This window comes from Burkholderia sp. IT-111MI5 (genome assembly GCF_949752865.1).
In the GTDB taxonomy this organism is placed as follows: Bacteria; Pseudomonadota; Gammaproteobacteria; order Burkholderiales; family Burkholderiaceae; genus Burkholderia; species Burkholderia pyrrocinia_C.
This window is the reverse complement of record NZ_CATKIF010000033.1, coordinates 170,153-227,823: the sequence shown is the minus strand read 5'-3', so window position 1 is coordinate 227,823 and position 57,671 is coordinate 170,153. Positions and strand designations below refer to the sequence as shown.

42 protein-coding genes and 1 pseudogene (1 of these 43 cut by a window edge) are annotated in these 57,671 nt (G+C 61.0%); 20 read left to right on the top strand and 23 right to left on the bottom strand.

The window, feature by feature from the left end; genetic code table 11:
• Positions 1 to 26: the 5' end (the start) of a hypothetical protein gene (locus ACM6JT_RS22835; RefSeq protein ID WP_414857355.1), read on the bottom strand. Its footprint begins 238 nt before the window's first position; 26 of the gene's 264 nt are visible here — the first part of the coding sequence; it begins with the start codon at positions 24 to 26; its stop codon lies beyond the left edge, outside the window.
• Positions 27 to 447: 421 nt separating this feature from the next.
• Between ACM6JT_RS22835 and ACM6JT_RS22830 the strand changes: the two genes are divergently transcribed.
• Complete coding sequence (locus ACM6JT_RS22830) at positions 448 to 2,847, top strand: ATP-binding protein (protein WP_175769451.1); 2,400 nt, start codon at positions 448 to 450, stop codon at positions 2,845 to 2,847.
• A 21-nt stretch (positions 2,848 to 2,868) separates the two neighbouring features.
• Here ACM6JT_RS22830 and ACM6JT_RS22825 read toward each other — a convergent pair whose 3' ends face one another.
• Both ACM6JT_RS22825 and ACM6JT_RS22820 read right to left on the bottom strand, forming a co-directional pair.
• Complete coding sequence (locus ACM6JT_RS22825; protein WP_414857354.1) at positions 2,869 to 6,153, bottom strand: ATP-binding protein; 3,285 nt, start codon at positions 6,151 to 6,153, stop codon at positions 2,869 to 2,871.
• Positions 6,154 to 6,304: 151 nt separating this feature from the next.
• The gene (locus tag ACM6JT_RS22820) at positions 6,305 to 7,033 is read right to left on the bottom strand and encodes a response regulator (protein WP_414857353.1); all 729 of its coding nucleotides are present in this window, start codon (positions 7,031 to 7,033) and stop codon (positions 6,305 to 6,307) included.
• A 555-nt stretch (positions 7,034 to 7,588) separates the two neighbouring features.
• Between ACM6JT_RS22820 and ACM6JT_RS22815 the strand changes: the two genes are divergently transcribed.
• Positions 7,589 to 7,897, top strand: coding sequence for an H-NS histone family protein (locus ACM6JT_RS22815; protein WP_175769445.1), 309 nt, complete (start codon positions 7,589 to 7,591; stop codon positions 7,895 to 7,897).
• Positions 7,898 to 8,043: 146 nt separating this feature from the next.
• Complete coding sequence (locus tag ACM6JT_RS22810) at positions 8,044 to 9,678, top strand: PAAR-like protein (RefSeq protein ID WP_414857352.1); 1,635 nt, start codon at positions 8,044 to 8,046, stop codon at positions 9,676 to 9,678.
• Between the two features lie 97 nt (positions 9,679 to 9,775).
• On the opposite strand, the gene ACM6JT_RS22805 is transcribed toward ACM6JT_RS22810, so the two are convergent.
• The 11 genes from ACM6JT_RS22805 to ACM6JT_RS22755 form a co-directional block, all read right to left on the bottom strand.
• Positions 9,776 to 10,615 carry a hypothetical protein gene (locus ACM6JT_RS22805; protein WP_175769441.1) on the bottom strand — a complete coding sequence of 280 codons (840 nt, stop codon included), beginning with the start codon at positions 10,613 to 10,615 and terminating at the stop codon, positions 9,776 to 9,778.
• Complete coding sequence (locus tag ACM6JT_RS22800; protein WP_175769439.1) at positions 10,615 to 11,580, bottom strand: leucyl aminopeptidase; 966 nt, start codon at positions 11,578 to 11,580, stop codon at positions 10,615 to 10,617. Before ACM6JT_RS22800 ends, ACM6JT_RS22805 begins: the two co-directional genes overlap by 1 nt.
• A 58-nt stretch (positions 11,581 to 11,638) precedes the next feature.
• Positions 11,639 to 11,761, bottom strand: coding sequence for a hypothetical protein (locus ACM6JT_RS22795; protein WP_279607850.1), 123 nt, complete (start codon positions 11,759 to 11,761; stop codon positions 11,639 to 11,641).
• Positions 11,762 to 12,786: 1,025 nt separating this feature from the next.
• Positions 12,787 to 14,097: an 8-oxoguanine deaminase gene (locus tag ACM6JT_RS22790; RefSeq protein ID WP_208450814.1), complete on the bottom strand. Its 1,311-nt coding sequence runs from the start codon at positions 14,095 to 14,097 to the stop codon at positions 12,787 to 12,789.
• A gap of 401 nt (positions 14,098 to 14,498) precedes the next feature.
• A complete protein-coding gene (locus tag ACM6JT_RS22785) occupies positions 14,499 to 15,548 on the bottom strand; it encodes a fimbrial protein (RefSeq protein WP_175769435.1) in 1,050 nt (349 codons plus the stop codon).
• Positions 15,545 to 18,013, bottom strand: a complete 2,469-nt coding sequence (locus tag ACM6JT_RS22780) for a fimbria/pilus outer membrane usher protein (RefSeq protein WP_175769433.1) — start codon at positions 18,011 to 18,013, stop codon at positions 15,545 to 15,547. Before ACM6JT_RS22780 ends, ACM6JT_RS22785 begins: the two co-directional genes overlap by 4 nt.
• A 68-nt stretch (positions 18,014 to 18,081) precedes the next feature.
• Positions 18,082 to 18,831 carry a molecular chaperone gene (locus tag ACM6JT_RS22775; protein ID WP_175769430.1) on the bottom strand — a complete coding sequence of 250 codons (750 nt, stop codon included), beginning with the start codon at positions 18,829 to 18,831 and terminating at the stop codon, positions 18,082 to 18,084.
• Between the two features lie 68 nt (positions 18,832 to 18,899).
• Positions 18,900 to 19,451 carry a fimbrial protein gene (locus ACM6JT_RS22770; protein ID WP_175769428.1) on the bottom strand — a complete coding sequence of 184 codons (552 nt, stop codon included), beginning with the start codon at positions 19,449 to 19,451 and terminating at the stop codon, positions 18,900 to 18,902.
• Positions 19,452 to 19,675: 224 nt separating this feature from the next.
• Positions 19,676 to 20,164, bottom strand: a complete 489-nt coding sequence (locus ACM6JT_RS22765) for a hypothetical protein (protein ID WP_414857351.1) — start codon at positions 20,162 to 20,164, stop codon at positions 19,676 to 19,678.
• A gap of 43 nt (positions 20,165 to 20,207) precedes the next feature.
• Positions 20,208 to 21,425, bottom strand: coding sequence for a beta-ketoacyl-[acyl-carrier-protein] synthase family protein (locus ACM6JT_RS22760; RefSeq protein ID WP_175769424.1), 1,218 nt, complete (start codon positions 21,423 to 21,425; stop codon positions 20,208 to 20,210).
• Positions 21,422 to 21,841, bottom strand: coding sequence for a hypothetical protein (locus ACM6JT_RS22755; protein WP_414857350.1), 420 nt, complete (start codon positions 21,839 to 21,841; stop codon positions 21,422 to 21,424). The genes ACM6JT_RS22760 and ACM6JT_RS22755 overlap by 4 nt, the downstream gene beginning before the upstream one ends.
• 703 nt (positions 21,842 to 22,544) lie before the next feature.
• On the opposite strand from ACM6JT_RS22755, the gene ACM6JT_RS22750 reads away from it, so the two are divergent.
• From ACM6JT_RS22750 to ACM6JT_RS22690, 13 genes and pseudogenes are all read left to right on the top strand, one after another.
• The gene (locus ACM6JT_RS22750) at positions 22,545 to 23,072 is read left to right on the top strand and encodes a fimbrial protein (protein WP_414857349.1); all 528 of its coding nucleotides are present in this window, start codon (positions 22,545 to 22,547) and stop codon (positions 23,070 to 23,072) included.
• A gap of 99 nt (positions 23,073 to 23,171) precedes the next feature.
• On the top strand, positions 23,172 to 23,933 hold the full coding sequence (locus ACM6JT_RS22745; protein ID WP_175769860.1) for a molecular chaperone: 762 nt from the start codon (positions 23,172 to 23,174) through the stop codon (positions 23,931 to 23,933).
• A gap of 187 nt (positions 23,934 to 24,120) precedes the next feature.
• Complete coding sequence (locus tag ACM6JT_RS22740) at positions 24,121 to 26,775, top strand: fimbria/pilus outer membrane usher protein (RefSeq protein WP_414857492.1); 2,655 nt, start codon at positions 24,121 to 24,123, stop codon at positions 26,773 to 26,775.
• A 72-nt stretch (positions 26,776 to 26,847) separates the two neighbouring features.
• Positions 26,848 to 27,408, top strand: coding sequence for a fimbrial protein (locus tag ACM6JT_RS22735; RefSeq protein WP_244110371.1), 561 nt, complete (start codon positions 26,848 to 26,850; stop codon positions 27,406 to 27,408).
• A gap of 334 nt (positions 27,409 to 27,742) precedes the next feature.
• Positions 27,743 to 28,276, top strand: coding sequence for a type VI secretion system contractile sheath small subunit (gene tssB, locus ACM6JT_RS22730; RefSeq protein WP_175769858.1), 534 nt, complete (start codon positions 27,743 to 27,745; stop codon positions 28,274 to 28,276).
• A gap of 46 nt (positions 28,277 to 28,322) precedes the next feature.
• Entirely contained in the window at positions 28,323 to 29,825 is a 1,503-nt protein-coding gene (gene tssC, locus ACM6JT_RS22725; RefSeq protein WP_175769857.1) for a type VI secretion system contractile sheath large subunit, read from the top strand.
• Positions 29,826 to 29,929: 104 nt separating this feature from the next.
• Complete coding sequence (locus tag ACM6JT_RS22720; RefSeq protein WP_175769856.1) at positions 29,930 to 30,409, top strand: Hcp family type VI secretion system effector; 480 nt, start codon at positions 29,930 to 29,932, stop codon at positions 30,407 to 30,409.
• Positions 30,410 to 30,528: 119 nt separating this feature from the next.
• Complete coding sequence (tssJ, locus tag ACM6JT_RS22715) at positions 30,529 to 31,074, top strand: type VI secretion system lipoprotein TssJ (protein WP_175769855.1); 546 nt, start codon at positions 30,529 to 30,531, stop codon at positions 31,072 to 31,074.
• Between the two features lie 5 nt (positions 31,075 to 31,079).
• Entirely contained in the window at positions 31,080 to 32,429 is a 1,350-nt protein-coding gene (tssK, locus tag ACM6JT_RS22710; RefSeq protein WP_414857348.1) for a type VI secretion system baseplate subunit TssK, read from the top strand.
• Positions 32,426 to 33,736, top strand: coding sequence for a type VI secretion system protein TssL, long form (tssL, locus tag ACM6JT_RS22705; RefSeq protein WP_175769853.1), 1,311 nt, complete (start codon positions 32,426 to 32,428; stop codon positions 33,734 to 33,736). Before tssK ends, tssL begins: the two co-directional genes overlap by 4 nt.
• A gap of 13 nt (positions 33,737 to 33,749) precedes the next feature.
• Complete coding sequence (tssM, locus tag ACM6JT_RS22700) at positions 33,750 to 37,739, top strand: type VI secretion system membrane subunit TssM (RefSeq protein WP_175769852.1); 3,990 nt, start codon at positions 33,750 to 33,752, stop codon at positions 37,737 to 37,739.
• Positions 37,740 to 37,807: 68 nt separating this feature from the next.
• Positions 37,808 to 40,477, top strand: coding sequence for a type VI secretion system Vgr family protein (locus ACM6JT_RS22695; protein WP_414857347.1), 2,670 nt, complete (start codon positions 37,808 to 37,810; stop codon positions 40,475 to 40,477).
• Between the two features lie 78 nt (positions 40,478 to 40,555).
• A pseudogene (locus ACM6JT_RS22690) lies at positions 40,556 to 40,765 on the top strand (PAAR domain-containing protein); the annotation flags it as partial.
• 274 nt (positions 40,766 to 41,039) lie between these two features.
• On the opposite strand, the gene ACM6JT_RS22685 reads toward ACM6JT_RS22690, so the two are convergent.
• A complete protein-coding gene (locus ACM6JT_RS22685; RefSeq protein WP_414857497.1) occupies positions 41,040 to 41,174 on the bottom strand; it encodes a hypothetical protein in 135 nt (44 codons plus the stop codon).
• A 130-nt stretch (positions 41,175 to 41,304) separates the two neighbouring features.
• Here ACM6JT_RS22685 and ACM6JT_RS22680 point away from each other — a divergent pair, with 130 nt between their 5' ends.
• Positions 41,305 to 44,739: an RHS repeat-associated core domain-containing protein gene (locus tag ACM6JT_RS22680; RefSeq protein WP_414857346.1), complete on the top strand. Its 3,435-nt coding sequence runs from the start codon at positions 41,305 to 41,307 to the stop codon at positions 44,737 to 44,739.
• Here the strand turns inward: ACM6JT_RS22680 and ACM6JT_RS22675 are convergent.
• From ACM6JT_RS22675 to ACM6JT_RS22640, 8 genes are all read right to left on the bottom strand, one after another.
• On the bottom strand, positions 44,644 to 46,047 hold the full coding sequence (locus ACM6JT_RS22675) for a GlcNAc-transferase family protein (RefSeq protein WP_175769652.1): 1,404 nt from the start codon (positions 46,045 to 46,047) through the stop codon (positions 44,644 to 44,646). The genes ACM6JT_RS22680 and ACM6JT_RS22675 overlap by 96 nt on opposite strands.
• 40 nt (positions 46,048 to 46,087) lie before the next feature.
• Entirely contained in the window at positions 46,088 to 47,119 is a 1,032-nt protein-coding gene (locus ACM6JT_RS22670) for a fimbrial protein (RefSeq protein WP_414857345.1), read from the bottom strand.
• Between the two features lie 70 nt (positions 47,120 to 47,189).
• A complete protein-coding gene (locus ACM6JT_RS22665) occupies positions 47,190 to 48,188 on the bottom strand; it encodes an ImpA family type VI secretion system protein (protein ID WP_175769657.1) in 999 nt (332 codons plus the stop codon).
• Positions 48,185 to 49,249, bottom strand: a complete 1,065-nt coding sequence (gene tssG, locus ACM6JT_RS22660) for a type VI secretion system baseplate subunit TssG (RefSeq protein ID WP_175769648.1) — start codon at positions 49,247 to 49,249, stop codon at positions 48,185 to 48,187. Before tssG ends, ACM6JT_RS22665 begins: the two co-directional genes overlap by 4 nt.
• 2 nt (positions 49,250 to 49,251) lie before the next feature.
• Entirely contained in the window at positions 49,252 to 51,132 is a 1,881-nt protein-coding gene (gene tssF, locus ACM6JT_RS22655; protein ID WP_175769640.1) for a type VI secretion system baseplate subunit TssF, read from the bottom strand.
• A 1-nt stretch (position 51,133) separates the two neighbouring features.
• Positions 51,134 to 51,649, bottom strand: coding sequence for a type VI secretion system baseplate subunit TssE (gene tssE / locus ACM6JT_RS22650; RefSeq protein ID WP_175769639.1), 516 nt, complete (start codon positions 51,647 to 51,649; stop codon positions 51,134 to 51,136).
• Entirely contained in the window at positions 51,646 to 52,482 is an 837-nt protein-coding gene (locus ACM6JT_RS22645; protein ID WP_175769637.1) for a type VI secretion system accessory protein TagJ, read from the bottom strand. The genes tssE and ACM6JT_RS22645 overlap by 4 nt, the downstream gene beginning before the upstream one ends.
• The gene (locus tag ACM6JT_RS22640) at positions 52,466 to 53,077 is read right to left on the bottom strand and encodes a TagK domain-containing protein (protein WP_175769635.1); all 612 of its coding nucleotides are present in this window, start codon (positions 53,075 to 53,077) and stop codon (positions 52,466 to 52,468) included. Before ACM6JT_RS22640 ends, ACM6JT_RS22645 begins: the two co-directional genes overlap by 17 nt.
• A gap of 508 nt (positions 53,078 to 53,585) precedes the next feature.
• Between ACM6JT_RS22640 and tssH the strand changes: the two genes are divergently transcribed.
• The 3 genes from tssH (at position 53,586) to ACM6JT_RS22625 (ending at position 57,578) form a co-directional block, all read left to right on the top strand.
• Positions 53,586 to 56,294, top strand: a complete 2,709-nt coding sequence (gene tssH, locus ACM6JT_RS22635; protein ID WP_175769633.1) for a type VI secretion system ATPase TssH — start codon at positions 53,586 to 53,588, stop codon at positions 56,292 to 56,294.
• A 22-nt stretch (positions 56,295 to 56,316) separates the two neighbouring features.
• Positions 56,317 to 56,961 (top strand): response regulator transcription factor, encoded by a 645-nt coding sequence (locus ACM6JT_RS22630; protein ID WP_175769631.1) that lies wholly within the window; start codon positions 56,317 to 56,319, stop codon positions 56,959 to 56,961.
• Between the two features lie 128 nt (positions 56,962 to 57,089).
• Positions 57,090 to 57,578: a helix-turn-helix domain-containing protein gene (locus ACM6JT_RS22625; protein WP_175769629.1), complete on the top strand. Its 489-nt coding sequence runs from the start codon at positions 57,090 to 57,092 to the stop codon at positions 57,576 to 57,578.
• Positions 57,579 to 57,671: the final 93 nt, after the last annotated feature.

The following is a 57,671-nucleotide window of genomic DNA, read 5'->3' as shown; positions in this document are numbered from 1 at the left end:
ATCGAAACGAGGCGCGCGTCATCCATCGACGATGATGTTCGTGCGCTACGTCGGTTGCCGCGGCGTGTTGGCGTGATGAAAATTGCGAGGCCCGACGCAGACCGCGCGTTTCCCGTTGTCGCTCGTCCGACATAACGAGGATCGCGCGCCGGAAAATTGAAAAAGCATTTAGCGCTTTGAGGATTTTTATGATTTTGAGGATTTTCTTGAAATAGAGTGGGTTAAATAATTGATTGAAATATTAAATTTACAATGCAATTGACATCTCCGCCCATATTGGGGTTGTATGATTAAAAACAACGTATCGAGATGAGGGCGTGGCAGCCGGATCCGGCGATCCGGCTGCAGGGTGGCGTCGAACCGTGGTGGCCGGAGTCCCGAGCCCGCTAGGGCTTGCGCATGTCGTTCGAGCGGCACGTCGGCTAGGTATGAAAAGGAGACTAGGTCATGCGTCATTGGATGAACATTCCAGCGGGTAAAGCGGTCAGGTTACGCAATCCGTTCGTCGTTGTTCTGGTCGCGGCGGCGGCGGCGGTGGCGAGCACGCCGAAATTCGAATCGTTGTGCAGCCCTTTCGATCAATTGCATTTCGATGCGACCGCGTTCGCATTCGCGAATCGTGGTTCGAATCGGGTCGTGCTGATCAGTAAAGGGGAAGGAAGCTTGCGGGAGCTGGGTCGGGAGCGCGTATTTTCACCGACCACGAACGCCGAGTTGATCGATCGCCTCGCCGGCGCGATCAGCATCGTGTTCGATATTCCGCTGCCGGCGCGCGAGCAGTTCGACGATGCGTTTTTCGATGCCATCGCGCGTAACAAACGGGTCGTCGTCGGCCTGCCGTCGACCGACACCGACACGAGCGGCAAGCTGCTGCTGCCGTTGCCGGATCCTGCGCCGAAGGTAGTCGCCGCGGTCGGCCAGCGCGACGTCACCGTCGGGCATTCCGGCGTCGTGACCGGTTTCGTACCGTATCGCACGATCGGCGGCTCGGTCTATGCGCATGTGTCGCTAGAGGCGATCGAGGTGGCGGGCCTCGGCGAGCAGCTTCCCGATCTGCACCTCTACGAATTCCCGCGGACCACGTCCATCGGAAAGCGTCCGAGGGAGTCGGTGCTCCTGATGCTGCCCCGCGTCAAATCGGTCGCGACCTATTCGTTTGCCGATGTCGTCACGGGACGAGTGGCGCCGTCGACGTTCGACGGCAAGATCGTGTTCATAGGCCATGCCATCTATCGGCCGCTGGGAGAATACAGCGTCTCGTCGCTGAATGACGATGTCGTCGACGGGGCGAAGCTCGACGCGATGATCACATCGGCCCTGCTCAATGACGACGTCGTGAGCGAGATACCGCCGCTGCTGCAGTTGCTGGTCGGTCCGATGCTGGCGCTCGGCATGCTGCTGATCTGCTGGCTGACGAAGACCCGCAATCTTCATTTCTATGCGCTCGCCTGGGGCGCCGGCATTTTTGCGGCGTCGACCCTGCTGTTGGGGATGTTCCATATCTGGGTGCCGGTCGGGGCGGCGCTGACCGTGTGCTTGATCGTCTACAGCTTTTTCGCGTGGAGCCAGTTGCTCGGCATGCACCGGCTGCTGCGCCGCGAAATCAGCCGGTTGCGGGAACTGTCGTCGAGCGTCGGCGCCGTGCGTCTGTCGGACGACGGCTCGCACGGTGCGGTCGATTCCAACCTGCTGGACGAGGTCAAGCTGGCGATGCAGCAAATCCGGGAGTGGCAGGAGGCGTATGTCGGCGTCATCAACCTGCTGCCTTACCCGGTCGTTCTCGAGCGCGGCAGGAAACTCGTGCTGTGGAACAGCCGCGCGGCCGAGCTTCTCGGCGCAACGGTGACCGATTCGGGCGGCATCCAGGCCGGCGAACAGCCGAAGCTGGAAACGGTGCTCGAGCAGTTCGCCGCGCAAGGGCTCGGCGAGGCGCCGGCGCAGGAGCGCGAGGTGGTGCTGAACGGCCGGGAATACATGCTCGTCAACGTACCGTTTGCCCAGTTCTCGCCGTTGGCCTTGCAGGACGATGCAGCGCATCTGATCTGCCTCGTCGACATCGACGATCTGAAAAAATCGGTGACGAACGATCGGCAGGCGCTGCGCCATATCGCGCACGATCTGCGCAATCCGCTCACCACGATTCTGGCACTGATCGAGCAGCAGAGCGTCGGCATGCAAGATTCGCTGGCGGGCGCGCACGACGAGAAATTCATGCACGACTTGCGGCGTCTGGTCGGCTACAGCCTGAGGATGGCGCAGGATTTCATGCAGTTGTCGCGGGCGGAAGTGCTGGATCCGGCGACGTTTTCGATCGTGGATGTCGCCGACCTCGTCGAGGAGGCGGTCGACCAGGTCGGCGCCTTCGCGGAAACCCGATCGATCCGGCTCGCGTTGCATCGAGACAAGAGCGAGACGCTCTGGATCGACGGCAATCGAGACATGCTGCAGCGCGCGGTGATCAACGTGCTGGACAACGCGATCAAATACTCGCCGGAACACACCGTCGTCGACGTCACGGTGGCGCGCGATGGTCGACCGGGGAGCCGCGATGTGCTCATTCGCGTGGCGGATCAAGGCATCGGCATCCCGAACGACGCGATTTCGCTGCTGTGCGAGCCGTTTTTCCAGGTGGACGGCAAGCGCAGGGACGCGGCCGCAGGTGTCGGGTTGGGCCTGTCCTTCGTCAGGGCCGTGGTCGGTCGGCACGGCGGCACGATTTCCATTGCGAGTGAAGTCGGGCGTGGAACCGAGGTCGCGCTTTCGTTGCCGATCACCACGGATTCCATCATCGTCGACGATGACGAACCGGTCGAGGCGGCGACGCCGACGTTGCCGAAGGCGTCTTGAGTGTATCCGCGGTGTTCGGCGTTACAGCGCATCGACCCGTGACGTCAATGCCGCTTCGGCGCGCGCCCAGAGCGGCATCGCGGCGTCCAGCCCTTCGATGCGCGCGACCTGTTCGATTTTGCCGAGGAGATCCGCGAGCGCATCGTCCTGCAACACGCGCAGCGCCCCCTTGATCTTGTGGATGCGCCGCAGGAAGGCGTCGACATCTTTCGCCGCGGCTTTTGCCTGCACGACGGCGCGGTCGGCCGGCCAGCATGCGGCGAAGGTTTCCCACAGATCCTTCGCGAGCGTCGCGGTCCGGGCGGTGGCGGCCTTGTCGACGACCTGCGCGGCTCGGCGAGCGCGATCGCGCTGGTCGGCGGGGAGAAGCCTGTCAAGCAGCGCGGCGAGCTGCTCGATCGACAGCGGTTTCTCGACGATCGCAGTGAAACCGTCCCGTATCGAATGATCGTCGGCGGCTATCGGAACGCTTGCGCTGACGAGCACGACCGGCGTTGCTATATCGATTTGCCGAAGGCGCTTGAGCATTTCGGTGCCGGATATGTCGGGCATGTTCAGGTCGGTGAGAATCAGGTCGTAATGGTGATGCCGGCAGCAATCGATGGCTGCGACGCCATCTGGAACGTCGTCGACATCATGGAAGCCGAGTATGCCGAGTTGCGTCATCAGCAACGTGCGGGCGACGTCGTCGTCCTCGACGACCAGCAGGCGAGCGTGCCGCGCGCGCGCCATGCTCGGGGTGGCCGGACGATGGACCGACGGCGCGGCGAGGCCGGCGGCCGTCGCAAGCGCATCGCGCAGCGCGGCGCGGGAAAGGGACGATACCGCGATGCCGCCGTCGCGCGGCTCGGGTGCGAGCGGATAGGTGTCGGATAGCCGGACGATACCCGCGAGGCCGCGATCCAGTGCGATTTGCGCGGACTGCCGATCGGTATCGGCGAGGCCGCCGCCGGATTGTGCGTCGAGCAGAATACGCTCGTGCAGGTTTGCGTCGGGCAGCGCAGCGGTCGTTACGATTTCCGCGGCGATTCCCCAGCTCGCGAGCCGGGAAAGCAGCGCTTCGCGCCATGCGTCGTCGTCGCAGCGCAGCAGCACGGAAAGTCCATCGATCGGCGACGTGTTGCGTTGCACGACGGTCGGTGCGGTCGGTGTAGCGACAGGAATCTCCACAGTGAAGGTGCTGCCGGCACCCGGCGCGCTCGCGACTCGAATGTCGCCGTCCATCAACCGGGTCAACCGCTTGCATAGCGAGAGTCCCAGGCCCGTGCCGCCGAATCGCCGCGCGGTCGACTCGCCGACCTGCGCGAACGGCTGGAAAAGACGTGTCTGATCGTGGGCGGACATGCCGATGCCGGAATCGATCACGTGCACGCGAAGCAGGCTGCGACGACCGGCCTGAGCCAACGTCATCGCCAGGACGACGCGCCCGGTCGCGGTGAATTTGGTCGCGTTGTCGAGCAGATTCATGATGATCTGTTGCAGTCGCGACGAATCGGCGATCACGCGCGCGGGCAGGGACGCATCCGTTAGCAATCGCAACCTCACGCCTTTTGCCGCCAGCGACGGCGCGATCGCCTGCGCGCAGGTTTCGGCCAGTTCGGCCGGATCGAATGCGACGCTCTCCAGCCGCAATTCGCCGGCTTCGATCTTCGAGAAATCGAGGACGTCGTTCAGCAGCCGGCGCAGCGCGCCGAACGATTTGCCGATCGTATCGACCAGCATGTGCTGAGGCGCAGTAAGCGCATGCATCGAGAGCAACTCGAGATTGCCGAGCGCCGCATGCAGCGGGGTGCGGATCTCGTGGCTCATGGTGGCGAGGAACATCGACTTGGCATGATTGGCAGCCTCGGCGTCGCACTTCGCCGCAAGCAGCAGTTGCTGCATTTCGCGATCCCGGCTGACGTCGACCAGCCCGCACAGAATCACGTCCCGTTCATCGTACCGTGTGGCGACGAAGGTCGCGCCGATGGTGACCGGTTTGCCGTTGCTCGCATCGACGACGATTTCATTGCGCATGATGGCGCCTTTCGCGAGCTGGTGCGCGAGGCGGGGCTCGTCGCACGCCTTCGTCAGCGTGCGATAGAACGTTCGGGCCGCATCGGGAGAACCGGCGAGGAGCTTGCTCGCGATCGTGTTCTGGAGCACGATTTCATGGGTCCGCGCATCCAGTACGGACAGGCCGATCGGCGCCATCCTGACGATGGTCCGGTTGAATGCTTCGCTTTCGTATACGCGGCGCATCTTGCGCTGCATCGGTATCAGCACGGATTTGTCGAACGTAAGCACGAATCCCCAGAACAGCATCAACACGGCGAGCGTACTCAATACGATAACGGTCAGCTCGCTGCGCAATCCGTTCAGGATGGTCGACTGGTCGAATGCATAGACGGCGATCCATTCGGGGCCGCGAATGCGTTGGGCGATCAGGAACGTGCCTTGTGTCCGGTGGATTTTCGGCGGCGTGAACGTCGCGAACGAGATGTCGGCCGCCACGAGCCGCGCCGTGTCGAGGACCGAGAGATCGTTGTCGGGATGTCCGGCCATCATGGTGGTGCCGTCGCGCGAAATCAGGAAGAATCCTGGCGGAACGGGATGATCGTCGAGAAAGAACGACGGGAAGTCGGCGAGTTTGATGTCGTATCCGAGCACGGCGACGGGTTGGTGATTGCGCTCGATGAATGCGCCGTATTGAATCGTCGGTTCCCCGCTGAGCGGCGAGCGGCGCGGTTTCGTCCACGCGATGAGGTCGGGCCGCTTGGCGAGCGCCTCGCGAAGGTCGGCGGTTTCTGCTCTTGCGAGCGCCAGAACGTCGTCGCGCGGACGGTCGGCGAGCGCAGTGCTTGCGTCGAACGCGGGATGGAACGCAAATACGCGCGCGTCGGCGTCTAGCACGAAATTACCCTTCTCGATCCCTTTGGCGACCGCCTGAACGCCGGGCGTCGGGGATACGGCGTGCAGCAGGCTGACGATGCGCGATCCGTGCGTGCGGAAGTAGTCGGGATCGGTCGAGACGAGCGTATAGGGCGACGCGGAGAGATCCTTGCCCGTAACGGTCACGCCATGCAGGCGCGCCAGTTCTCCGGCGTACTTGTCGAGCAGCGCGTGCGTGGCATTCGCGTTGATGCCCCACGATTCCCGGCCGCCGTGCTGCAGGACGAGTCCCTGGAGGTGCGATTCCGCCAGCTGAACGGCCGCTTGGACGTTGTTGCGCTGGTGGACGAAGATACTGCGCTGGTCGTCGATGAAACGATCGATGCGTGCGCTGACGGAAACGCCGACCGCAACGAGGATCGCCACGGTCAGCATGACCGCGCCACTATACAGGATGGCGCGTTGATAGGCGCCGCTGATTTTGTGCGCATGTCGACCGCTTCGCCCGGCGCGAGCAAACGGGGGAGGGAGCATTCGGGAAAGCAGGGCAAGCATCGTCGTCGGCCGCTGTCGAGCACGCACCGCGTCAGAGGATCTTTCTGACGGCGTCGACTAATGCCTGATTGCTCGTGACGCCGAGCTTCTTCATTGCACTCGCCTTTTGCGTGGTGATCGTCTTGCGGCTGCGGTTCAGCCGCGTGGCGATATCGGCAACCGTCATGCCTTCCTCGTAAAGTCTCACGACCTCCAGTTCCCGAGCGGACAGTTCCGCTTGAGTTGACGTTCGCAAGGGCCGCTCGAGCATGTTGAAAAGAAGCGAACTGGCGATCTGGGTATCGATATAGGTTTTGCCCTGCATCACGCTGAGGACGATGCGCGGCAGTTCGTTCAGATCGTTGCTCGTCTTGCTGAGAAATGCCGATACGCCGCGCTGGACGATGTGGCGCAGCAGGCATTGGTCGTCCAGCATCGTGAGCAGAACGATCTTGACGTTCGGATACGTGCGTTTGACCCGCTCGATCATCCTGAGACCGTCGGGTTCGGGATCGTCGTCGAACGAGTAATCGCAGACCAGGACGTCGCATGCGTGTTGGTCGAGTTGCTGCATGATGTCCGTGACCGTATGCACCTCGGCGACGATGTGCATCGCAGGCGATTGCTCGAGTACATGGCGAACACCGTGCGTCACCACAGGATGGTCGTCGGCGATGACGATCCGGATGTCGGAATTCTCGTCGCCAGCGTATGGGGTGACGCCGCGGTAGCGTGCTTGGTTGTCAGTCATGCGAATGTCTTCAGAATCCTGGAAGTTCATGGAAGATTCCTGGCGATGGGTTGAGGTTGCCCGTGGAGATGCGAACATCCGGCAGGTTTGGCTCGCATTGTTCGAGATGCGTCGATGCGCATCAACGATCATTGAAGAAATCTGAAAAAGCGAGCGGTGGTTGTCGCCCCGCGCTGGAATTGGCACCGGTGTCGGACGAACATTATTGGGAAGTTCGGCCTGCCTGCAAATGGGCTTCAGGCCCGATTAAGTATGGGCCGAGGCTTATTTTTCGGGCAGGATTTGCGTGGCCGGTCTCGGCGCGTTGAGGATTGGTTGTCGTTGTTTGAACGTTTGCGACGCGGGTGCAACGGTCGAGCGTGCCGACGATCGATTGTTTCATTCAGCGAGATTGTCGGGGCGGCTCGACGGTGACGCATCGCGATACGGGATCCGCCCAACGTGGATCGGCCGGAGGGCAGCTATATATGGGGTTTGGCTGAGTGAGGCGGGGCGAAGGCAAATCTTAAGATGAGCATTCCGTTTCATGCGAACGGAGATAGATGCAGCGCATTTATAGATACCGTCTATTATCAAGGAACAGACATGACCAAATTGCAACCCCTCCTTCGCGAGCTCGAGGCACTCGACCAGAAGATCGCAGCGGTGCGCCGTGCCGAGCGTGCGGTGCTTCTGGAAAATGTGCGTGAAATGATTACGGACTGCGGATTCACGCCGCGCGAGGTGTTCGGTTTCGGCAGCAGCTCACGGACGAAACTGTTCTCGGTACGCCAGAAGTATTTCAATCCGAAAACCGGCCAGACCTGGAGCGGGCGTGGTCGCGAGCCTCGGTGGATTCTCGGCAAGCCGCGCGAGACCTATTTGCTCGAGCGGGATCGAGCTGGCTCGGCGTGAGTTTGATTCCGGCGGATCCGTTGTTGGGCGGGCCGGCCTGCAGCAACCGGGAGTTGGGTTCAATCATGCCATTGCGACGATCACTCTTCTTCGCAGAATCATGCTTCGTGATTGATTGTTCAAGCGCGTTTACAGGAGATTGACTGGTGTCGGTATCGGATCCGGACGAATATGTAGTCCACAAGGCGTTGATGTACTGTACCGATGGCAGTACGCCAAACCATTTTTCTGTTTCGCCGCGAAATGTACGCATTGGCAACGACCGCTACGGCAACACTAGTGACAAGACGGGCGGGGTAAACCTTCCCTCGTTTATGCGATGCAAGATCCACGGCGCTAAGTGTTTTCCCAAGCCGACCCAGTGGCGAAATCACGATCCTTCGACGAAGATTTCCGACGGTTACGCGTTGATGGTACAGTCCGAGATGCCTTGCGCGGTCGGTGGCATCATGAGGTTTGAGACCTCCGGGCAAATTCCGCTGTCCATAGACGAGGAACAAGCGCTACGGCAGGAACACGAGACTCAGCGTGAACTCTGGGCAAACGAACATTCGGTTGTGCCGCTCAATAAGCTGGTTCTGCCGCCCAATCCGATCAGGGATGCCATAGAAGAATCCGGTTTCCCAGTCATGTCAATGCTTGCTGCGGCTGGGCGAGAGAATACCGAGGGGAATCCTGGCATTGCGCTTCTGTATGTTCTTTTATCACCGTTGGATATACCGACAAAAGGACAAGTAGGCAAGATGGTCAAGGGCACCGTAGGGCGAGTCATGGGGCTAATGGGAGCTAGACCGCCCAAGGCTGCAAAGAAGGTTGCAGCGCCCAAGTCTACAAAGAAAGTTGCAGCGCCTGTTATCCCCAAAGCTCCGTCGGAACGTGATTCGCCGCTCGATCTTGTGAAGCTGGAGGCGCGGTTTCAGAAAGTCAGGCCGGACGGAAAGGGATTGGTCAGGGCGTGCTTCGCGGGTGAGACGCTGGTGCATTGCGAGTCAGGATTGAGGCGTATCGACTCCGTCAAGATAGGTGAGCGGGTATGGTCCTTCGATAGACAGCAACGCCGTGATGTATTGTGCCAGGTGCTGAATGTATTCATCTCGGAAGTCGGTCAGACGGTAGAGCTGGCGGCGGGTAATACGCGCGTCTTGACTACAATCGGGCACCTGTTCATGTGCAATGAACGCTGGACCCAAGTGTCCCGCATCCGGCAACGCGACTTGCTACAGGCGAGAAAGGCAGATATTTCAGTAACTATGAGTCGAGTGATTGAGTATCAAGGCAGGTCTGTCAGAGTATTCAATTTTCTTGTTAAAGATACACATAACTATTATGTTGGCGTTGATGGGTTGCTAGTACATAATGGCCCTCCTTGCAAGGGAGGGGGCGATTCGAAGCCCGATTCCCTTAAAGGCCCGATCAAAGGCCAGGCTCAGGCAGAGAATCGCCATAATCTGACTCGCCCCGAAGTGAATGGTCCATTATGGGGGCGTGGAGTGACGACGCAACGGGTTGCTGATCTGTTCAGAACCCGCGAGGGTTTGGCGGGACATTGGACTCAACTGCAGAACGAGGTCAACGCAGGGGTTAAACAATTTTATCGCCGAGAGTTTGGCACGAGCGAGGAAGGGAAGATAATGTTTCGCTGGATATCCGATGCGGTGGTTAGTGCCGCCAAGAAGACTAGGTTCGACTTTCCCCGACTGGAGCTTCGATTTTCTCCCGATATGGGTTGGCTCAAGATCGAGCGCCTCAACGGATTCCTCAATGTGTCTTCGCGCCCCTGAGTCGCAGCACCACGCGCGGCTACTGCCCGTCAACCGCAAATCGGCAAGGCCGGGAACAGCCCGGCCGCGATGACGTTCGCTTTCTCGATGGAAAGCGTTACCTCGAAGGCAGATGGGCATGCGGCGTGTCCAATCCCTTGCGTGGTACCACGAAGAGAAGCAGCGAGTAACGATAGCGGGCCTGGGCCGGATCCATGCGCAACACGCTGTGCGGTCGCGGGGCGAGGCCGAGCGGCTCGTGCGCATGTATGCCTGCCAGAACGACGGGATATTCGTTTCGGCATGGCATATGGCAGTCCTCGATATTCCACGACGCTGCAATCGTGTCGATATCGACGGTCGGATCGGGGGCGCCGATGCACAGATGCCGACTTTCGCCGGAAAAATCGAGGCGGCTATCGAGCATCATGGAAAACACACTGCGATCGAAATGAGGGGGAACGAAGATCGATTTCTTGTCGCCGGCGAATTCGGTGCGATAACGCCAGACTTTGCCGAGCACGGTCCATTGCGTCGCGAGCGGCGTGAGCGCGAGCAGCGGCGGGATGACGGCGGAATGCGCTTTGTGCGCAAACGCATCCATGCTCGCGTAAAACCCGGTAATGCGAGCGTCCAGCTTCACGGACCTCAGGCTGGCGAGATCGTTCGGCAAGCCCGGCACCGCATGAAATCCCTGCATCTGCCATCCGTCGCCGGCGCGACGCATCGCCGAAGGTTTGATCTGCGTGTCGTAAAGCGGTTTCGACGTATCGTTGGCCAACACCGCGCACTCGCATTCGAGCAGAGCCTCGTCGGCCGGATTTTCATCGAGAGCGGACAGAAAGGCGTCGAATGCCTCATAGATCGTGGGCACCACACCGTGCTTGAGCTCACGCACTGCTTCGGCGATGGTCGCTTCGACGGTGGAATGGGTCGATGTTTCGGATATCGAAGGCATCAAATGCTCCCGAAATGAAAGCGGCCATCGGCGAACGCGACACTATCGTCCAGCATGATCGAGCCGGTCGAAAAGATCAGGTCGAGATGATGGCTGCCATGCTCGCCGCCGCCGAGGCCGAGATGCAGCCCCGGATGCCGCTCCTCGAAACCCGCGTTGCGGCCGTACAGGCCGCGAATTCCGAGGTTCGTGCCGATGCCGAATTCCTCGATCCGCCGGTGATTCGCGTGTCGGTCGAGATAGGTCGCGAAGTCGCGTCGGAAGCCCACGTCGTCGCTGTCGAAATCGACGATCGTGCTGTTCTCGACCCGCAGCGTCGCGAGCCGCTCGGCCACCTTGTACTTGATCGCGAACGGCACGGTGCCGAGAAACGTGCCGCTGAACACGATCGAGCCGTGCAGGTCGGTCACGTGCGTTGCGATTTCGCCGGGCACGACGTCGAGATTGCCCATGCCATCCACGCTCGTCCATTTTTGATCGGGCTTCAGCGAGCCCGATAGCGCGTTGCCGGCTTCGTCGATAAAGCGGATTCGCGACGCGCACGCGGCCGCTCCGATCAGCCGGCCGTTGCGCGTGGCGATGTCATCGAGCGGTTCGGCGAATGCCTCGTCGAGATGTGGGCCGTAATCCTTGAACAGCACCGACTTGTTCCAGTGTGCGACGATCGCGGGGCGGATCGCGGCGAGAAAAGGCGGCCCGTTCGGCGACGGCGTCGGCAGGCACGACGAGTCGTACAGCAGCACGAACAGGTCGATGCGATCGAGCGCAGCGGTGATGTCGACGGGCGGGGTGGTTTCGAGGCAGAGGGTGGTCGCGTCAAGCGAATCGGGCAGCGCGGAAAACGCGCGCAGGGCGGTGTCGCGATTGCGGGTGTCGTAGCCGATCAGCAGTTTGCCCGTGTCGCCGCGCGCGAGTTTGTCGCGCAGCGCGGGATGAAAGCCGAGTGCGCGGTGCAGGTTAAGCATGCTAGTCTCCGGAAGCGGCGGAAGGGCCGAGGCCCTTCCGCGAGAACGGGCGGCCCGCTTAAACCGGCCAGAGAGCGGTGCCGAACGGCACCACGGCATCCTCGACCATCATGTCGACGGCTTCGGGGTGCGTGTCTTGCTGCATCCAGTCGAGCAATTCGATCTGCTGGGTTTCCTTCATGTCAAATCTCCTGTTGTGAGCGCGATTCCGCGCGAATGTGCGAAATACCGTTTAGCGCCTTGCCCGTAATTTGGCGATATCGGGCAGGCGATATCGATATTAATGGAGAGTATTGGCGGGGTGCAATCCGTTGTAATTATTTTAGTTGTATATCGATAAACACGGGGAGTCCGTGTAGGCAAAGGTGTGAGAAGGGGAGGTTTGGGTGGTGGCGGGGAAGCTCATATAAGAAATGGGCTTTTGCCTATACGGCATTGCTTGCCTGGCTGAGGGTTTGGATAGGTATAGGAGCGGTCTGATACGAGGGCAATTCATTTTCGAGGGGAATCTATTTACCGAAAAATAGGTATCGGATTTAATTTTCAGAAGAATTGAATTCCAGGTATCACGGAAGCGGGTTAGACATCGTCGAGAATATCGTCGTTTATTTGAACGTGTGATTGACGTGTTGGTCCAATCGGCACGCCGATGCAGGTCGCCAGCACTGCCGAGGAACTCGCTGCGCTACTTGCGATACACGACGCGTACGGTTCGCCTCAGCGCGAGCATGAAGAGGGTCGTAGCGCTCCGTGACCTCGGATATCGTCGGTAACCTGATCATATAACGAACCGCCCAACACCCACTAAAGGCAAACATGACGGAGCCGAAGCAGATCAAAGCGTACCTTCGAGATGCATCAGGTAAACCGATGCCGCTTGCCGTGGACTCCGTTGTTCTGGAATTCCCGTCAGGCGACTCATTGGAGTCTCCTGGGAAGCGCTGCATTCCGACGATCCTCGCCCGGTGTGCGTGCAAATATGGGGCGGGCGTCGCGTACCGACGGATCCGTCCGTGGACGAAATCAATGAGATCGATGCTCGAACCCGAGCGACGTCGGTCGCGCTCTTGCCGTCGGCCTCGAACCTCGTGCTCGTTCATCCATACTCGTACCGTGTTCGAAAGCGCACTTAACGCTCGCCGGTTCGAGAACGACGCCTCTCACACGAACGTCCGATGAGAGGCGTTAACAATGGATCGCTTACAATCAAGCGGCGACTAACCGACGTGCAAGCGCATTGTGTTTTTCCACGACCTTGGGCAGATCGATCGTGACGACGTCGCCGCCTTCCACCACGATGCGTCCATTGACGATGGTATAAGCGGCTTTGCCCGGGTCGCAAAACACCAGCGACGCGACAGGATCGTGCCCGGCGCCCGCGACGCCGATCGTATCGAGCTTGAAGATCGCCACGTCGGCCATCATTCCGGGGGCGATCGCGCCGATATCGTCGCGGTTGAGATTCTTCGCACCGCCAAGCGTTGCAATTTCCAGGGCCTCACGCGCCGTGAGCGCTTCCGGGCCGAACCCGACGCGTTGCAGCAGCAGCGCCTGACGAACCTCGCCAATCATGTCAGACGTGTCGTTGGAGGCGGAGCCGTCGACGCCGAGACCGACATGCATGCCGGCGTCCAGCATGCGGCGAACGGGAGCAATCCCGGAGCCGAGGCGCATGTTGGAACACGGGCAATGCGCGACCCCGGTTCCGGTGCGGGCAAAGAGTTCGATGCCGTGCCGATCGAGCTTGACGCAGTGTGCGTGCCATACATCTCGGCCGATCCATTCGAGTTCTTCGACATATTCGGCCGGCGTTTTGTTGAACATCTTCCGGCTATATTCGATGTCGCTGACATTCTCCGCCAGGTGCGTGTGCATGGATACCTTGTACGCACGCGCCAGCTTGGCCGAATCGCGCATGAGTTGTTGGCTCACGGTAAACGGAGAGCACGGCGCGACGACGATACGCAGCATGGCGCCCCTGCTGTCGTCATGATAGGTTTCGATCACGCGTTGGGTATCGCTGAGGATGGCCTTTTCGTTTTCGACCAGCGCGTCCGGCGGCAGCCCCCCTTGCTTGCGTCCGACGCTCATGCTGCCTCGGCAAGCGTGAAAGCGCATGCCCACTTCCCGCGCCGCCTCGATGCTGTCGTCCAGCTTGATCCCGTTGGGGTACAAATACTGATGATCGCTGGTCGTCGTGCATCCGGACAGCATCAGTTCGGCCATGGCCGTCTGGGTGGCAGCCCTCATCATGTCGGGTGTCAGTCTTTGCCAGATAGGGTAGAGCGTCGTCAGCCATTTGAATAGTTCGCCATCCTGCGCATCAGGGACGACTCTCGTCAGGCTTTGAAACATGTGATGATGCGTATTGATCAGACCGGGAATGACGATGTGCCCCCGCAGGTCGATGACACGATCTGCAGTCGCGGGCATGTTTTTGTCGTCTCCGACCGCTACGATCGTGTTTCCTTTTATATAAATGCTTCCCCGGCGGATTTCGCGTCGCTGCTGGTCCATCGTAACGACGACATCCGCGCGCTTCAGGAGCAGGGTTTCGTGTCGATCGGGCGTGGAGAGCGGGGTTCCGGCGACCGGAGAGGATACCGTTTCCGCGGTAGCAGGCAACGCAGCAAGCAAGGGCGTGGACAAAAGCAGGCGACGCAGACGATCCGGTTCATTCGTGGTGTCATTCGGCACGATGTGGGTTTCCTTTGTTAGTAAGGGGCGAGCAGCTGACGAACAGGGATAATTGCCGGCTCCGTAAAGGAGCGGTGCACGAAAGTGCGCGGAACGAATGATCGCGTAAACGCGTCGATACACCTGATCGGCCCAGGCTGAAATTGGGGAAGCGGCTTGAAGAAGGTCATCGGTGCTTCGGCTTAGCGCGGACACCGATGACAGATTACGGCACGTTATGCCTATCGATATTCGATATCGAAGGTCGCGACACTGTTCGCAATTCCCGCTTTGACGGCATCGCTCGTTTGAACATATTCGGCGCTCATCGGTAGCGAGCCGGATGCCAGATTCGACGTTATATCGAGATATTCACCGAACGCCACGGGTTGATCGTTCGAGCCGTACCGAATGCGTATGCCGACGCCAGCGGCGGTATTTGCGCCTTCATCTTGGATGTCTATGGTGCCGGGCATGCCACTGTGTAGGTACGGGCTCGTGAAATTGATGCTCAATTGCGATACGGACGAGTTGCAAGTCATCCTGATATTGAATTGCTTTCTCTTCCCCGAAGGAGACGATCCGATTCCGGAAAATTCGGAGACGTCGGTCGTCGTCATCGGAACGGATATGTTGCTGTTGCTGATATTGCAGGTCGGTTCTTGTACATTGACGCCGAATTTAAGCGAAAGCGTTTTTCGCCTGATGGGCGAAGTCACAGCGCCTAAGCCAAATTCCTGTATCGAAGTCGCCCCCCCCTTTATGTCTCCCGTTTTTACGAAACGCAAGACGAGTTCCTTCCCAGGGGGATACACCATGTAACCCGGTGTGTGTGTGTTAGTTATACTCAGAGGGGCAAGTCGATCCGTTGGCACCTGAGAACTTGGATCGGCGGGATAGAGAAGCTGATATCCAACGCCTTCAATGTTCGGAAGTTTGTAGGTTTGGGTGTTACCGTCGTATTCCGTGGTGCCGTAAAATTCCTCGACCGAGCCGGCATCGCACTTTATGGCATGATACTGACTTAGACCGTTTTGATCTCCGGAGTAAGAAGGCGTAGCGAATGTACGCGTATCACCAATCTGATCACCGACTTGCAGATTGGGGGCGATTTGAAGATTGATGACGCCTGCCGAGAAAGTGTAGTCTGAAAGAGGATAGCGAGTATTAATCAAGCAGTCGGCGTATGCAATTTCACTTGATAAAATGAGTGCCGTCGCGGCTCCGGTAATTCTGATGAAAGTGGAATGAAAAATATCGTGTCTCTTGAATTCATGGATTTTTATTGTCATTTTGAATCTCCATTGTTGCAAGCTACATCCACCATTCGCTCCTCATTTTCCTTATTCAGAAGCGCGACGTCGATCGTGAACGTGCAGCGTTTTTCCGCAGCATTGCCCCACGTAGCCGAATATTCGACCGAGCCGTCCTTCATGCCCGACAAAAATACGCGTCCCATCGGCCCCACGGCGCCTTTTTCCCGGCCGTCCCGGTCCTGAACCAGCGCGCCGAAAGGTACGTCGCTGCCGTCGGGCAAGCGCAGGCGCGCGAACATGCGCATGCCGACATCGGCACGCAGGACCGAGTAAGCGACGGCCCCTCTCGTCGGCGCAACGGATACGGCCGACTCGACCAGATCGACGTTGTCCTTCGCCGTGCGCGTGGCATCCACCGAGATACGATTGCGCCGGTACGGCACGAGACTCGGCACGACCGCGCGGCCGTTCGAATCGGTCACCACCCCGGGATATCCGTCGACCGCGACGCCGGCGGCTTCGGGGATTTCGACAATGCCTACCGTCTCCCCCAGCGGTTGCGACAACAACAAACCCTGACGATCCACGACCGCGCCGCCGCCGATGGAGATCTGCGACTGACGGGATCCCGAGCCTTGGTTGTGGCTGACGCCGATGTTGCCCTTCGATCCTTGGTAATAGAGCGAGCCATAGGCGTTGTGCGAGCCGTGGGTCGACTTGGCCAGCTGTGCGCTATACGACAGATTGTTTCCGGCGAGCAGCGAACCGAAGAGGCTCGCCTGGTGATTCATGTTGCCGTTGTTGTCCGCTCGAACCTGATACGACGCGGAGCTTGCGCTCCGTCCGAGCGGCATCGACACGTTCAGCAGCACCTGGCGTTCCTTTCGCGTGCTTCGGCTATTCGATATCTCGTTGTAGTTGAGGCTGGTGGCCGCTTTCCGGATCGACGTCGCGTAACTAACCTGCAAGAGCGTGTTGGTCCTCCGCGTGTCGCGGTACGACTGGCGTGTGGCCGTGGCGTAAAGCGCGCCGTAACGCCCGAATTGCTGGGCAATGCTGGCCGTCAACTGCGTTCGCAAATTGCCTTGATACTGCTGCCAACCTCGGCTGTCTTCGTGCACGGCCTGTGCGAACGACCGATATCCTTCCGTCATGTAGCGTGTGCCGACCATGCGGAAATGCGTGCCGTAACCCGGCAACGATTTTGCGTAGGTCAGCCGGAATGCGCTTCCCGACACGCGCGGCGCATTCGACGAATAAACGTGCGTCTGCGTGATATCGAACGCGAATGCGCCGAGGTTCTTCAGATTCAGGCCGGTTCCCGCTGCGACGGCGCCGTAGATGCCGGACATGATGGCGCCACCGTAGACCGTGACGTCGGAGGTCAGCCCGTATGCGATAGTGGTTTGGCCCACATACGGGCCGTTGCTCACGAACGCATCCCGATAGCGCCCGACCGCGACGCTGTAATTCAGCGTCCCGTCTCGCACAAGCGTCGGCAGCGCGGCATAAGGCTGCGTATAACGGGTAGTGCTGCCGTCCGCCTCGGTGATTGCGACTTCGAGGTCGCCGGCCCCCGGCGTGGCGTACAGATCGTCGATGACGAAAGGGCCGGGCGGCACATATACCTTGTTGATGACATAACCGTTCTGCCGGATGGTCACTTCCGCGGAGGTCCGGGCGATGCCGCGGATGGATGGCGCGTAGCCGCGCATGCTGTCGGGCCGCATCGTTTCATCGGTCTGCAGCTGGATGCCGCGAAGACCGAAGCTGTCGACGACGTTACCCGGCGTATACGTATCGCCGATCGTCAATCGGGAGTGGATTCCGACCAGCGCCCGCTCGACGTAAGTGGTCCGCGATTCGAATGTCGAGCCGCGAGCATCGTGATTGAACGTCGACAAATTACGAAACCGCCACGAGCCCGCATTGAAGCCGGCGCTGACGTTTGCATACAGGCCGCTCTGCCGGTTCAGGTAGTCGTGGTTGCCGTTGAGCTGATAGTTGAACATCAGCGCGGTCGTGCCGTTGTCGAGCTTATTGGCCGGAACGGTGCCTCGTGGCCGGCGTAGCATGGCCGCCTGAGGCACGGAAATTTCGAGTGTCTGCGTGGCTACGTTGAACCGTGCGCTTGCTTGAGGGATGGCTTTTGCGATATCGATGCAGGCGTCGTCGGCGGACTGGGCGATCGATTCGAACGCGGCCGTATTGACATTCCATCTTGCGAGCTGGGCGCGCGTCAGGCAAGGCGTCGCGTCGACGTCGTCGCTCGACGCAACCAGATCGATCTCTTCTTCTTCGAAGCTTTCGCCGTTGATCGTGACCGTGGCCTGATACCGGCCGGGAAGCACGCGGTTGCCGAATGCAAAGACGGCCAGATCGGCTTGTTGCGGGCCGCCGCCGAGACGCAGGAATTCGTTGTTGAACACCGCACGCTCGCTGTCGGCCATCGCCGAGAGCGGCGTGGCGCCGCCTCCCGAGAGCAAGGCCAGCGACAGCAAAAGGCGCGTGCGCGAAAGTGGTTTGACTACCGTGCCGCGAGAATCTGTAACGTTATGCCGCATGACGCTTAATGTGAAGCACTGCTTTCGCTTTGCTCGTTCGATGTGAGATTGACCTGAATCGGCGGGATTTCTTCCGTGGCGCCAAAATCGTTCACCACGGAATAGGAGAGTTGAATGCTTTGCGCACAGCTCGGCAGGCTCCAGTCCTGGCCGGAGAGCGGTGCGATGGCGCTGATCTTCAGCTTCTCCGGCGCGTTGCTGCCGTAACCGACGGCGATATCGGAGAGCGTGACGTAATAGGCGGAGTTGTTTTTAACCGCCAGCGCGCATTTGCCGATCTTTGCATTCCTGACGATTTTCCAATCGAGCATGGCTGCGCCGCGCGGTGCATTCTTCAGGCCCGCCGGTCGATAGAAAATCTTGATCCGGGTTCGAACCGCGATTTGAAGGACGTTGTCACGCTTGTCGATCTTCGGAATTTCCTTGACGTTGAGCCAATACATCGACTCGCGGTCTTCGGGCAGCGTGTCGTTGACTCTCAGCACTCTCAGCAGTCCTTCGCGTTCTCCATCGATACGCGACAGGGCGGGGGTGACGAAAAACGGCGTATCGGTGCTTCCGTCTTGCGCTTCGACCCATGCCTGGACGACGTACGGAACATCCGACGTATTTCGGGCATTGGTGGAGGCTTCGCGCTTGGTCCCGTCGAAGACGAGCCGTGTGCCTGACAGAACGATACCGGCATCGGCGTGCTGGCTAAGGAGCATGCCTCCGAACAGCGCAAGCGCAAGAAATGATGGAGATCGAGGAAACATGGGATCAATCGGTCGAATGACGCGCCGGGCGCGAGCCCGGCGGTAATGTGGAGGCAGGCTTGCCGCGATCAGTTGTAGGAGATCGTGAACTGGGCGCTTGCGTTCGCGCTGCCGGCAGCGACGTTGGCGGCTGTCTGCTGGTAATACGCACGGAATGGCAGCACGCTCAGGCCGCTTTGGAGGGGAATCGCGCCCGATTTGGCATTCAGGGCCAAAGCTTGGTTGTTATAGACGTCGTAGAGGCCCACGGCGACGTTTTGTGCCGCGCCTGCGCCCGGCATGCCGGGGGTCAACTTCAGCAGGTTCGGGTCGGTGTCGTCGGGCGTGCCGGAGAACGTGATCTGAGCTGTCTTCAGGGTCGTCGTGTTGCAACCCGTGAGATTGATCTGAAAGTCTTTCGCGGTGGACTGCGAACCGACTCCGCTAAAAATATTGGTCGAAATCGAACCCAGCGCCACAGTTTGATTGACGTTGTTGCCATCGACCGAGCAGGGCGCCGTGGTGATGTTGCCGGAAAAATTGATTTGCCCGCTGCTTTGACCGGTGCTTTGCGCAGTAGCCGTACCGGAGACAGTGGCAATTGCGAAAGCGGTGAGCGCGAGCGTGTTCTTGATGGTCATGCAGATTTACCTTTTTGATGGGTTTGTAAAAAAAAACACCGAAAATCGGTGAGGTTATTAACCGTTCCTTGGAAATGGAGTGGTTATTCGTTCGAGTTTTTTATCGAGCGAAATTTTCAATGCTTGCGCCGACGATCGTTACTCGAGTTAATAGGATTGGAAATAGTCGATGTGCTGAGATTTTCTCGGCGCGGAATAATTTAAATTTTCTAGAGGAAGATCGGTTACTTGGAAAATAAGTGCCGGGACGCGTTATCTCCATGCCGACCGGAAAGCGAATTCGACAGCGCGCCCATCGCCCAGCAGACGGGAATGAAGACGGCCCGACGCACGAACCGGCCTCGCCAATGAGGCGTATTGCGAAGCGCCATGTGGAATGCGCTGTCTTCGATGAACCATCGGGTCGGCGTCGACATCAGCGTCATGAACCATCGATGTTCGTTCATCAAAGCGGCGCACGCCGGCCCCCAGATTCGATAGCCTTGCAATACGGTTTCGGAAAGAGCGTGTCGGCAGTAGGCGACGTCCGCGATATATCGGGACCGATCGATCACGCCCTGGCGAAACAGCTCGGTACAGACTCTCTTGTTTCCGCCCTGGTCTACCCACACGTGCAGTTCGTTGTCGTTCAAGCGATAGCTGATCGATGTCGCTTGCCGCGTAATCTGGCCGCGCGAATGGCATGAAACGGATGTGAATGCTTGACTGGACATCAGTCTTTCTCCCGATAATGACGAATATGTCGTGCGAATCATTTCAGCACCGTTTGACGGCAAGCACGGTATTGTTGCCGCCCATGCCGAACGAGTTGCTGATTGCGAATTCGAGGCCTTCGACGCGGCGGCCCACGTGCGGCACGTAATCGATATCGCCGCAAGCGCGATCGCCCGCATCGTAGTGCAAGGTCGGCGGCACCCTTTGTTCGTGCACCGCCATCGCGCAGATCGCTAGTTCCAGCGCCCCGGCGGCGCCGATCAAATGGCCATGTGCCGATTTCGTGCTGCTGACGGGCAGGTTGTCGAGTGAACGTTCGAATACGGCTCGCAATGCGTCGCTTTCCGATACGTCGCCGTTTCGTGTTCCGGTGCCGTGCGCGTTGACGTAGCCCACTTGCTTCGCGTCGATTCTCGCGTCGTCGAGCGCCCGCCGGATCGCGAGCGCCTGACCGGCGGGCGTCGGCAGCGTCAGATGGCTGTGGTCGTTGCTGGTGCCGTATCCGACCAATTCGGCGATCGGAGTCGCGCCGCGCGCGATCGCATGGTCGCGGGGCTCGAGTACGACCATGCACGCGCCTTCCGACAACGCGAAGCCGGAACGGCTTCCGCTGAACGGACGACAGCCCGTTGCTGGCGCATCCGCGGGCTCCGCACAAAGGACCCGCAATTGATCCCATGCTTCGAGCAGCGGCGGCGTCAGCATGGCTTCCGTGCCGCCGCAGACGGCGATGTCCGAATAGCCGTCGCGGATGCGGCGGAAGGCTTCGCCGATGGCCACCGCCCCCGCCGAACATGCGGTCGAGTAGGTGATCGCTTCCGCGGAAGTGCCGAGCGACATCGCCAGATGCGCGGCCGGGGCGTGCGGCATGGCGGCTGGAACGGTCAACAGAATGCTGCGTCGGCCGATGCCGTGGTATTGGGCAATACCTTCCGCGAGCGAACCGACGCCGCCGATGCCCGTTCCGACGAACACCCCGCAATTGCGCCATGCCGCTTCATCGCGAAGGCCACTGTTTGCCACGGCCTGTCGGGCGGCATACAGAGCCAATAGCGACACGCGGTCGAGATTGCGCGACTCGGCGATAGAAAAATGCGCGCCGATATCGAGATCGACATAACCGACGTGGCGCTCGATCGTCGGGTCGGGATGGCGACGAATGCCGTTTTTGCCGGAAACCAGCGCATCGAAGAACGAGGTCGGTTCGATGCCCAACGGCGCGGCTAGCCCGATCCCCGTGATGACGACGTCGCGTTTCATGATGCACTCCGCCGCGCGTCGTTTCCGACATCGTTTCGAGCGTCGCTTGAGAGGCTCGCCTGAGCGGCGGCGGGAGCCGGCGCATCGAGTTCGACTTCTTGCTTGAGCTTCTCCGCGTGCCTGGCCCGGCTCAGCGCCTGGGCGAGCGCGCTGATATTCGGCGGGAACGACTGATATGCGGCGAGCGCGTCCGCCGATGACACCGATTGACCGGCATCCAGGTGCTGATCGAAGCGGAACCCCTCCTTGTCCTCAATGAGCAGGAGGATTTCCAGCATGACCAGGGAGTCGAAGTTGGGAATGACATCGGCGAAAGGCTCGTCTCGTTCCAGGCGATCGATGTCTGCCTTCAATCCTTTTCCTACCAGTATAGAAAGTTCGGATTGCAGATTTTCGTCTGTATGAATGATTTTCATAATTTCGTTCTATCAGGGTATCTGAAAGAATTTCCTCGACTGGGAGGGAACGATTTCAAGCGCGACGAAAGGCGCCGGGAACGGCCTGTTTGAGCCGTTCAGTTGCCGTTGCTCGATAAGCGGGGCCGACACCGGGTGGAGACGAAGAGGTCGGCCGGCGCCGGAGCGCTCGGTCTTTCCCTGACTCGATAGTGCGGGAGGAGAGGCGAAGCGTGCTGCGGATGGGGCCGCAAGTTGGTGCGGTCGTGCCGCGCTGCGTGGTCATGGTTGTCAAAAATAAACGGCGAAGTGATTCGAAGAACGCGGTCAAAGAGATATGTCTCGTCAAGAATTACGAATCTTGTCATCGACGCAGGTCGTCGTTAATGGGCCTGCGCCCAAAGTGCGGAAATTATGGTGGGCTGGATGACGATGGGTTGTGATCGGAAGAAGGGGGGGCGAGTCCGGGCTCGCGTCGTGAGTCGCGACGTTCTTTGTCGAGCATTGCCATCCGATGCCCGGAGTCGACCCGCGAGCGGGCCGCTCGACGAGCGATTGAGGAAAACATTCCCGTAGGGGACGGGCGCTTTGGGCAACTTTGGGTGCTCGCCCATTAACGGTGGCGGGGCGCGATGGCACCATGCATCAGCCCTTGCGATGCCCGGATGCTATTGGCTCGGCGAGGGTGGTGTACTTGAGAAATGTAAAAAGAGGAATTCAATTGATGAAAGTGCAAGTCATGGGACTGATGATCGCGGTGGCGGGTATCTCCGCTGCACCGGCGGTTTTTGCAGCGGGTACGGGTACGGTTACTTTTAACGGAAAGCTTATTCAGGAAACCTGTCAGATCAATGCCGGTGACGTTAACAAGACCGTTACGTTGCCCACGATCTCTACGCAGTCTCTTACCGCGGCAGCTCAGACCGCCGGTTCGACGATGTTCGATATTTCCGTTACGCAGTGCCCGACGGATCTGACTTCCGTGTCGGCTCATTTCGAGACTGCCCACATGGATCCCGATACGCGCAATGCCACGAACCAAGCGCCGCCGGCGACGGCTGCGAACAACGTGCAGGTGCAATTGCTGGATCGCGACGGTACGACGCCGATTCTGCTCGGTAGTTCCGGTGCGCCCGTCGCCATCAGCGGCGGCGCCGCGAAGTTGAGTTATGGCGGTCAGTACTATGCGACCAACCAGACCACGGCAGGCGACGTGATGGCTGTCGTCAACTATACGCTGGCGTATCCGTAAGCTTAGCGACGAGAGTCGATCGGGCCGAGTCTTCGTTGCGAAGGCGCGGCCCGAATTTGGGCCCGGTGGCTCATCACGAAATGGATTCGCGTGCATTCAATGAAGTTTCATATTTTCGCCACGGTTGCCGTCGTTTGCGGCATGGCTGCGTCATCGGTGCCTGCTGCAGTCACGATTACCGGTACGCGCGTGATTTATCCCGCTCAAGATCGCGAAGTCAATGTCCGCGTCAACAACACCGATAGTCAACCGGCCCTGGTTCAGGCGTGGTTGGACGACGGCGATGTCGCCGCGGCACCGAACAAGATCAAGGTGCCGTTCGCGCTGTTGCCGTCGGTATTTCGCGTCGAACCGCACCGCGGGCAGGCGATGCGCATCATGTTTACGGGCGGCGACATGCCGAAGGATCGCGAGTCGATTTACTGGTTGAACGTACTCGAAATTCCTCCCAAGCCGCAGGCCGCGGACGGCCGAAACATGATTCAGTTTGCGTTTCGCACGCGGATCAAGATGTTCTATCGACCTAGTGCGTTGCAGGACGATCCGGTGGCGGGGCGCGATCGGTTCCGGTGGCATATCGCGTCGAACGAGCGCGGCGAGCAGGTTTTGCGGCTGGACAATCCATCGCCCTATTACGTGTCCTTCGGCAAGATCGAACTGGATGCGGGGAATGGCGTTGTCGCATTGAAGCCCGATATGGCGCCGCCGTTCGGTTACGTCGATTTCGTGCCGCAGGCGGGGAAGCTCGACGTCGGATCGGCGGCAAGCGTCTCTTATACGGTCCTGAACGATTTCGGTTCGGAAATCCGGGATTCGGCACAGATCGATCGTGCACGAAACGTAGAAGTACAGGATAACTAAGAGGTATGGCGGCGGAATGTGCGGTATACGAGGTAGTGACGCGGAGGTTGGGGGGGCGCGAGGTGCTGCACCGTTTCGAGGGAGTCCGGTCGCACGGGCGGTGGTCGTGGCATTAGGTTGCTGGGCATTTCCTGTCGGCGCGACCGAGGTATCCGACCGCTCCGGGCCGGTGCCGATCGGCGAGCGGATGGATTCCGGAACACGAGCGGAGGCTGCAAGCGGGAGCGGGCCGGCGCCGGGTGGCGGTGAAGCTCCGAAGGCGATGATATTCAATCCCGCGTTTTTTACGGGCGACGTCGCCGATCTTTCGCGCTATACGCACGGCAATCCTGTTGCGCCCGGGCTTTATCCGCTCGAAGTATTCGTGAACGGAAAAGGGCGTGGACGGTTCGACGTACTGTTTCAGGCCGTGCCGGATTCGGACATCGCAGCCCCGTGCTTCACGCTATCGGACCTCGACCGGCTGGGCGTCAATGCCGGACGCGTGGGGCGGCGGCTCCATGCCGCGAGCGACGGCGGCGGCGAAAGTGACGGCGACGACGACGACGATCGCGATGCCGCGTCGCTCCCGCCGCGGTGCGTTCCGCTTTCCGTGTCCGTGCCGGATTCGATCGCGACGTTCAATTCCGCGGATCTGAAGCTCGATCTGTCGATCCCCCAACTCGAGTTGCGCAGGGAGGTCGTCGGTTATGTCGATCCCGCGCGCTGGGACAACGGAATCGACGCGGGCCTCCTGCAATACAGCCTCGCAAGCTATACGAGCCATCAGAATAATGGCGGCGCAGATCTGGGCAGCGTCTTTTGGGGCCTGCAATCCGGTATCAACGTCAAAGGCTGGCGGCTCAGGCAGCGATCGACAGCGACTTGGTACAACCGGTCGGCCGGCACGCGCTGGCAAAGTGTCGCGCTCTACGCGCAGCATGACGTGACGGCGCTCAAAAGTCAGCTGACGATCGGCGATAGCGCCACGAGCGGCGACGTGTTCGATTCGTTCAATGTTCGCGGCGTCCGGCTTTCCAGCGACGATCGCATGTTGCCGGATTCGATGCGGGCGTACGCGCCCGTCGTGCGCGGCGTGGCCGAAACCAATGCGCTGGTCACGGTTCGGCAGAACAGCGTCGTCGTGACCGAGATCAGCGTGCCGCCCGGCCCGTTCGAGCTGAGCGATTTGCCTGCGACGGGCTATGGGGGCGATCTCGAAGTGACGGTGATGGAAGCGGACGGCCGCAAGCGAACCTTTCTCGTGCCGTTCGCATCGGTGCCGCAACTGCTGCGACCGAGCGTGTCGCGTTTCAACGTGACCGTCGGCGCTTATCGCGATACGGTGACCAATATCCATCCGTGGGTTGCCCAGGTCGTTTATCAGCGCGGTTTCACGAACTTGTTGACGGGCTATACCGGCGGTCAATTCTCCGACGGATATTGGGCTGGCCTGGTCGGTGTCGCTTTCAACACGCCGCTGGGCGCCTTGGCACTCGACATGACGACGGCCGGCACGCAATTGCCGAGTCAGTCGGGCGGGCGTCCCGGTTACAGCATGCGAATCAGCTATAGCAAGCTCGTTCCCGGCATGAAAACGAATGTCTCCGTCGCCGCGTATCGCTATTCGACCGAGCGATTCTACAGTTTGCGCGATGCGATCTATGCACGCCATGGCGCGGCCGGAATCGACGGCTGGTACGACTATCGGACGCGAAGCCGGTTGCAGCTGAATGTCAGCCAGCCGGTCGGAAAGGCGAGTTCGTTCTACGTATCGGGCAGTTCGCAGAACTATTGGGGGGGAGGAAAGGGTTATGACCTCCAGTATCAAGTCGGTTTCAACAGTTCGTTCGGCCGCATCTCGTACTCGCTGTATGCGGAGCGCGCGCGCATGCAGAACGGGCAGGCCAATACGCAGATCGGCGCGAACTTCACCATTCCGCTGGGCACGGCTGCTTCGAACGCGCGTCATGCATTCGACTATCTGACGAGCAACCTGTCTCATAGCTCGGGCGGCGACAGCGCGATTCAGGTTTCGGCGTCGGGCAATACGGTCGGCACCACGCCGCTCAACTACGGCATCAACGCTTCGCGCATCGTGTCTGCCGACAACCGGACGATTTCCGCGGGCAGCTATCTGGTTTATCGGGCGCCGTTCGGTACCTACAACGGGAATGCGTCGATCGGCAACCGGACACGTCAAGCGGCATTCAACGCCGATGGCGCGATTGTCATGCACGACGGCGGCGTGACGCTGAGCCCGCCGCTCGGCCAGGCTTTCGCGCTCGTCGAGGCGAAGGGCGCGAAGGGCGGGCGGATCGTCAACGGTCAGGGGGCACGGATCGATCGGAACGGTTACGCGGTGCTGCCGTCGCTGACGCCCTATCGCGTCAATACGATTGCGCTCGATCCGAGCGACGTGCCGCTGGACGTGGAACTCGGAAACACGAGCGAGGAAGTCGTGCCACGGGCCGATTCGCTGGTGAGGGTGAAGATCGCGACCGTGCAGGGCACGCCCGTGTTTGCCGAAATCGAAGATCGGGAGGGCAATGCGCTGCCGATGGGCACCGAACTGTTCGACGAAGACGGAAAACCCGTCGGTGTCGTCGGTCAGGGAGGCGTCGCCTATTTGCGCGGCCTCGAAAAGCAGGGCAAGTTGCTGGCGCGTTGGGGCGATCGCCCGGACGAACAGTGTGCGCTGATCTATGCGTTGCCCGACGGCGACGACGCGGACAACAGCGGGAGCGTTGCCGCTATTGCTCGTATCAAGCTCGGCTGCGATTCGGCGTCGACGGTGCCGCCATCGGTGGAGCATCCCGTGAGTCACACATCGGCGACGGATGTCGTCGGCATATCGAACTGACGGGCAGATGATGGTCAAGCAAGCGGTCTCGGAGATAAACCGAAAAGTGGTCTCGGCAGTGGAGGTGGGGGAATGAAGAACAGGGGGAATGGCCGCCGGATCGCCGGTGCGATGCGTGGCCTGATTGCGGGCACGATGCTCGTGCCGCTTGCCGCAGGCGCGCAGTCGTCTCCTTCGGTGATGCTCAATTTCACCGGGAACTATCTCACGTCTACATGTCGGGTCGTGGGTGCGCCGGACATGACGGTCACGTTGCCGACCGTTTCGACGCAATCGCTGTCCGCATCGGGAGCGACGGCGGGCGACACGGTCTTTACCATCATCGTGCAATGCGAAAGCGAGATGGCGAATGCGCGGGTCTACTTCGAACGTGGTACGTCGACCGATCCGGTTAGCGGCCATCTGAATCCGCAACCAGTATCCGGCGAGACGTCGGCAACCAACGTGCAGGTGAGGCTCGCCAATTCGGACGGTTCGCCGATCAAGGTCGGCGATCGCAGCACGATGCAGATCGTTCCGATTACATCGACGAATCCGACGCCGATCAACTTCATCGCGAGCTACTACGCGACGGGGAAAACCACGGCCGGAACGGTGAACACGTTCGTGACCTATGTGATCGAAACGCCCTGAATTTTCCGAAACGACGCATTGCGCGGCGGCGTCGATATCGATCTGACTGGCGGTAGTCTCGTCGGGCTGCTCGAAGCGAGAGGTGCGAGCGGCAATTCCATGTTCGATGGAATCGTACGATTGCTCCCAAGAATCATCATTCTTATTTATGCAGGTATGCAGACGATATCGGCGTGTTATTTAGAAAATCAATCGAATGTATCTGGAAATTGGGCCGGCGCCCATGTTCGGAAGGGGGCGTCCTATCTACCATCCAGTATTGAAAAATATGCAACTTCAACGTGTTTTGTTGCCATTTCCATACTCCTTGAGCGATTAATGTCGCGGAGCACTCATGTCCGTTTCCAATAGTTCTCAAAAATTCATCGCGCGTAACCGCGCTCCCCGTGTCCAGATCGAATACGACGTGGAAATTTACGGGTCGGGAAAGAAGGTCGAGCTGCCGTTCGTCATGGGCGTGCTGGCCGATCTGTCGGGGAAGCCGCTCGAGCCGCTTCCGCCCGTCGGCGATCGCAGGTTCCTGGATATCGACGTCGACAATTTCGATGACCGGATGAAGGCGATGAAGCCGCGCGTCGCTTTCACGGTGCCCAACACGTTGACGAACGAGGGGCAATTGATGGTCGATATGACGTTTGAGGGCATGGAGGATTTTTCGCCGGCCGCCGTGGCTCGGAAGGTCGACGCGCTGGCTCAGTTGCTCGAGGCGCGGACGCAGCTCGCCAACCTGCAAACGTATATGGACGGCAAGGCCGGTGCGGAGGGGTTGGTCAGTCAGCTTTTGAAGGATCCGGCATTGCTCGACGCGCTGGCAAAAGCGCCGAAACCGCAACCGGAATCTGCCGACGCTTCGTCGAGCCACGATTGAATGCCGCTCGCCTGTCGATAAAACCACGCCCAGAGAGGGAGAAGTAATGATCGAAGTTCAATCACGGGCCGGCGTCGAAGCGATGCCGGGCATGGCGAGCCAGTCCGAATTCAACGCGTTGCTGTCGCGTGAATTCAAGCCGAAGACCGAGCGTGCGCGCGAGGTCGTCGAAAGCGCGGTTCAGACGCTCGCGCAGCAGGCGCTGTCGATGTCCGTGACGATCTCGGACGACGCGTACAAAAGCATCGAATCGATTATCGGCGAGATCGACCGGAAGTTGTCCGAGCAGATCAACCTGATCCTGCATCACGAGGAATTCCAGCAACTCGAAAGTGCATGGCGCGGCCTGCACTATCTCGTCTCGAACACCGAAACGGACGACAAGCTCAAGATTCGATTCATCGACGTATCGAAAGAAGAGATGCGTCGCACCATGAAGCGCTTCAAGGGTATGACGTGGGATCAAAGTCCGCTTTTCAAGCAGATCTACGAGGAAGAGTACGGTCAACTGGGCGGGGAGCCGTACGGTTGCCTCGTGGCCGACTACCACTTCGATCACACGTCGTCGGACGTCGATCTGCTCGCATCGATCGCGAAGGTTGCGGCGGCATCGCATGCGCCGTTCATCACCGGCGCCGCGCCGTCGGTTCTGCAGATGGATTCGTGGCAGGAGCTGGCGAATCCACGCGATCTGACGAAGATCTTTACGCAAAACCTCGAGTATGCACCGTGGAATGCACTGCGCAATTCCGAGGATGCACGCTATATCGGTCTGGCGATGCCGCGTTTCCTGTCGCGGCTGCCGTATGGAATGAAAACGAATCCAATCGATGAATTCGGTTTCGAGGAGGCGACGGACGGATCGGATCATCGCAAATACGTGTGGTCGAACGCGGCCTACGCACTCGCCGTCAATATCAATCGCTCGTTTAAGCAGTATGGCTGGTGCACGCTGATTCGCGGCGTGGAAAGTGGCGGTGTCGTGGAGAACCTGCCGTGCCATACCTTCCCGACCGACGATGGCGGCGTCGACATCAAGTGCCCGACGGAGATTGCTATTTCTGATCGCCGTGAGGCGGAACTGGCGAAGAACGGTTTCATCCCGTTGGTCCATCGCAAGAATACCGACTACGCGGCCTTCATCGGCGCTCAGTCTTTGCAGAAGCCGGCGGAATACCCGGATCCCGACGCGACCGCGAACGCGAATCTGTCGGCTCGCCTGCCGTATCTGTTTGCCTGTTCGCGGTTTGCGCATTACCTCAAATGCATCGTGCGAGACAAGGTCGGCTCCTTCAAAGGACGCGACGAGATGCAGCAGTGGCTCAACAAATGGGTGATGAGCTATGTCGACGGCGATCCGGCGAATTCGTCTCAGGAAACCAAGGCGCGTCGGCCGCTAGCCGATGCTCAAGTCGTGCTCGAGGATGTCGAAGGGAACCCCGGCTATTACCAGGCAAAGTTCTTCCTGCGTCCGCATTTCCAACTCGAGGGGTTGACGGTGTCGCTTCGCCTCGTTGCGAAGCTGCCGCTCGTCAAGGATGTGACTTGAGTCGATATAGATCGCCCAGCGATTGAGCGATGGACAGGCGCTCATTAAATATGCCTGATTCCAATGAGTCATTTTGCAACTAGATTTGTATTAAGGAGTATTTCATGGCGGCAGATGTATTTCTCAAATTCGATGGCATCGAAGGCGAATCGCAAGACAAGCATCATCAGGACGAGATCGAGGTTGCGAACTGGTCGTGGAATGTGACTCAGCAGTCCAACATGCATGCCGGCTCGGGTGGCGGCGCCGGTCGCTCGAAGATCGAGGATGTTACGTTCCGGCACTTCGTCGACCGTGCAACGCCGAATTTGGTTGACTATTGTGTGCGAGGCAAGCATGTCAAGAGCGCAACGCTCTGCACGCGTCGAGCGGGTCAGAATCCTCAGGAATACGTGACTCTGAAAATGGAGGATGTGCTGATTACGTCGGTGAAGATGCTCGGCAAGAGTAACGTCGACGATCGCCTGGAAGAAGAAGTGACGCTGTCGTTTTCGAAGTTTGAATACGAGTACAAGCCGCAAGGCGAGAGCGGTGGGGACAAGGGGGCGATTGCGCGGTCGTTTGATATCAAGGCGAATGCCTGATTCGCACGTTTTCCCTAGGCAGTACCCAACGCGCCAAACTTAAGGCGAGTTGAATCAAAAGCGTCGATCGGGATGCATGGCCTCCTGATCGACGCGCACGATTTCTCCGACGATCTCACATGGTTCAGAATGTCTTGCCCTGTCTCGCGACAGGAATGCGTATTCCGGGTTGCCTGGTCGTTTTGATCACCGCGATGGGACTGGCCGCGTGCAGCACCACGCCAACCCCGGTTGTCAAGGAGCGGACGAATCTTCAACTGAGGATGACCGCAAGCGATCACGTTAATCCGAACGAGTGGGGAGAAGCCGCGCCGATCCTGATACGCGTCTATGAGCTGAAGTCGGCGACGGCCTTCGAAACGGCCGATTATTTCACGCTGCAAAGCGACGCGCGGAAGGCCATCGCGGACGATGCGCTGGTCGTCGATGAATTCATCCTGCGCCCGGGCGACGAGCGGGATCTGATCCGCAAATCGAATTCGGCCACGACGGCGATCGGCGTGCTGGCCGGCTATCGCGATCTCGGAAAATCCGTCTGGCGCGCGGTTTATCGGCTGCCGGCCGCGCCCGACGTCTCATGGTACAGAGCGGTCCTCCCTGACAGGAAGCAGAAACTGATCGTACGCTTCGACAGGAATGCTGTTTCGATTTCGAAATCGGATTAACCGAGATGAGTGGGTATAACAAAGTTGTCTGGAGTGAGGGGCTTTTCTTGCGCCCTCAACTGTTTCAGCAGCAAGAGCGGTATTTCGAATCGCTCGCGCATCGGCGCAGCGCGCCCCTGAGCCCGTTCTTCTGGGGTTTCAGCCGCTACGACATCGATCGGGAAGCGTTGGCATTCGGCAAACTGGCGCTCAAGTCCGGCTCGGGCGTGTTTCCGGACGGCACGCCGTTCGACGTCCCCGGCATGACGCCGCTGCCGCCGCCGCTGACCGTCGGGCCTGAGCATCAGGGGCAACTGATTTTTCTCGCGCTTCCGTTGCGGTTACCGCATACCGAGGAAATCGCGTTCACGGACGACGAAGGGTCGCAGGCACGTTACGTCGCGTACGAGACGGAATTGCGCGACAGCAACGCAATCGGCCAGGGACCGCAACCGGTGCAACTCGCGAATTTGCGTTTGCGCCTGCTTCCGGAGAAGGAGCTGACGCAGTCGTGGATCGGCATCGCGCTGACGCGCGTGCAGGCGCTGCATTCCGGCGGGGCCGTGTCGCTGCACGATGCCGACCATATTCCGCCCGTTACCGGCTACGGCGCGAATCCGCTGCTGCGCGACTGGGCGACGCAGCTGCACGGCCTGGCGAAACTGCGTGCCGACGCGCTGGCGTCGCGCCTGTCGGGCGCCGATCCTCGGGCGGGTGCGACGGCCGAAGTCGGCGACTATCTGATGCTACAGGTGCTCAATCGCTATGAGCCGCTGCTCGAGCATATGTGCCGGGTCGACGAGATCGCGCCCGTCGATTTGTATCGCGAGCTAGCCCTGTTCGCCGGCGAGCTCTCCACGTTCGTCCGTCCGCAGACGCGGCGCCCCGTTGCGGCGCCCGGATACGAGCACGCGCAGCTTTACCGGAGCATCAAACCGCTGGTCGACGAGGTGCATCATCTGCTGAATCAGGTGCTGATTCGCAGCGCCCAGCCGATCATGCTCACGGAGCAGGCACACGGTATCCGTACGGCGGCGGTTTCGTCGGGCGAGTTGGCGACCTATTCGAGCCTCGTGCTCGCCGCCGGCGCTCAGATGCCGTCCGAACTGTTGCAGAAACAATTCCTCTCGCAAACAAAGATAAGTCAGCCTAACTATATTACGGAGCTGATTCGATCGCACTTGCCGGGGTTGCCGATGGCTCCGCTGCCGGTGCCGCCGCGACAGATTCCGTTTCATTCGGGATTCGTCTATTTTGAACTGTCGCGCACGGGTCCGCTATGGGAGCAGATCGTGCGGCACGGCGGTTTGGCGATGCATGTCGCCGGGCACTTTCCTGAACTCAAACTTGAACTGTGGGGCGTGCGTCAAAAATGAGTACAGAAACGTACGGCAACTTCGACTTCCTGTCGGAGCCGGGCGCCGCCATGCTAGGCAACGTGCCGCCCTCGGCATTTTCCGCCGGGCGCATTCCCGACCCGGAACCGGGCATCGATCCGGCGGCGTTCGATCCGCCGGAAGATTCTCAAGCCCGTGTCGAGCGCGTGCGTGCTGCCCGCAATCCATTGCTCGAAGTCGCGCAACCGCTGCTGCGCATGCTGGCCGACATGCCGGCGTCGCTGGACTCGCTCGCGGCGGTTACCGGCCTGCGCCAACTTATCGCTCGCGAAGTCACCGTGTTCGGCAGCGTCTGCGACAAGGCGAGCTTGCCGTGGACGCACCTGGCCGCGGTGCGTTATGCATTGTGCACGGCGCTCGACGAAGCTGCGAGCCGGACGCAATGGGGTAGAGGCATATGGGCGGAGCACGGTTTGCTGGTTGCGTTCGAAGGCGAAGCGGATGGCGGCGAGAAGTTTTTTCTGCTGATCGGCCGGATGGCGGCGGATCCGGACGAGTACATCGACGTGCTGGAGGTGATGTACCACATCCTCAGTCTCGGATTCGAGGGCCGTTACAGCGTCGTTCCGGACGGCCATCGCCATCTGGAGCAAATCCGGCAGCGGCTGCGGTCGCTGGTCGGCGACGCGCGCGGCACGACGCACGCCGAGCTGTCGCCGCATTGGCGCGGCGAGGCGCCGGGGAAGATGCGGATCCTGAAAAGCCTGCCGGTCTGGGCGACTGCCGGCACCGCGGCGTTGATCGTGTTCGCGTTGTTCGCCTGGTACAAGTACCTGCTGTTGTCGCACGGTGAAGCGGTCGAAGCCGGGATTCTCGCGATCGGGCAGATCGATCCGGTGCGTATACCGATTGCTCACGAGCGGCTGCGCCTGTCGTCGCTGTTGAAGGACGAAATCGCCAGCGGCGCGGTGGCGGTCGACGAGGGCGAGCGCGGCAGCATGATCGTGTTCAGAGGGGACGATATGTTCCGGCCGGGGCAGAGTGCGCCGCGCCCGGCGCTGGAGCCGATCCTGCGGAAGATTGCGCAGAAGATCGAGCGCGTGAAGGGGCGGGTCGTCGTCACGGGGCATTCCGACAATCAACCGATCCAAACCAGAGAATTCCCAAATAACCGAGTGTTGTCCGAACGGCGTGCGGCGCTCGTCGCGGACATCCTGAAGTCGCATGGCGTGTCCGCCGATCGCGTCACGTCGATCGGCAAGGGCGACGCCCAGGCCGTCGCGAACAACGCCACCGCGGATGGCCGTGCCCGTAATCGACGCGTGGAAATCTTCGTCGAGGAATAAAGAGAAAGTCTGAATGCAATACTTGAATCGCCTCCTGAAGAGCGTTTTGTCGCGCCGGGCGCTGATGATCGTAGCGGCTATCGTGACCGCCGCGGCCATTTGGTTTGTCGGTCCGTTGGTCGCGTTCGGCGATCTTCACCCGCTCGAGTCGGTCCTGTCCCGCGCGCTATCGATCGCCCTGCTGCTTGTGACACTGTTATTCGGACTGTTCGGCTGGTCGTACGGGTTCATCGTCGGCGCGCTCGCTTGTACCGCGCTGTGGTACTTCGGCCCGTCGCTTCGATTCGGAGAGGTGCATCCGCTCGAGGAGCGGTGGTCCCGGATCGTGTTGATCTCGATTCTGCTTGCGTGCTACGCGATATATGGGCTTTATCGCTTCTGGAAGGCGCTGCGCGGCAACGATGCGCTGCTGCAGCGGATCTTGAATCCGCAGGCAGAGGCATCGGACACGAGCCCCCGGCAGCATGACGAAATCCGCGTCGTCGAATCGAAGATTACGAAAGCGCTCGAGAAACTCAAGCGCATTCGCGGCGGGAGATCAGGTCTGGCCCGTCTGCTGGAAAGGCAACGCCATCTCTACAAGCTGCCCTGGTACATGGTGCTGGGGGCGGAGGAAGCCGGAAAGACCACGCTGATCCTGAATTCGGGCCTCGAATTCCCCGAGGCCGATCAGATGGCCCACGCGTCGAAGAAACGGCGCGCAAGAACGGCGAACTGCGACTGGTGGTTCACGAACAAGGCGGTATTGATCGATACCGCGGGGCGCTACGCGGTTCAGCACGCGCCGGCGCAGGACGATGGATCCGGGGATGACCGGGCGCGTGTCAACGCAGTGGAGTGGCGCGGTTTTCTCGCGCAGCTGCACAAACGGAGATCGCGGGCGCCGATCAATGGGGTGCTGCTGACCGTTTCGGTCGAAACCTTGCTGACCCGCTCGGTGTCCGAGCGCGAGACGTTCGCCGCGTCGATGCGCGCGCGGCTGGACGAGCTGTATGGCGATCTCGGCGTCCGGGTTCCGATCTATATGGTGGTAACGAAGCTCGACTTGCTGCCCGGGTTCTGCGAGTACTTCGATGCGCTGACGGTGGAAGATCGCGAGCAGGTTTTCGGCTTCACGCTGCCCTATCGCGACGACGATCCGCGGCACGGCGACGATCAGCTTCGCCTGGATTGTGCGGTCGAACTGGGCGAACTGGAACGGCGCATCGAGGATGGCATCGATGCGCGACTGAAAGAGGCATACGAGGTCGAGCGTCGCAAGAAACTCTATGCGCTGCCGTCCGAGTTCCGCAGCGTGTGCGCGGAACTGAACGAGCTGATTTCGCAGGTGTTTCTGGATTCGACGTACGACGATACGCGGCTGCACGGCATGTTGCGTGGCGTCTATTTCACGAGCGCAGCGCAAAACCAGGAGCAGGTGACGGCCGACGTTTCGACGGTGATGCAGCGGCTGCGCCGGGGCCTGGCAATGGTGCGCGGCGACGACACGGCGGCGGACAGGCCTGCGTCCGGTCGCACGGAACCCGTCGGGCATCGCGGCTATTTCGTGCGCAATCTGTTTCGGCACGTCATCGTGACCGAAGGGCACCTCGTTCGTCCCAATCGTCGCTGGGAGATGCGTTTCCATGCGTTGCGACTGGTCGGGCATCTGACGGTGGTCGTCGTGGCGGTGTGGGTGGTCGGCTCGCTTTTCTGGAGCTTCGAGAACAATCGGGAATATCTTGCCGCTGTCGATCGGAAGGCCGAAGCGCTTGCGTCGCGCGTTGCCGCTTCCGGCAACAAGATGCCGCTCGATGCGATGGCGCTCGTGCTGTCCGCAGCCCACGATCTGCCGAAGTTCGATGACCTGAATCCGGACGCGCTCGGAATCACGTGGCGTTACGGAATGTATACGGGCCGGGCCGTGCGCGATGTCGCAGACAAGACGTATCGAAGCCTGCTGCATCGGATGCTGCTGCCGGAGATCGCCGGCCGGATCGAGTCGGTGCTGGCCAGCGAGATCGATGCCGGGAATGCGGACGACGCTTACCGTACGCTGTCGGTCTACCTGATGCTGGGCGATCGTTCGCACTACGATCCGAAGGCGATCAAGGTCTGGGTGACTAGCGACTGGGAGAACGGGAAGATCGTCGCTTCGCCGAAGTCGCTCGACATCATGACGCACCATCTCGATGCGTTGCTCGCGGACGGCATGCCTGTCATGCCCGCGAAATCGCTCGACCTGCAGCTCGTCAAGCGCGCCCGTGATTTCCTCGGACGCGTTCCTGCGCCGGGGCGGCTTTATGAGCGCGCGATCGCCGCGATGGCCGGACAGGCGCCGGAGAACGTCACGATGAGCCGCGCGGCGGGCCCGCAGGCTTTGCTGGTTCTCGCGCTGGCCGAAGGATCGACACTCGAACGGGGGATTCCGGGGCTTTATACCTACGAAGGCTATCGCGAGGTGTTCGACAAGCGGCTGCCCGAGTTTCTCGACCGGACGCGAAAGCAGGACGCGTGGGTCATGGGGCAGGCGGACGGGCTGCTGGCGCGGTCGGTATCGCTGGCGAACGGCAACGCGCTGCGTTCCGGCAAGGACGAACTGAGCGACGAGATTCGACGCCAGTATCTAACCGACTACGGCAATTATTGGCGGCGATTCGTCGACGATGTCAGGCTGGTGACGGGGGATGACGATCTGCCGTCGCTCGACATGCAGACGCTTCGCATGCTCGCCGCGCCCGATTCGCCGCTCGTTCGGCTCGTGCGCACGATCGTGTCCGAGACGTCGCTCGCGGTGAACGACGGTGCGGCCGAACCGTCGCTTGCCGATGCCGCGATGACACAGGCTGCCAAGGCCGGAACGGGCGGCATCGCGCGAGCGGCGCGTGCCGCCGGTGCGATGGGTGCGGCGATGGACGCGGGCCGTCCTTCGCAGCGGAAGATGGAGCGGGAGCTGGTCGACGATCGCTTTGCCGAATTGCGGGACATCGTGACCGGAAGGCGCGTTTTCGACGGCAGGGCGACGATGATGCGCGCATCGTCCGACGGCGGCGACCTGCCGCGTCTCGACGGCGTCGTCGGTCTCGTCGGCAGGGAGTATATGCGTCTGTCGATGATCAACGATGCACTGGCGAGCGGCAGCATGCCGCCGGCGGAAAGTCTTCGCTCCGCAATGCAGTTCGAGGCGGAGACGTTGCCGGCGCCGCTGCGCGCGGTGCTCGGGAGCATTGCATCGCGATCGAGCGAACAGGTGGAGAGCGGCGTCAGGTCGTTGCTGGCATCGCAGATCGATTCGAGCGTCGGCGCACAGTGCCGCAGCGTGATCGAAGGCAAGTATCCGTTCGCGGACAGCATACAGGAGGTCGATATCGATGACTTCAACCGTATGTTCGCAGCGGGTGGACTATTCGACGATTTTTTCCGGAAAACGCTGGCAAATCGCGTAGATACCGATGCCCGACCGTGGCGTTACAAGCCGGTTGCATCGGGCGTGCCGCCGATGCGGGAGCCGGACCTCGCGTCGTTCGAGCATGCGGCCGCGATTCGCCAGACATTCTTTCGCGATCCCGGCGCGGCCCGGATGTCATGGAAGATGGGGTTCAAGGTCGTGTCGATGGATCCGGAAATTTCGGATCTGCTGATCGACATCGACGGACAGAGCACGCGCTATGCGCACGGTCCGGTCACGACGATTCCCGTCACGTGGCCCGGGCCGCGCGGCGGAGCGGTGGCCGGCATCACTGCCAACCCGCGCATTCGTCCGGACACGTCGACCCTCGTGGCCGAAGGGCCGTGGGCATTGCTTCGCTTGATCGACCGGGCGCGCGTGACGTCGACGTCGTCGGCGAACCGCAACGTCGCGGATTTCGCATTTGACGGCCGCCATGCGGCGCTCGAATTGACATCGGGCAACCATTCCGGGCTGCAACTGCTCGATTTGTTGAGGCGCTTTCGTTGCCCGGGCAGCGAAAGCACCCGTCGGACGGACGCTTATGCGTTGCTTCGGTTCGACACTGCCCGATAGCGCGTTCGGCCCGCTCATTCGGCAATCTTAACCATATAGTTTTCGACGAACACGATTTAGAGGTGTGCATGGCAGACAATTCAAATGAAGTCACGGCGTTTAGTAGGCGATTGGATGAGGCGGAAAAGCGGGAAAATAAAATCGAACCGGAACGCTCCGGCGATACGTTCCTTCAGGAGCGCGTCGTTGCGATCTTCGGCGAAGCGGTTCCGGAGATACTGAAAAAACCCGCATTGAAATTCATGTCGCTGCGCGGCCGCGAACGCATTGGCGAGCTGTTCGAATACGAGCTGATGGTGCGTACGCCGGACGATTTCACGATATCCGCCGAAGCCGGTGCCAATATCGATCTGAAAGCGGTGCTGGGCAAGGAGATGACCGTTTCGGTGATGTCGGACCAGAAGAGCGACTCGACGAACGGGAAGAAACCCGTCGTATCGCGCGAAATCACGGGGGTGATCGCGAAGGCGGAATATGTGCGTCCGGAGGGGCGGTACAACGTCTATCGCGGCATGCTGCGCCCGTGGCTGTGGCTGGCGACGTTGACGACCAAATTCAGGATCTTCCAGGACAAGACCGTCGTCGAGATCATCGACGAGGTCTTGAAGAGCTATCCGTATCCGGTCGAGAAACGGCTCGACGTTCGCCGCTACGGCAAGCTCGGCGAGAGCGCGCGTAACGAACCGCGCGCCTTTCAGGTTCAGTACGGCGAATCCGATTTCGACTTCATCCAGCGGCTGATGGAGGAATGGGGGATTTACTGGTTTTACGAGCATGCCGACGGCAAGCATCTGCTGGTTCTGTGCGACCACGTCAACGGGCATAGAAAATCGCCGAATTCGGCGTACCACCAGCTGGCGTTCCAGCCGCAAGGCGGCAAGACCGATGCCGAATATGTGATGGATTTTTCGCTGGCGGAAACGTTGTGCACCGGCCGCTATGCAACAAACGACTTCGATTTCATGCGCGTTGGGATGGATCTTCGGGCGAGCAGCAGGCAGCCTCGCGAGACGAACTGGAACAAGCTGGAACGCTATGAATGGCCGGGCGATTACACCGACAGAGCGCACGGAGAACTGCTGGCGCGCACGCGGATGGAGGAGTTGCGCGCGCCGGGCACCCGTGCGACGGGCGAAGGCAATTTGCGCGGCCTGTCGTGCGGTCAGATATTCGAGTTGAACGGACACAAGCACGATGCCGCGAACGACAAGTATCTCGTCATCGAGACGCGCCTCGAATTGAGCGTCAACCCGGACGAATCGGGCAGCGGCTACGAATATACGTGCAACAACCGCTTCGAGGTTCAGCCGACGAGCGAGGCGTTCAGGTTGCCGCGGCTGACGCCGAAACCGCGTGTCAGCGGCCCGCAGTCGGCGATCGTCGTGGGGCCGCCGGGAAATGAAATCTGGACCGACGAGTTCGGTCGCGTGATGGTCCGCTTTCCGTGGGACGTCTCTCCGACATCGACTTCCTGCTGGATTCGGGTGAGCCAGGCCTGGGCCGGCGAGGGATTCGGCGGGATGTGCATTCCGCGCATCGGGCAGGAGGTCATCGTCGATTTCTGGAATGGCGATCCCGACCGCCCGCTGATCACGGGGAGCCTGTACAACACGCGGACGATGCCGCCATGGGAACTGCCCGGTAACGCGACGCAGAGCGGTCTGATGAGCCGGTCGCTCGGCGGCGGTCTCAATAATTTCAACGGCATTCGTTTCGAAGACAAGGCCGGCAGCGAAGAATTCATGATTCAGGCGGAAGGTGTCATGAATCGCCTGACGAAAATTCATGAATCGCATGTAGTGGGCGCGAACTTGTCGGTGGGCGTGGGATTGACGTACGGCATCAATGTGGGTGCGGCGCACAGCGTTGCCGTGGGCGGCGCGTACTCGAACCATGTGCTCGGCGCGGCAAGTTACGTGGTGGGGATGACGCAATCGGTGTCGATCGGAGGGGCTGAGTCGACGACGATCGGCGGAACGTCTGCACTGTCGGTCGGTAGCGTGCGCGCCGTCACGGTTGGCGATAGCTATTCGCTGAATGTGGGCAGAGGGCTGAGCCTCGTATGCGGCTCGTCGTCGTTGACGATGACTTGCGACGGTAAGATCAAGCTGGCCGGAACGGAGATCAGCATCGAGGGCGACAATCGCGTCGTGATCAAGGGCATGCCGTTGGAGCTCAATCCCAGCGACAGCGATGAAAGCAGTCAATGTGGCAACGACACCGGCAGTGCCCTCGCAGGGTGCACTCCGCTCGTTCCGAGCATTCCCCCGCTTCCGCCGATCGTCGTTCCGGATTTGCCGGTCGGTGCCGTTATCGGTGCAGCCGCCGCAGTAGGCGCCGCTGCGGTGGACGTGATAGGAGTAGGCGCGGCGGTCGTTGCGCCGATTATACCGGTACCGATACCCGTACCGGTGCCGGTACCGACGCCAACACCGACACCGACACCGACACCGACACCGACACCGACACCAACACCGACACCGACACCGACACCGACACCGACACCGACACCGACACCGACACCGACACCGACACCGACACCGACACCGACACCGACACCGACACCGACACCGACACCGACACCGACACCAACACCAACACCGACACCGACACCGACACCGACACCGACACCGACACCGACACCGACACCGACACCGACGCCGACGCCGACGCCGACGCCGACACCAACGCCAACGCCAACTCCAACTCCCAGTTTTACGGAGCTTGCGGAGCAATAACACTTGCCGGTATTGGGTAGATCCGGATTGAAGGTAGTCCTGATCTATCCACTTGTTGTTTCGAGGAGAATATGCGTTATGTTTGAAGCAGCCCGCGTGGGAGATGCCGCCGGGTCGGGCGGTGAGATTACCTCCGGTTCGTCGACGGTCTTGATCAATGGAAAAGCAGCGGCGTTGGTCAGCGTGAGCGCGATGTCTTGTCGGCTGCATATATTTTCACAGGCGATCGATCAAGGCTCTCGCACCGTGTTGATCAACGATGTGCCGGCGGCACGGGTTGGAGACAAGACATCCTGTGACGAGTCGATCAATGCGGGTTCCCCGGATGTATTGATCGGAGATGGCGGCGGCGGGCGTTCCGCGCCGCCCGTTCCGGTCGTTCCTGCCATTCCGGTGGCTCCGATCGGTCCGATCCTGGTGCCGGATATTCTGAGATTGGTGGCCGGGGGTGCTGTTGATGCTGTCGGTGCCGTAGCCGCGGGTGTGACAGGTGTGGTGGCGGGCGTGATAGGTGTCGCAGGCGTGGTGATCGCTGCACCGATACCCATACCCGTACCGGTGCCTATACCGACACCGACACCGACACCGACACCGACACCGACACCGACACCGACACCGACACCGACACCGACACCGACACCGACACCGACACCGACACCGACACCGACACCGACACCGACACCGACACCGACACCAACGCCGACGCCGACGCCGAGTTTTACCGAGCTGGCGCAATCATAGTGCAGTGTTTTTCGATATGCATAACCTGACCCGATCGCCGCATATCGGAAGCATCGCCGGGCATTCAGAAAGATAGGGAAAACAAAGTGAATTTCGGCGGTATTTCTGGATTGGGTGCAGTACTGGCCAAAATGCCCGGCATCGTGTTGCCGTTCGCAAGTGCGAGTCCGGTGATTGACCGACTGGACCGTCTGGGCGATGCGCTCGATCGCTATCGCATACGCTGCGCATTGTCGGGTATGCATCGCGCTTCGATCGACGCGATATCCGGTGGAAAGCTTTGTCTTGCCGCCGGCGCAAACGACTTCGAGCTGCTTGGCCGTCTTCCGCTGAGATGGTCTCGCCGTTATGCAAGCACGTGCGACGCGATCGGCTTGCTCGGGGTCGGTTGGCGAACCTGTTGGGAGAGCACGCTCCGCAAGGCCGGCGAACGGCTTGTCTATATGGACGAACACGGCAACACGCTCGACGTGCCTTTTCCGGAACGCGGCACGCAGGTAATCGCGGTATCGGAGCAGTTGCATTTCGCGCATTTTCCGGACGGTCGCCTCGTCGTTGCGGACTTGAAGCCGCACTATCGGATTTTCGGCGATTTCGACGAAAACGGGATCGCACGCCTGAAGTACATCGAGGATCCGAACGGGCAGAGGATCGGATGCATTTGGGATGCCGCCGGGCGGCTGCTCGGCATGCGCGGGACGTGCGGACACGAACTGAAGATGCATTACGACGAGGCGAAGGGAGGCGAGCGGCTCGGCATCATCGAGTGCATCGATGGCGGCCGCGGCGGTGCGATCGCCCGATACGGCTATAGCGAGAACGGCGAGCTAACCGAGGTGCGAAATCGCATCGGTGCTATCGCATGTCGCTTCGCGTGGCAGGACGGCCGGATCGTTGAAGCAACCGATCCGCTCGGCGTGACGACCCGCTATGCGTGGGAGACGATCGGCGGAGTCGCGCGCGTGGTCGAACGCGCAACGTCGGAGGGGGAGCGAGAGCGGTTCGTCTACGACATCGAACGACGCGTTACCAGGGTGACCGATGTATTCGGCCACGATGCCAGTTGGCAATACGATCGATCCGGCCGCGTTCAAACCCACATTGATTTCGACGGACGATGTTACTGCTTCGATTACAGCGATGCCGCTCTGCCGACTCATGTGCAGTTGCCGGGAGGGCGTGAGATCCGCTTCGAATACGATTCGCTGGGCCGCGTGGCCAAGGAAACCGATCCGGCGGGTGCGACCCGTGTCACGCACTACGCGTTTGCGACGTACGAGCCGGTATCGATGACGATGAGCGACGGCCGGACCTGGATGTGGGTGCGCAACGATCGTTTTCAACCGGTGCGTTACCGGGTGCCGTCCGGGGAATCGGTGCGTTTCGAGTATGGCGATGACGGTTGCCTTGCCCGCACGGTCGATGCTCAGGGCATGGCGACGACGTACGAACGCGACACACGAGGCCGCATGATTCGGCGGACCACCGCCGCAGGCGATTCGACGCACTACGAATACGATGTCGACGGTCACGTCGTTGGAATCACGGATGCGCTCGGGGCGACGACCCGCATCGAACGCGATGGGCTCGGCCGGCCGGTGGCCGTCATGCGTTCCGATGGCCGAGTGGAACGCTACATCTGGAACGCGGCAGGCCAACCGATATCGTATTACGGTCCGGGCGGCCGGAGCCGCCACTGGCACCGCGATCGGCGCGGCAATGTGGTGCGTACGGTCGACGAGGAAGGAAACTGGACGGCGCGGCAGTACGACGTGCACGGTCGGCTGATCCGTGTCGAGAACGCGAACGGCGTCGTGCGAACGCTGGAATGGGGCGCGGGCCATTGTCTGTCGATAACGGATGCGGACGGTGTGGTGCGCCGCTTCGACTACACCGACGCAGGGCAACTCGCCGGCGTGACGTCGACCGCGGGCCGGCATGTGCGCCGAGAGACGTTCGCCTACGATTCGGCCGGGCGTCTCGTTCAGCGCGTCACGCAACACAGCCGTTACACGTATCGCTATACCGTGCGCGGAGAACTCGAAGCGGTCGACCGCACGCCGACGACGGAAGGCGAGCTGCTCGGTATCGGTGCCGACCAAGTCTGGTTTCGATACGATGGACGAGGGCGTCTGGTCGAAGAGCGGGGCGCGAACGGCGAACTACACTACACCTACAACGCAACGGGTCGGCTCGTCGCGATGCAGTTGCCGCAGGGGAAGACAGTGCTTATCCGGCGACTCGTGACGGGAGACGTCGCGCGCATCGAGCTGGACGATCGTCCGATCGCTCATTTCTGGTATGACGCGATGCGACGCCCGATCGCACGCACGCAAGGTCGTCTGCGAACCCATAGCGGCTATTCGACGTTGGGCCTGCCCGTTTGGTGGCGTTCGGTGGGGATCGATGAGCCGACTGACGTCGCAGCGCCGGATGCAGAAGTCAGACGTTTGAGGCGCGGAGCGGAATATGGTCCCGGCGACCTGATCGTCAGGATGGACGGTCCGGACGAAGAGGCGGTCTGGTACGACTACGACCGGCGCGGTTGTCTGTTGCGGCGCGTGTCGGATCAGGCCGGCATCGAGTATTTCACGTGGGATGCCGTAGGCAATCTGCTCGATACGCCGGGCAGAAACTGGCTTCCGGTCGTCGACACCGATCATCGGATACGGGAGTGCCGCGGCTATCGCTACGAATACGACGTATGGGGGAATCTGGCGCGCAAGGTCGGCCACGATTGCACGTTGTCGCTGGTATGGGATGTGGAGGGCAGGATAATCTCGGCGCATCGAAACGGCCGCACTGTGCGCTATCGATACGATGCGCTCGGCCGGCGTATCGCGAAGTACGTCGAATTCGACGTACTGCCGCGTTCGGGCGAGGCGACGCGGGACGAGCTGGTTCGCTACGTATGGCAAGGAAGCCGATTGATTCAGGAGCAGCGTGCGAACGGGTTGCGTACCTATCTGTATCAACCGGAACCGGGTGGTTCGACGGGTTTCGCGCCGCTCGCTCGCGTGGATCAAGCGCTGACCGACGGCGCAGCGACCGTTGATGCGGAGGTCTATCATTACCATACCGATGGCATCGGGACGGCGATCGCGCTCACTGACGAAGCCGGCAACGTCGTGTGGCGTGCACGCTATCGTGCGTGGGGCAGATGCGCCGCGGCGCGCGAACGGGGTGGCGGCGTGGCAATCGATCAGCTGCTTCGCTACGCCGGGCAGTACGCGGATGAAGAAACGGGACTGCATTACAACGGTGCGCGCTTTTACGATCCGGACGCGGGGCGTTATGTCAGCCCGGACCGCGTGTGCGACGGCAGCGCCAGCCCTTATCGCTACGCGCCGAATTCGGCGACGTGGTGCAATCCGCGCGGGCGGGCGAAACCGGAACGCTCTCCGGGTTTCGCCGCGGGAGAGGCGTCAGACAATGACGGTGTGCTCGACCCGGCTCAGCAGATTGCCGCCGCCGTCGAGCAATTCGACGGCATATCGGCCTGGGACGTGTTCGAGCGCTGACAGGAAGATCACGTGAAAATCGAGCCAGTCGTTGGTTCGGCGTTCGGATAGACCCTGCGTGTCGATGGTCTCGCGATGCTGTTCGAGGCCGTTCTCGTCGTGAATCGTAACGACGGCCGATCGCGCGGCCGATAGTGTTCCCTGCGCGGGCTGCGTGGTCGCGAATTCGTCGAAGGTATTTCGATGCAGGCAGACGCGCACGTCGTTGGCGCGCCGTAGTCGCTCGTTCCATGCCGGGTCGTCGGCATGCGACGCGCCGGGCGGCTGGGGCGGTTCGTGATTCAGCGTGGCTTCATGAACGCCGCGGCGCGCGAAGCTAATGCCCGCGTAAGCCTCGTACTCGGCCAGCGTGCGTTGAGTGCCCAAGCCGTACCGGCCGAAGTCGTTTTGAGAGCATATTTGACCGTCGACGCCGAGCAGCATGCGATTGCGCCGATACGCGCGAGTGTCGCGCTCGACCCAATGTGCGTCGATGTCTCCGCGCTGCTTGGCTTGATCGGTATGATCGTCCCACATCTTGACGCGATGCCGGCGCGTATATTCGTGCCATGCGATCACGCGGTGCGGATGGTACAGATCGTAGCCGTGCGTGAAGGCGCGCGCGGCGATCGAGATTTCCTCTCCGAGAAAGAAGAAATCTGGATCGTGCTGAACCGCTTCGGAAAAGTGCCCGTCCGCGAACGCGAAATGCGCGCTGTAGAAGCGCGCCCTGACCGGACGTTGACGGATCTCGTCGGCGCGCAGGTGCCGGCCTCGGAACATCACGACCCCTTCCACGCCGAATCGATCGAAGCACATGAACTGCGGCGTTTCGCTCGGTGCGGAATCGCTTTCCGGGTCGAACGCCGGAAGATAGGCGGTCAGAACCGGTTTCGTGCTTTCGTCGCGCAACGATTCCAGCATGTCGATCGCGCGCGTGTCCCAGTGGTTGACGAAACGATGATGCGAGTCGAGTTGGAGCGTGTAGCGCTCGCCGCCGTAGCGTCGCTGAATCAGGTTGCGCGCCCAACACGCTCCCCGGGTTCGGAGATGCGGCACGTCGATGAGCTCGACGCCTGCGCCGCGATAGTCCAGCAGATGGTGGGGCCAGCCGTTCGCGGTCGTCGTTCGCCATTTTCCGAAACCTTGTTGCCAGAATGCGCCCAGCGCTTCGTCGGATGCATGTTGCCAGCAGACGACGATGCGCAGCAAATCGGGGTTTCTCGCCTTGTCGATCAGATTGCGCAGCGTGGGAATCAACTGCGAATCGCGATAGCTCGCGATCTGGACGAAAATCGAGTCGGGGCGGGTGGCGGATGGAGCAGTCATGCGCTTGATATCCAGTTCGTATGCGTGGGTGACGTTCGGGTCAGAGCAGGGTCATGAGGATCGTGGCGGTCGCCTGAATCTTGCCGGCCGTCGGCGGCACGTTTCCCACGCGCAGCACCGTTGCCTCGAGCGCGAATGGCGATTGCATGCCGATGATCGGCGTATGGGTGATCGTGCTGGCGGAATCGTTGGGCCGCAGGACGATGTTGGTGGAAATTTCTTTCAGTCGAATCGCGAGATTCGCTGCGCCGGTATTTTTCAGCATGCTGTGATCGTCGCTATCCGGCGTGCCCTTCAGCATCGCGGTGATCGATGCGGGCGGCGTCGGCCCTGAGCAGAGCACGGTGAAATTCACCGGTCGCGTCGGCCCGCTGGTAGCCGACACGTCAGCCGGCCCGAACGTGCCGAAGTCGATGTTCTGTTCGCTACTGTCGACTCTGCAACTCGGCTGGATTTTGACGACGATGCCGCCACTGGTGACTGTCGTGACGGTCTTGCCGTCTCCATTGGCGCGTCCCGTGCCCACGGGGCCTGTAAACGCGACGCTCGAGTTGCTGTTGGCGATGTCTCCGGTCTTGACCAGCTCGATCCTGAATCGGGCACCGGCGCCGAGATAACCGTAGACGACACCGTCGGGCGGGTCGGGAGGGGCAGCGAGCGGGACGTTGATCACGAACGGGAATTGAGATTCGTTGCCGTCTGCCCGAACGTAGCTGAGCCGGAAGCCGATGCCTTCCACGTTTGTTTTGTAGTAGTTCGGGAGCGGCGACTGCTGGGGGGGCGTGTAGTAATCGGCGTTCATTGATCCCGTGTTGGTGCAGGCCACGATAGCGCTCTGGATGGAAATCGGAACGGTGTAGCCCGTAGCGATCAGCGAGCCAACTGCAAGATCGGGATCGATCGATACCGAACCTTCCGGGAAGGCCACATTGAGCTGCAAGTTCTGGTAACCGTGATAACCGTGGGACTGCACCTCGGCAATTTGAGCCTGCGTCAACTGCAGACAGGCCGCGGATGCAGCGCCGGAGATCCCGAAACCGGCCAGGATCAGAAGCCGAACGATTCTTTTCATCGAAAATTGTCTTGATGACTCTGTACAGTGAAAGTAGATGCGATTGCGCCGACGCGATCGAGACGCGCCGTCATTGCTCGGCCGCATCCCACGTGGCCAGCAGGTCGGCCGGAATGATGTGTGCGAGTTCCGAAAACCGCTTGCCGACCATGCGTTCGGACTGACGCAGCAGGACGATGACGGGGCTGCTCGGTTCGTTCTGTTCGAACCACTCGCGCGTTTCCCGAATGGTTGCCAGTGCGGTCCGTCGGTCGACGAGGGGCGCGGCCTGCGCGGGGCCTCCGTTGGGCGGCGCGTTGCCGAGCATTTCGATCGCGCCGGGCGCAGCGGCAGGGCCGCCGTCGGCTTGCAGGCACTCGAGCGGTTTCAGCAATTTCAACAGCGCGTCGAAGTCGGGTGCGTCGGCGCCGAGCGTCGCTTCGCACCAGGCGGCGATGCCCATGGCGATGCGTCGTGCGTCGACGAGCGCGAGTATCCCGGCATCGCGTGCCGCCCACCATTCCTTGAGCAACCGGATGGCGGCCTCCGGCGCGAGCGCATCCTTGTGGCGCGGCGTAGCGAACGCCTTTTCGATGTCCCGCAGATGCAAATGCAGTCCCGATGCAGCCGGCAGCGGCGTATCGCGTGTATCGCCGAGCACGCCGTCGGGATCGGCCAGGGCCGCGATCGCATTCGAATAGATCGTCGCATCGCGCTCGCCGTCGAGCATGGGAACGGGATGAAGCGCGTTGCCGTAACGTTCGAACAGCGCACCCAGAACGGCCAGCCCGTCGCGCAATCCGGCTGCGCCGTTCAGCCGGATCCGGCATCGCAATAGCACTATCGCGAGACGGATATCCTTGGTGCGCAGCAGCAGCGCGCGACAGTCCCGTTCGATCTCGGTCCAGTTGACGACTTGCGGAACGTCGATGAAGTCGCCGTACTGAACTTCGACGCGCGGCGCGACGGCGGCCATTAGCATGACGAAATCCGGATCGTATTCGAGGTCGGGGCCGCAGGGCGCGCCGGTGTCGATCGGTTTGAGTACGTCGGTATCGCGCGGTTCGACGACGAATGTGTGAAGGGTCATGCTTGAAAATCTCTGGAACGGTTGCAGTATTGTTGGGGCTGGAACACCATGCCGACCATCGGCTGTTCGTCCGCACGCTTGCCGAGCCACGTCGAATAACCGAGTTGCTGGGACGGGCCGATGCGGGCAGGCGGCGCGGCGCGCGACTCGATCAGCAGCTTGATGTCCCACGCGTATTCGTAGCCGACGAACGCATTCACCCACGCGACGAATGGCTTGAAATCCCTGCCGTGAGGGGTGAGGCGCAGGTACTGGTCGAGATCGAGAGGGCCGATCACCAGGCGGAATTTGTGCTGCCGGTCGAGAATGGCTTCACCGAGGTGTGCAGAATCGCCGATGACGGCTGCGGCGCCCGGAATGCCGAGCCTCGCATGATCGGTTTCGGGCAGGTAGATCCAGTGCGCCACGAATTCCTCGATCTCGACGGGAACGCCGAAATAATGCGAGAGGGTCGCCGCGAGGCCATTCGGGTTGCGCGCCTCGCATACGAGGTGTGCCGCCGCGCTGTACCGCGCGTGGGCGGGCAGACAGGACAGCCTGGCCTCGGCCGGATCGAGCCCTGCCAGGCTCGCGATATAGAACGAGAACGTCTCGTCGGATCGATCCAGCGACGCGGTGGCCTGTGCCGATGCCCACGCACGATAGAACTGAGACAGGGCGCGATGATGGAACAGATCGACAAAGTGAACGAGCGCGTGATCCTGGTGGCTTTCGACGCGGCTATGGGCCAGCTCCGTCATGTGCAGCGGCAACGGTCCCTGCGGCCCCCACAGGCCGAGCCCGAACAGGCGAATGTCGAAGCGGCCGTCGCGCATGTCCATCAACGCGATTTCGCGCGGCGCGAACACCATGGTCGGCTGTTGCCCGATTCGGAACGGCTCTTCTTCCGGCAGGCATGCGGTGCCCGGCGCAGGCATTTGCGGCGTGCGCGCGGCGATGGCGCGCAGCAGCGTCATGAAACCGGATTGCCAGGGCGCCTGCGAATCGAACCAGGCGGCGAGTGCTCGAGGATCGAACGGCATCGTTGCGACAGCAGCGGTTTTCGGTGCGAGTTCATCCATGTCTAGATGACTTTGCGTCCACCCGTGCGCGGTTGCCATTTTGCAATGAGGCCGCGTTGCATGGAGTGGAGTTCGGTTTCGGTGAATACGTTGATCGATGCGTGACGGGTGACGTAATGCTCGAGGATCAGCCCGAACAGGTAGGGGCTGATGCCGGAGAAGCCGGTTTCGTCGACCGTCAGCTCGCAGCGCACGCCGCGTCCGTATACGAGCAGCCCCGGATTCGGCAGGCGGCGTACGACGGGTTCATACCGTGCGCCCACGAGTGCTTCGATTTGTCTGGCCTGCTCGCGATCGCCCGGCGTGGCGAACAGGCTCAGCATGTTGCGCAGTGCCTGGCCGCAGGCGTCGCGATCGAGTTCGGCCAGCGGCATGTAGTTGAACCCGAGCTGGCGTATCAGGCGCCATGCCGTTCTTCCTTCGGCGTATGGCGCGCGTGGCGAACTGGGGGAATGGACGAAGCTCGAGCCCTCGATCGGAACCGAGTCCGACACCGTGAGGTTCATCTGGCCGGCGGAGGGAATCAGGCGCGGCAGATCGCGATTGGTGACCCATGCGTCGACCGAGAGATAGCGAATGTCGTCGGAATAGGGCGCGTTCGCCTGATCGACGAGCGAGAGATAGACCTCGGTGCCGACATATGACGTCCGGGTGCCGTACTTACGCGCGTCGATCGAGCGCATGCGCGGCTCCCGGCGTACCGAAAAGTATCGGCCGTGGTTGCCAAGATCGGCGTGCACGGTCTGATACAGCGGATTGAACGCGATTTCCTCGGATGTTTGGGCTTTTCTGCCGAGCACGCGCGAGACGGAAAATATCTCGTAGTCGAGTGGGCGTGTGCGATCAGGGAGCAGATGATAGTCGGGCTGCGCCCGATCGATTTCGACGCGGTCCATCTGCTTGTGAAACAGGTTGATGACCGGCGTGCAGAACAAGTGGAATCGGGACGTATCGGCGTGTGTAACCAGTTCGTCCGGAAGGCGATCGAGCAGCAGCACGATCTCGGCTTCCTTACCGTCGATGTTCGCGAAACCCGGTGCGAGCCGGTTCAGCGCGAAAAAATAAAAACGCTGGCGCGACGCGAAATATTCCTGCAGAAGATTGTGTCCATGGAAGGTGTTCCACGTGAGCGGCAACAGCCCCTGGTCCGGTCGCAGGCCCTCGAATCCGACCGGTGCTTTCGGGACCACATACCCTTCCCCGCGCGGCGCATCGCCTGCACGAATCACCGATGCGATGCTGCTTGCGTGAATCAGTTCGAACAGGTGCGACGCGATGCGTTCGTCGCCGCCGATGTAGATCGGCAGACGGTCCAACTGCGTCAACTGATTGAATTTGATGTCGCCTGTCGTGCGCAAACGCAGGCGCAGCGCGCCGCGCGCCGTCGAAGCGGGCCGCAGGTGGTGGCCGGTCTCCGGCAGGTCTGGCGGTACGGTCGTCAGTCGCGCGTCGGCGATCTCGATCGGCCACAGCGTCACCTCCTGGCCGCTGCGAAATTCGCACGCCGTCTGCTCGCCCGGCGGGACGGCCGAGCGAAAGACGCTATGGCGCGGCACTTTCACGCCCTTCGAGAAATTGCCCATCCGCAGGCTCGGCCGCAGCTTGACGACGGCGATCGACGGCATCGGCGCGATATGGTTCGGATGGACGACTTCGAGCAGGCGCTGCGTAAAGCGCGGAAACTCGGCGTCGAGCTTGATCTGGGTGCGCGCCGACATGAAGCAAAAGGCTTCGATGAGACGTTCGACATACGGATCGGCCACTTCGATGCCATCCATTCCCAGGCGGCGCGCGATTTTCGGATGCCGGGCGGCGAACTCGCCGGACATTTCGCGCATGAAGGTCAACTCGCGACTGTAGTAATCGAGAAAGCGTGGATCCATGTCAATGATCCTGGAGAGAATGCGTGTCGGGCGTGACTCGATCGATTTCCATGTCGAGCATGCTTCGAATGCGGAATTCGACGGGAATGGGCGACCAGTACATGAGCCCGCTGATTTCGAATATCAATCGGTTGTACCGTATCGGGTTCTCGTGGTGGATGGGGCGAATGCGCAGCGAGTCCGGCAGCAGGCGCGGTTCGAAGCGGATGATGGCCGTGCGAATCATCTTCTCGACGACATTCCAGTCTCGATTGGCGAGATAACTCCCGGAGAGCGGCGGAATGCCGTAGTTGACGACCGAATCGAGCGCCGCGGCATGCCGTGGCGCGTCGAGTTCGTCGTCGAGGTTCGTCGTGTTGAGAAGCAGGCTCAGGTCGCGCCGGACGAGGCGATGCATGCCTTCGCTATCGGGCGCATGGTGCCGATGTTCACGTTGCCGTTGCGGCGCGTCGTCGATCAGACGATCGATGAGCGACGGCATGTACGTCGTGCGGTGTCGGGGTTGAGGTGCGTTCATGCCGGTTCGCCGTGATCGAACCGACACTCGCCGATATCGAGAAGCCCGATATCGCCGTGGTCCGAGCTCCAGGTCTTCTGGCCGACCGCGATCACGCCGGTGGCGCCGACATCTTTCCATGCGGTTTCGCGCGCGAGCTTGAACGCGGCGGAGGCCTGTTCCGAGCCGGGATAGCGCACCGGAAGATAGCCGCGCAGCTCGGTGGCGTTGCGCAGGCCTGCCACGGCCGAGCGCCACACGAGGTCGGTCAGTGCCGTGATCGGGCTGAGCGTGAGCGATTGCATGTCGTCGAACGGTATCCATCGATAGCCGCCCGCGACGGCTAGCTCGCATATCGGCCCGATCCGGCTGTCGCTGTCGGTCAGCCATGCGAATTCGCCGATTTGCGGGCTTCGACCGCGCGTGGCCGGCGCGCCGTCGAGTGCGGTGCGGCGGAGCGCGTCGGCGGCGCAGAGGTCGCCGTCGAACAATTTCGCGTTGGCCTGCGCCAGCGTATCGACCCAGGCCGGCAGCGAATCGATGCCGGCCGGTGTACGTCGGCCGTCGAACACCTCCGATCGAAAGCGCTCGCACCGTATCAGCCCGCGATACATCTGCGCGCGAGGGGCGCCTTCGGGTTCCAGCACGGCCCACGTCTGCAACTGCTGCAGCGCGCGATCCCATTGGCCGTCGACGCACAGCAGTTCGAAGAGCAGCCAGCGCGAGCGCGTGTTCGATGGGTGCCGTTTCACGTCGTCCATGACTTGCGCCTTCCAGTCGTCGAAGGTTCGCGTGCCGAGCAGGTCTTGAAGTGTGGAAGGGCGCGGTGGGGAGAAATCAGCGATGGTGCTCATCTGGAGAATCGGAGGTAAAGGCTTCGACGGAGTCGGGTAGGGCCATGTGACTGTCCAGGCCGATCAGGTGATGTTCTTCGCGGGTGAGTCGCGCGACCGGGCCGGCGCGGCAAGCGCGGAGGTCGGGCGGCGCGAACACGGAAAGGATGTCGCGTCGCTGCGCCGTTTCGAATAGCGGCGCGGCATCGCATGCGTCGAGACTGTCTAGCAGCGCGTCGATGTTCTTGCGGGCCGTCAGCAATTCGGCTACGGACGATTCCGGCGGGAAATTGCTTGCCGGGTGCCATGGTGCGTCCTCGTCCTCGGGAAACCGGATCGGCGGCGTGCTTGCGTTCGGCAAGCTCAGGCCGGCCTCGGTCATGCCGTTGGTGCCCGGGCTCAGGAGCGCTTGCCGGAATTCGACCATCAGCATGTAGAGTGGGTCCGTCTCGTCGATATTGATCGGCGGGTTCGGCCACATGTCGTCGCCATGGTCGCTTCCCGGTGCAAAGGGATCGAGATGGATGAGCGGCGCGTCGCCGGGATCGACGTCGACGACGATTGCACCGGCCGCGCGCGACGCATCCTGAAGCGGAGGAGAGGCAAGGCCGTCCATGGGTTGAATGTCGAATCTCACTGGTCGAAGCACGTCATGTACGGGCGTTGCCCGTCTGGTTCTGGTGGCCGGTGCGGCCCATGCAAAAAAGGATGTCGGGTGGAGCGGCATGCGAGCAGGCGCGTGCTCGATGAACAGGATTCCTATCGCATGACCGACATGCCCGAAGCCGCGTGTCCCGTGACGCCGGTCTTGCCGACGGCTTGTTGAAATCGGTCATGAATCATCCAGTCGGTACGGCGAAATTCGAATAAAAATGGATAAAAAATAGCGATTTTCGAGCTAAACACGATCGAATTCCCGTGTTACGAAGAAGACGAAAAGATGGTACTTGGCCGCACGAATGCGAAATATGGGCGGACGCCCAAATACACACGCCGATCGACGGACTATGCTTTTTATTCCTTGGCTCGCTCGGGGATGTCTGTTACGCATGCCGCCGATCGAACCCGGAAGCTCATTCGGACCGGGTTAATCCGGCTGCAACATCTCCATTCGTTACGTCAAAATGCCCATTTCACGTCATGCGCTGTTCGGAAAACTCGGGGCGACGCTCTTCAGGAGCATCGAGTCCGCGACGGCCTTCTCAAAGTTGCGCGGCAATCCCTATGTTGAGCTGGTGCATTGGTTGCACCAGCAGATGTCGCAGGTCGACAGCGATCTGCATCGTATCGTCAGGCACTGCGGCATCGATCGCGATGTGCTCGAAAGGGACCTGCTTGCTTCGTTGAATGCATTGCCGTCGGGGGCGACCGCGCTCAACGATTTTTCGCATCACATCGAGATGGCGATCGAGCGCGCGTGGGCGATCGCGACGCTTGCGTTCGGCGAGCGGCGGATCCGCGGCGCGTGGCTGATGACCGCGCTGGTCGAGACGCCGGAGTTGAGGCGCGTGCTGCTGTCGATTTCACCGGCGTTCGGCAAGATACCCGTCGAGGGGCTGGCCGATGCGTTGCCGGCGTGGATTGCCGGATCGCCGGAGGCGGATGACACGCCGTACGATCGGAGCGACTTCGGGAGCGCGATGCCGGGCGAGGCTTCCGGGGCGCTGGTCGAGCCCGGGAACGGGCAGGCGCTCGCAAGGTTCTGCACCGACTTGACCGCGCGGGCCCGTGCCGGCGAGATCGATCCGGTCGTGGGCCGCGAACTCGAGATCCGCACGATGATCGACGTGCTGATGCGGCGGCGGCAGAACAATCCGCTTCTGACCGGCGATGCGGGCGTGGGTAAAACGGCGATCGTCGAGGGGCTGGCGCTTGCGATTGCGGCCGGCGATGTGCCGCCGAAGTTGGCCGAGGTCGAGTTGTTGAGCCTCGATGTGGGGGCGTTGCTCGCGGGCGCGAGCATGAAGGGCGAGTTCGAGTCGCGACTGAAGTCCGTGCTCGAGGAGGCGTCGAAGTCGTCGACGCCGATCGTTCTGTTCGTCGACGAGATTCACACATTGATCGGCGCCGGCGGTCAGGCGGGTACCGGCGATGCGGCCAATCTGCTCAAGCCGGCGCTTGCGCGCGGCACGCTTCGCATGATCGGTGCGACCACGTGGTCCGAATACAAGCGATACATCGAAAAGGATCCGGCATTGACGCGGCGGTTTCAGGTGTTGCAGGTCGTGGAACCGGAGGAGCATGCCGCTGTCGACATGGTGCGCGGTCTTGCCGATGTCTTTGCCGATCATCACGGCGTCGTCGTGCTCGACGAAGCGATCCGCGCGGCGGTTGCGCTGTCGCATCGCTACATTCCGTCGCGCCAGTTGCCGGACAAGGCGATCAGCCTGCTCGACACCGCTTGCGCGCGCGTCGCCTTGTCCCAACATGCGCCGCCGCGCGAACTGCAACGCATTCGCGAGAAGCTGCAGGCGGCGCGCGTCGAAGCCGAGCTGCTCGGCCGCGAGGCGCGCATCGGGCTCGGCAGCGACGACGCATTGGCGAACGTCGGCGCGAGCATCGTCCGACTGGAAGCCGACGCACACACCGTCGAGACGGCGTGGCAAGCGCAGGTTGCGGCGGCGGCGGAGCTGGCGAGCGCACGTGCGGCATTGGGCGGCACGTCCGGCGCCGATGCGTTGACCGACCGCGACGTCTCGATAGACGTATTGCGCGCGCTCGAAAAGACGTTGTCGGATCTCCAGGCGAGCAGCCCGCTGGTCTTTCCCGAAGTCGACGAAATCGTCGTCGCGGAAATCGTTTCGGACTGGACGGGCATCCCGGTCGGACGCATGGTGACCGACGAGATTGCCGCCGTTCGGGTACTGCCCGCGACACTCGCTGCCCGTGTGATCGGTCAGGGCGATGCGTTGCGCAGGATCGGGGAGGGCGTGCAGACCGCGCGCGCCGGGCTGGCCGATCCGCGCAAGCCGCTTGGCGTGTTCCTGCTCACGGGGCCGTCGGGCGTCGGCAAGACCGAAACCGCGCTCGCGCTGGCCGATGCGCTCTATGGCGGCGAGCAGAACCTGATCACGATCAACATGAGCGAATACCAGGAGGCGCACTCCATCTCCGGCCTCAAGGGGGCGCCGCCAGGTTACGTGGGATATGGCGAAGGCGGCGCCTTGACCGAGGCGGTGCGCAGGCGTCCGTACTCCGTCGTGTTGCTCGACGAAATCGAAAAGGCTCACGGCGACGTGCACGAAATGCTGTATCAGGTGCTGGACAAGGGTTACATGGAGGACGGCGACGGTCGCTATATCGATTTCCGCAACACCACGATCCTGATGACGAGCAACGCCGGTTCCGATCTGATCGCCAACCTGTGCGCGGACGACATGCTCGCGCCGGACATGGACGGCTTGCGTTCGGCGTTGACGCCAGATCTTCTGAAGGTGTTTCCCGCCGCGTTTCTCGGTCGGGTCACGGTCGTGCCTTACCGTTCGCTCAGCCAGGATTCGCTCGCTCGGATCGTGGGCCTGCATATGGAAGGCGTAGTCGCGCGCATGGCCGAAAACAACCGGATCGAGCTGAGCTATGCACCGGACGTGGTCGACTATATCGTGGGCCGCTGCCTTGTCCAGGAGACCGGCGCACGTATGCTGATCGGCTTTATCGAGCAGCATGTGCTGCCGCGTCTGGCCCGATACTGGCTCGATGCGCTCGTGTCGCAGGACGCGAGCGAGCATATCGTGCTGGAGGTGGCCGATCCGGATGCCGGGCCCGCGGACGCGTTGGTGTTTCGGACACCTTGTGACATGCGGCAGGCCGTAGTGGCTGGCGAATGCGATTGAAATTCCCGATCGAGGTGCGCTCGTGAGGAAGATTACGGTAGGCGTTGCCGACGATCATCCGCTCATTTTGCGTGGTGTCGAGCACCTGCTGTCGGTCAACTCCGATATCGAAATATGTTTCCAAAGCCGGTGCATCGGTCAGTTGCTCGACATGCTGGTGGAAAAGCCGGTGGACGTTCTCGTCTGCGACTATGAATTTGAGGACGATCCCTATCCGGACGGTCTCGATCTGCTGGTTCGGATTCGGCGTACCGCGCCAGCTACCCGGGTCCTGTTTCTGAGTTCGCATGCTTCGGCGTATATCGTTTCCGCGGCACTCGACGCCGGCGCGGCGGGTTTCGTCGGCAAGGGGGGCGACGATTATATGGATCTGGCCAGCGCGATCCGTGTAGTGAAAAACGAAGGCATCTATTTGCCGAGCTCTCTGAAAAGTCAGATGTTGTTGGCGATATCTCACTCGAGACGACGAGAGACCCGTGCCGAGATGCTGTCGACCAAGGAAGCGACCGTCGTGAGAATGACGTGCGCCGGGATGTCGATCTCGGAGATTGCCGAAAGACTGAAGCGCAGCCGCAAGACGATCAGCAACCAGAAGAATGCGGGAATGAAAAAACTGGGAGCAAGGAACGAAGTCGAGCTGGCGGCGATCATGCGGAAATTGTGTTGAAAAGCCAGGTGGGACGACATCCTCTCGATGGCGTGTTTTATTTGCGATTGGGTATCGAGTTCGGGTGAAGACGGATAACTGAATAATTCTCGCCTTGCGGCTGGGCGGCGAGTGATCGTTGATATTTTATGGTGATTGAAAAACAGGAGTTTTACACGCGTCTTCTCGGGATTTCTTCTCCTTGGCGAATCAAGTCGGTCACGGTCGATGAATCCGAGAGCACGGTGTTCGTCCGTATCGGAGCCGAGGCTGGCGCGCGTCTCGTTTGCCCGCAATGCGATTGCCATTGTCCGGGATACGACCTTCGAATCAGGCGATGGCGCCATCTCGATACGTGCGAATACCGCACGATGGTGTGGGCCGAGGTGCCGCGCATCAAGTGCCCGGAGCACGGTTGCCTGACCGTCCTGGTGCCCTGGGCGGAACCGGGCAGGCGTTATACGAATGCTTTCGAGATGCATGTGATGCAATGGTTGCGCGAGACCTCGATTCATGTCGTGAGTCGAAAGCTGGAGTTGAGTCCGAGCGCGATCGACGGCATTACGCAGCACGTTATGGAGCGCGCGGTCGCGGGGTGGTTGCCGACGCAGCGGGTGCGCCAACTGGTGTTGGAATGAGGTCGGTTTCTTTTTTGGCATCGAATTAAAAAATAATTGGAACTTTGCGTATCCAATTATTACCGGGTATTTGCGCGCGCTTGCAAAGCGTCG

Coding starts and splice junctions, on each gene's coding strand:
- ACM6JT_RS22830 (WP_175769451.1), top strand. CDS start 448: ATGCGTCATTGGATGAACATTCCAGCGGGTAAAGCGGTCAGGTTACGC.
- ACM6JT_RS22825 (WP_414857354.1), bottom strand. CDS start 6,153: ATGCTGACCGTGGCGATCCTCGTTGCGGTCGGCGTTTCCGTCAGCGCA.
- ACM6JT_RS22820 (WP_414857353.1), bottom strand. CDS start 7,033: ATGAACTTCCAGGATTCTGAAGACATTCGCATGACTGACAACCAAGCA.
- ACM6JT_RS22815 (WP_175769445.1), top strand. CDS start 7,589: ATGACCAAATTGCAACCCCTCCTTCGCGAGCTCGAGGCACTCGACCAG.
- ACM6JT_RS22805 (WP_175769441.1), bottom strand. CDS start 10,615: ATGCCTTCGATATCCGAAACATCGACCCATTCCACCGTCGAAGCGACC.
- ACM6JT_RS22800 (WP_175769439.1), bottom strand. CDS start 11,580: ATGCTTAACCTGCACCGCGCACTCGGCTTTCATCCCGCGCTGCGCGAC.
- ACM6JT_RS22795 (WP_279607850.1), bottom strand. CDS start 11,761: ATGAAGGAAACCCAGCAGATCGAATTGCTCGACTGGATGCAGCAAGAC.
- ACM6JT_RS22790 (WP_208450814.1), bottom strand. CDS start 14,097: ATGGACCAGCAGCGACGCGAAATCCGCCGGGGAAGCATTTATATAAAA.
- ACM6JT_RS22785 (WP_175769435.1), bottom strand. CDS start 15,548: ATGACAATAAAAATCCATGAATTCAAGAGACACGATATTTTTCATTCC.
- ACM6JT_RS22775 (WP_175769430.1), bottom strand. CDS start 18,831: ATGTTTCCTCGATCTCCATCATTTCTTGCGCTTGCGCTGTTCGGAGGC.
- ACM6JT_RS22770 (WP_175769428.1), bottom strand. CDS start 19,451: ATGACCATCAAGAACACGCTCGCGCTCACCGCTTTCGCAATTGCCACT.
- ACM6JT_RS22765 (WP_414857351.1), bottom strand. CDS start 20,164: ATGTCCAGTCAAGCATTCACATCCGTTTCATGCCATTCGCGCGGCCAG.
- ACM6JT_RS22760 (WP_175769424.1), bottom strand. CDS start 21,425: ATGAAACGCGACGTCGTCATCACGGGGATCGGGCTAGCCGCGCCGTTG.
- ACM6JT_RS22755 (WP_414857350.1), bottom strand. CDS start 21,841: ATGAAAATCATTCATACAGACGAAAATCTGCAATCCGAACTTTCTATA.
- ACM6JT_RS22750 (WP_414857349.1), top strand. CDS start 22,545: ATGAAAGTGCAAGTCATGGGACTGATGATCGCGGTGGCGGGTATCTCC.
- ACM6JT_RS22745 (WP_175769860.1), top strand. CDS start 23,172: ATGAAGTTTCATATTTTCGCCACGGTTGCCGTCGTTTGCGGCATGGCT.
- ACM6JT_RS22740 (WP_414857492.1), top strand. CDS start 24,121: ATGGATTCCGGAACACGAGCGGAGGCTGCAAGCGGGAGCGGGCCGGCG.
- ACM6JT_RS22735 (WP_244110371.1), top strand. CDS start 26,848: ATGAAGAACAGGGGGAATGGCCGCCGGATCGCCGGTGCGATGCGTGGC.
- tssB (WP_175769858.1), top strand. CDS start 27,743: ATGTCCGTTTCCAATAGTTCTCAAAAATTCATCGCGCGTAACCGCGCT.
- tssC (WP_175769857.1), top strand. CDS start 28,323: ATGATCGAAGTTCAATCACGGGCCGGCGTCGAAGCGATGCCGGGCATG.
- ACM6JT_RS22720 (WP_175769856.1), top strand. CDS start 29,930: ATGGCGGCAGATGTATTTCTCAAATTCGATGGCATCGAAGGCGAATCG.
- tssJ (WP_175769855.1), top strand. CDS start 30,529: ATGGTTCAGAATGTCTTGCCCTGTCTCGCGACAGGAATGCGTATTCCG.
- tssK (WP_414857348.1), top strand. CDS start 31,080: ATGAGTGGGTATAACAAAGTTGTCTGGAGTGAGGGGCTTTTCTTGCGC.
- tssL (WP_175769853.1), top strand. CDS start 32,426: ATGAGTACAGAAACGTACGGCAACTTCGACTTCCTGTCGGAGCCGGGC.
- tssM (WP_175769852.1), top strand. CDS start 33,750: ATGCAATACTTGAATCGCCTCCTGAAGAGCGTTTTGTCGCGCCGGGCG.
- ACM6JT_RS22695 (WP_414857347.1), top strand. CDS start 37,808: ATGGCAGACAATTCAAATGAAGTCACGGCGTTTAGTAGGCGATTGGAT.
- ACM6JT_RS22675 (WP_175769652.1), bottom strand. CDS start 46,047: ATGACTGCTCCATCCGCCACCCGCCCCGACTCGATTTTCGTCCAGATC.
- ACM6JT_RS22670 (WP_414857345.1), bottom strand. CDS start 47,119: ATGAAAAGAATCGTTCGGCTTCTGATCCTGGCCGGTTTCGGGATCTCC.
- ACM6JT_RS22665 (WP_175769657.1), bottom strand. CDS start 48,188: ATGACCCTTCACACATTCGTCGTCGAACCGCGCGATACCGACGTACTC.
- tssG (WP_175769648.1), bottom strand. CDS start 49,249: ATGGATGAACTCGCACCGAAAACCGCTGCTGTCGCAACGATGCCGTTC.
- tssF (WP_175769640.1), bottom strand. CDS start 51,132: ATGGATCCACGCTTTCTCGATTACTACAGTCGCGAGTTGACCTTCATG.
- tssE (WP_175769639.1), bottom strand. CDS start 51,649: ATGAACGCACCTCAACCCCGACACCGCACGACGTACATGCCGTCGCTC.
- ACM6JT_RS22645 (WP_175769637.1), bottom strand. CDS start 52,482: ATGAGCACCATCGCTGATTTCTCCCCACCGCGCCCTTCCACACTTCAA.
- ACM6JT_RS22640 (WP_175769635.1), bottom strand. CDS start 53,077: ATGGACGGCCTTGCCTCTCCTCCGCTTCAGGATGCGTCGCGCGCGGCC.
- tssH (WP_175769633.1), top strand. CDS start 53,586: ATGCCCATTTCACGTCATGCGCTGTTCGGAAAACTCGGGGCGACGCTC.
- ACM6JT_RS22625 (WP_175769629.1), top strand. CDS start 57,090: ATGGTGATTGAAAAACAGGAGTTTTACACGCGTCTTCTCGGGATTTCT.